Source organism: Pseudoalteromonas sp. TP27 (assembly GCF_056470645.1).
This window is the reverse complement of the sequence record NZ_JARDAK010000008.1, coordinates 1-57426: the sequence shown is the minus strand read 5'-3', so window position 1 is coordinate 57426 and position 57426 is coordinate 1. Positions and strand designations below refer to the sequence as shown.

At 39.4% G+C, this 57426-nt stretch carries 60 protein-coding genes (1 of these 60 only partly in view); 41 read left to right on the top strand and 19 right to left on the bottom strand.

What is annotated here, in order from left to right; translation table 11 throughout:
- The 4 genes from hemL to PX700_RS11215 form a co-directional block, all read right to left on the bottom strand.
- Positions 1–965, bottom strand: the 5' portion of a protein-coding gene (hemL, locus tag PX700_RS11230) for a glutamate-1-semialdehyde 2,1-aminomutase (protein ID WP_479520752.1). It extends 316 nt beyond the left edge of the window; 965 of the gene's 1281 nt are visible here — the first part of the coding sequence; its start codon is at positions 963–965; the stop codon falls past the left edge of the window.
- A 33-nt stretch (positions 966–998) separates the two neighbouring features.
- A complete protein-coding gene (locus PX700_RS11225) occupies positions 999–2015 on the bottom strand; it encodes an aspartate carbamoyltransferase (RefSeq protein ID WP_007584862.1) in 1017 nt (338 codons plus the stop codon).
- A 114-nt stretch (positions 2016–2129) separates the two neighbouring features.
- Complete coding sequence (locus tag PX700_RS11220) at positions 2130–2564, bottom strand: CopD family protein (protein WP_415638594.1); 435 nt, start codon at positions 2562–2564, stop codon at positions 2130–2132.
- A 15-nt stretch (positions 2565–2579) separates the two neighbouring features.
- Entirely contained in the window at positions 2580–4262 is a 1683-nt protein-coding gene (locus PX700_RS11215; RefSeq protein WP_166420136.1) for a chloride channel protein, read from the bottom strand.
- Positions 4263–4584: 322 nt separating this feature from the next.
- Between PX700_RS11215 and erpA the strand changes: the two genes are divergently transcribed.
- On the top strand, positions 4585–4923 hold the full coding sequence (gene erpA, locus PX700_RS11210; RefSeq protein WP_002958911.1) for an iron-sulfur cluster insertion protein ErpA: 339 nt from the start codon (positions 4585–4587) through the stop codon (positions 4921–4923).
- 49 nt (positions 4924–4972) lie between these two features.
- Here the strand turns inward: erpA and PX700_RS11205 are convergent, their stop codons facing one another.
- Positions 4973–5161 carry a hypothetical protein gene (locus PX700_RS11205; protein WP_166420135.1) on the bottom strand — a complete coding sequence of 63 codons (189 nt, stop codon included), beginning with the start codon at positions 5159–5161 and terminating at the stop codon, positions 4973–4975.
- A 445-nt stretch (positions 5162–5606) separates the two neighbouring features.
- Between PX700_RS11205 and PX700_RS11200 the strand changes: the two genes are divergently transcribed.
- Positions 5607–5846 (top strand): helix-turn-helix domain-containing protein, encoded by a 240-nt coding sequence (locus PX700_RS11200; RefSeq protein WP_007584874.1) that lies wholly within the window; start codon positions 5607–5609, stop codon positions 5844–5846.
- 70 nt (positions 5847–5916) lie between these two features.
- Here the strand turns inward: PX700_RS11200 and PX700_RS11195 are convergent, their stop codons facing one another.
- The 4 genes from PX700_RS11195 to PX700_RS11180 are packed head-to-tail and all read right to left on the bottom strand — an operon-like array spanning position 5917 to position 9673.
- Positions 5917–7296 (bottom strand): AmpG family muropeptide MFS transporter, encoded by a 1380-nt coding sequence (locus PX700_RS11195; protein ID WP_415638592.1) that lies wholly within the window; start codon positions 7294–7296, stop codon positions 5917–5919.
- Positions 7297–7346: 50 nt separating this feature from the next.
- On the bottom strand, positions 7347–7967 hold the full coding sequence (locus PX700_RS11190) for a peptidylprolyl isomerase (RefSeq protein ID WP_166420133.1): 621 nt from the start codon (positions 7965–7967) through the stop codon (positions 7347–7349).
- Between the two features lie 2 nt (positions 7968–7969).
- On the bottom strand, positions 7970–8530 hold the full coding sequence (locus PX700_RS11185) for a YajG family lipoprotein (RefSeq protein WP_479520751.1): 561 nt from the start codon (positions 8528–8530) through the stop codon (positions 7970–7972).
- Positions 8531–9673 (bottom strand): methyltransferase, encoded by a 1143-nt coding sequence (locus tag PX700_RS11180; protein ID WP_479520750.1) that lies wholly within the window; start codon positions 9671–9673, stop codon positions 8531–8533.
- Between the two features lie 42 nt (positions 9674–9715).
- On the opposite strand from PX700_RS11180, the gene PX700_RS11175 reads away from it, so the two are divergent.
- From PX700_RS11175 to cyoE, 17 genes are all read left to right on the top strand, one after another.
- Positions 9716–10327 (top strand): alpha-ketoglutarate-dependent dioxygenase AlkB family protein, encoded by a 612-nt coding sequence (locus PX700_RS11175; protein WP_479520749.1) that lies wholly within the window; start codon positions 9716–9718, stop codon positions 10325–10327.
- A 54-nt stretch (positions 10328–10381) separates the two neighbouring features.
- Complete coding sequence (locus PX700_RS11170) at positions 10382–10693, top strand: BolA family protein (protein WP_165728481.1); 312 nt, start codon at positions 10382–10384, stop codon at positions 10691–10693.
- A 104-nt stretch (positions 10694–10797) separates the two neighbouring features.
- On the top strand, positions 10798–11991 hold the full coding sequence (fabV, locus tag PX700_RS11165; protein ID WP_415638588.1) for an enoyl-ACP reductase FabV: 1194 nt from the start codon (positions 10798–10800) through the stop codon (positions 11989–11991).
- A gap of 363 nt (positions 11992–12354) precedes the next feature.
- Positions 12355–13698, top strand: coding sequence for a Na(+)-translocating NADH-quinone reductase subunit A (locus tag PX700_RS11160; protein ID WP_479520748.1), 1344 nt, complete (start codon positions 12355–12357; stop codon positions 13696–13698).
- Between the two features lie 4 nt (positions 13699–13702).
- Positions 13703–14905, top strand: a complete 1203-nt coding sequence (locus tag PX700_RS11155) for an NADH:ubiquinone reductase (Na(+)-transporting) subunit B (protein ID WP_010555189.1) — start codon at positions 13703–13705, stop codon at positions 14903–14905.
- The gene (locus PX700_RS11150) at positions 14898–15650 is read left to right on the top strand and encodes a Na(+)-translocating NADH-quinone reductase subunit C (RefSeq protein WP_415638586.1); all 753 of its coding nucleotides are present in this window, start codon (positions 14898–14900) and stop codon (positions 15648–15650) included. Before PX700_RS11155 ends, PX700_RS11150 begins: the two co-directional genes overlap by 8 nt.
- Positions 15650–16282, top strand: a complete 633-nt coding sequence (locus PX700_RS11145; protein ID WP_007584891.1) for an NADH:ubiquinone reductase (Na(+)-transporting) subunit D — start codon at positions 15650–15652, stop codon at positions 16280–16282. The genes PX700_RS11150 and PX700_RS11145 overlap by 1 nt, the downstream gene beginning before the upstream one ends.
- 10 nt (positions 16283–16292) lie before the next feature.
- On the top strand, positions 16293–16901 hold the full coding sequence (gene nqrE / locus PX700_RS11140; RefSeq protein ID WP_002958896.1) for an NADH:ubiquinone reductase (Na(+)-transporting) subunit E: 609 nt from the start codon (positions 16293–16295) through the stop codon (positions 16899–16901).
- Between the two features lie 19 nt (positions 16902–16920).
- Positions 16921–18150 (top strand): NADH:ubiquinone reductase (Na(+)-transporting) subunit F, encoded by a 1230-nt coding sequence (nqrF, locus tag PX700_RS11135; protein WP_007584893.1) that lies wholly within the window; start codon positions 16921–16923, stop codon positions 18148–18150.
- Positions 18151–18259: 109 nt separating this feature from the next.
- Positions 18260–19291: an FAD:protein FMN transferase gene (locus PX700_RS11130; RefSeq protein WP_479520747.1), complete on the top strand. Its 1032-nt coding sequence runs from the start codon at positions 18260–18262 to the stop codon at positions 19289–19291.
- 101 nt (positions 19292–19392) lie between these two features.
- A complete protein-coding gene (gene nqrM / locus PX700_RS11125) occupies positions 19393–19605 on the top strand; it encodes a (Na+)-NQR maturation NqrM (RefSeq protein ID WP_007376137.1) in 213 nt (70 codons plus the stop codon).
- A 1162-nt stretch (positions 19606–20767) separates the two neighbouring features.
- On the top strand, positions 20768–21187 hold the full coding sequence (locus PX700_RS11120; protein WP_479520801.1) for a hypothetical protein: 420 nt from the start codon (positions 20768–20770) through the stop codon (positions 21185–21187).
- Between the two features lie 318 nt (positions 21188–21505).
- Entirely contained in the window at positions 21506–22465 is a 960-nt protein-coding gene (gene cyoA, locus PX700_RS11115) for a ubiquinol oxidase subunit II (RefSeq protein WP_479520746.1), read from the top strand.
- A 2-nt stretch (positions 22466–22467) separates the two neighbouring features.
- A complete protein-coding gene (gene cyoB, locus PX700_RS11110; RefSeq protein ID WP_479520745.1) occupies positions 22468–24486 on the top strand; it encodes a cytochrome o ubiquinol oxidase subunit I in 2019 nt (672 codons plus the stop codon).
- The gene (cyoC, locus tag PX700_RS11105; RefSeq protein ID WP_415638582.1) at positions 24483–25118 is read left to right on the top strand and encodes a cytochrome o ubiquinol oxidase subunit III; all 636 of its coding nucleotides are present in this window, start codon (positions 24483–24485) and stop codon (positions 25116–25118) included. Before cyoB ends, cyoC begins: the two co-directional genes overlap by 4 nt.
- Positions 25118–25456 carry a cytochrome o ubiquinol oxidase subunit IV gene (gene cyoD, locus PX700_RS11100; protein WP_165728489.1) on the top strand — a complete coding sequence of 113 codons (339 nt, stop codon included), beginning with the start codon at positions 25118–25120 and terminating at the stop codon, positions 25454–25456. Before cyoC ends, cyoD begins: the two co-directional genes overlap by 1 nt.
- Before the next feature lie 9 nt (positions 25457–25465).
- Positions 25466–26350: a heme o synthase gene (cyoE, locus tag PX700_RS11095; protein WP_415638581.1), complete on the top strand. Its 885-nt coding sequence runs from the start codon at positions 25466–25468 to the stop codon at positions 26348–26350.
- Between the two features lie 99 nt (positions 26351–26449).
- Here cyoE and PX700_RS11090 read toward each other — a convergent pair whose 3' ends face one another.
- The 5 genes from PX700_RS11090 to ettA all read right to left on the bottom strand — a co-directional run bounded on the left by PX700_RS11090 (position 26450) and on the right by ettA (position 30894).
- Entirely contained in the window at positions 26450–27112 is a 663-nt protein-coding gene (locus tag PX700_RS11090) for a hypothetical protein (RefSeq protein ID WP_415638580.1), read from the bottom strand.
- 82 nt (positions 27113–27194) lie between these two features.
- Complete coding sequence (locus PX700_RS11085) at positions 27195–27692, bottom strand: TlpA family protein disulfide reductase (RefSeq protein WP_479520744.1); 498 nt, start codon at positions 27690–27692, stop codon at positions 27195–27197.
- Positions 27693–27754: 62 nt separating this feature from the next.
- Positions 27755–28663, bottom strand: a complete 909-nt coding sequence (locus PX700_RS11080; RefSeq protein WP_479520743.1) for a histone deacetylase family protein — start codon at positions 28661–28663, stop codon at positions 27755–27757.
- 56 nt (positions 28664–28719) lie between these two features.
- On the bottom strand, positions 28720–29085 hold the full coding sequence (locus PX700_RS11075; RefSeq protein WP_479520742.1) for a PilZ domain-containing protein: 366 nt from the start codon (positions 29083–29085) through the stop codon (positions 28720–28722).
- Between the two features lie 135 nt (positions 29086–29220).
- Positions 29221–30894 carry an energy-dependent translational throttle protein EttA gene (ettA, locus tag PX700_RS11070; RefSeq protein ID WP_197239951.1) on the bottom strand — a complete coding sequence of 558 codons (1674 nt, stop codon included), beginning with the start codon at positions 30892–30894 and terminating at the stop codon, positions 29221–29223.
- Positions 30895–31116: 222 nt separating this feature from the next.
- Between ettA and PX700_RS11065 the strand changes: the two genes are divergently transcribed.
- Genes PX700_RS11065 through metH form a run of 3 tightly spaced genes read left to right on the top strand, consistent with a single transcriptional unit; the run spans position 31117 to position 35764 of the window.
- On the top strand, positions 31117–32064 hold the full coding sequence (locus PX700_RS11065; protein ID WP_479520741.1) for a homoserine O-succinyltransferase: 948 nt from the start codon (positions 31117–31119) through the stop codon (positions 32062–32064).
- On the top strand, positions 32054–33124 hold the full coding sequence (locus tag PX700_RS11060) for a homocysteine S-methyltransferase family protein (protein WP_479520740.1): 1071 nt from the start codon (positions 32054–32056) through the stop codon (positions 33122–33124). Before PX700_RS11065 ends, PX700_RS11060 begins: the two co-directional genes overlap by 11 nt.
- A 9-nt stretch (positions 33125–33133) precedes the next feature.
- A complete protein-coding gene (metH, locus tag PX700_RS11055; protein ID WP_479520739.1) occupies positions 33134–35764 on the top strand; it encodes a methionine synthase in 2631 nt (876 codons plus the stop codon).
- Positions 35765–35857: 93 nt separating this feature from the next.
- On the opposite strand, the gene PX700_RS11050 is transcribed toward metH, so the two are convergent.
- Positions 35858–36406: a hypothetical protein gene (locus PX700_RS11050; RefSeq protein ID WP_479520738.1), complete on the bottom strand. Its 549-nt coding sequence runs from the start codon at positions 36404–36406 to the stop codon at positions 35858–35860.
- A gap of 778 nt (positions 36407–37184) precedes the next feature.
- Here PX700_RS11050 and PX700_RS11045 point away from each other — a divergent pair.
- The 4 genes from PX700_RS11045 to PX700_RS11030 all read left to right on the top strand — a co-directional run bounded on the left by PX700_RS11045 (position 37185) and on the right by PX700_RS11030 (position 41414).
- A complete protein-coding gene (locus PX700_RS11045; protein WP_479520737.1) occupies positions 37185–37565 on the top strand; it encodes a hypothetical protein in 381 nt (126 codons plus the stop codon).
- Positions 37566–37711: 146 nt separating this feature from the next.
- Positions 37712–38467, top strand: a complete 756-nt coding sequence (locus tag PX700_RS11040) for a hypothetical protein (RefSeq protein ID WP_479520736.1) — start codon at positions 37712–37714, stop codon at positions 38465–38467.
- Between the two features lie 188 nt (positions 38468–38655).
- Complete coding sequence (locus PX700_RS11035) at positions 38656–39153, top strand: (2Fe-2S)-binding protein (protein WP_415638570.1); 498 nt, start codon at positions 38656–38658, stop codon at positions 39151–39153.
- Positions 39150–41414: a xanthine dehydrogenase family protein molybdopterin-binding subunit gene (locus tag PX700_RS11030; RefSeq protein WP_479520735.1), complete on the top strand. Its 2265-nt coding sequence runs from the start codon at positions 39150–39152 to the stop codon at positions 41412–41414. The genes PX700_RS11035 and PX700_RS11030 overlap by 4 nt, the downstream gene beginning before the upstream one ends.
- 73 nt (positions 41415–41487) lie before the next feature.
- Here the strand turns inward: PX700_RS11030 and PX700_RS11025 are convergent, their stop codons facing one another.
- The 4 genes from PX700_RS11025 to flgA form a co-directional block, all read right to left on the bottom strand.
- Positions 41488–41685: a CsbD family protein gene (locus PX700_RS11025; RefSeq protein WP_415638568.1), complete on the bottom strand. Its 198-nt coding sequence runs from the start codon at positions 41683–41685 to the stop codon at positions 41488–41490.
- Between the two features lie 300 nt (positions 41686–41985).
- Positions 41986–42414, bottom strand: a complete 429-nt coding sequence (gene flgN / locus PX700_RS11020) for a flagellar export chaperone FlgN (protein WP_479520734.1) — start codon at positions 42412–42414, stop codon at positions 41986–41988.
- On the bottom strand, positions 42414–42701 hold the full coding sequence (gene flgM / locus PX700_RS11015) for a flagellar biosynthesis anti-sigma factor FlgM (protein ID WP_479520733.1): 288 nt from the start codon (positions 42699–42701) through the stop codon (positions 42414–42416). Before flgM ends, flgN begins: the two co-directional genes overlap by 1 nt.
- A 96-nt stretch (positions 42702–42797) precedes the next feature.
- Positions 42798–43559: a flagellar basal body P-ring formation chaperone FlgA gene (gene flgA / locus PX700_RS11010; RefSeq protein ID WP_479520732.1), complete on the bottom strand. Its 762-nt coding sequence runs from the start codon at positions 43557–43559 to the stop codon at positions 42798–42800.
- Between the two features lie 107 nt (positions 43560–43666).
- Here flgA and flgB point away from each other — a divergent pair, with 107 nt between their 5' ends.
- The 15 genes from flgB to PX700_RS10935 all read left to right on the top strand — a co-directional run.
- Positions 43667–44041, top strand: a complete 375-nt coding sequence (gene flgB / locus PX700_RS11005; protein ID WP_415638564.1) for a flagellar basal body rod protein FlgB — start codon at positions 43667–43669, stop codon at positions 44039–44041.
- A complete protein-coding gene (gene flgC / locus PX700_RS11000; protein ID WP_415638563.1) occupies positions 44041–44457 on the top strand; it encodes a flagellar basal body rod protein FlgC in 417 nt (138 codons plus the stop codon). The genes flgB and flgC overlap by 1 nt, the downstream gene beginning before the upstream one ends.
- Positions 44458–44461: 4 nt before the next feature.
- Positions 44462–45115, top strand: a complete 654-nt coding sequence (locus tag PX700_RS10995) for a flagellar hook assembly protein FlgD (protein WP_479520731.1) — start codon at positions 44462–44464, stop codon at positions 45113–45115.
- Between the two features lie 24 nt (positions 45116–45139).
- Complete coding sequence (locus PX700_RS10990) at positions 45140–46537, top strand: flagellar hook protein FlgE (RefSeq protein ID WP_479520730.1); 1398 nt, start codon at positions 45140–45142, stop codon at positions 46535–46537.
- Between the two features lie 11 nt (positions 46538–46548).
- On the top strand, positions 46549–47280 hold the full coding sequence (locus PX700_RS10985; RefSeq protein WP_415638560.1) for a flagellar basal body rod protein FlgF: 732 nt from the start codon (positions 46549–46551) through the stop codon (positions 47278–47280).
- 14 nt (positions 47281–47294) lie between these two features.
- Positions 47295–48080 (top strand): flagellar basal-body rod protein FlgG, encoded by a 786-nt coding sequence (gene flgG, locus PX700_RS10980; protein ID WP_415638559.1) that lies wholly within the window; start codon positions 47295–47297, stop codon positions 48078–48080.
- A gap of 2 nt (positions 48081–48082) precedes the next feature.
- A complete protein-coding gene (locus tag PX700_RS10975; protein ID WP_415638558.1) occupies positions 48083–48802 on the top strand; it encodes a flagellar basal body L-ring protein FlgH in 720 nt (239 codons plus the stop codon).
- Positions 48803–48819: 17 nt separating this feature from the next.
- Positions 48820–49929, top strand: a complete 1110-nt coding sequence (locus PX700_RS10970) for a flagellar basal body P-ring protein FlgI (protein ID WP_479520729.1) — start codon at positions 48820–48822, stop codon at positions 49927–49929.
- A gap of 12 nt (positions 49930–49941) precedes the next feature.
- On the top strand, positions 49942–50409 hold the full coding sequence (locus PX700_RS10965) for a rod-binding protein (protein WP_479520728.1): 468 nt from the start codon (positions 49942–49944) through the stop codon (positions 50407–50409).
- Positions 50410–50416: 7 nt separating this feature from the next.
- Positions 50417–51724 carry a flagellar hook-associated protein FlgK gene (gene flgK / locus PX700_RS10960; protein WP_479520727.1) on the top strand — a complete coding sequence of 436 codons (1308 nt, stop codon included), beginning with the start codon at positions 50417–50419 and terminating at the stop codon, positions 51722–51724.
- Between the two features lie 11 nt (positions 51725–51735).
- Positions 51736–52632, top strand: a complete 897-nt coding sequence (flgL, locus tag PX700_RS10955) for a flagellar hook-associated protein FlgL (RefSeq protein ID WP_479520726.1) — start codon at positions 51736–51738, stop codon at positions 52630–52632.
- 34 nt (positions 52633–52666) lie between these two features.
- Positions 52667–53692 carry a flagellin gene (locus tag PX700_RS10950; RefSeq protein WP_479520725.1) on the top strand — a complete coding sequence of 342 codons (1026 nt, stop codon included), beginning with the start codon at positions 52667–52669 and terminating at the stop codon, positions 53690–53692.
- A gap of 473 nt (positions 53693–54165) precedes the next feature.
- A complete protein-coding gene (locus PX700_RS10945) occupies positions 54166–55044 on the top strand; it encodes a flagellin N-terminal helical domain-containing protein (protein ID WP_479520724.1) in 879 nt (292 codons plus the stop codon).
- Between the two features lie 323 nt (positions 55045–55367).
- Positions 55368–56258 carry a flagellin N-terminal helical domain-containing protein gene (locus tag PX700_RS10940; RefSeq protein ID WP_479520723.1) on the top strand — a complete coding sequence of 297 codons (891 nt, stop codon included), beginning with the start codon at positions 55368–55370 and terminating at the stop codon, positions 56256–56258.
- 325 nt (positions 56259–56583) lie between these two features.
- Positions 56584–57426, top strand: an 843-nt coding sequence (locus tag PX700_RS10935; RefSeq protein WP_479520722.1) for a flagellin N-terminal helical domain-containing protein, incomplete at its 3' end; no start/stop codon positions are given.

Below are 57426 nucleotides of genomic sequence, written 5' to 3'. Positions count from 1 at the left end.
TCGTGTAGACCTGGCTCACATAATAGCTCAAGTGATTTTAAACCTGCAGCCATCGCAATAGGGTTACCAGAAAGAGTACCCGCTTGGTAAACAGGACCCACAGGCGCAATGTAATCCATTATTTCGGTTTTGCCACCAAATGCGCCAACAGGCATGCCGCCGCCAATTACTTTACCTAAACAGGTAAGGTCTGGTTTAATGTTGTAATAAGCTTGTGCGCCGCCAAGTGCAACACGAAAGCCCGTCATTACTTCATCAAAAATAAGCACAGACTTATATTCATCACATACTGCGCGTAAACCTTCTAAAAAGCCTTCAACAGGTGGAATGCAGTTCATGTTACCCGCTACTGGCTCTACAATAATACAGGCAATTTCGTCTGCGTATTTTGCAAAAATAGCTTTTACTTCATCAAGGTTATTAAACGATACTGTTAGCGTGTGCTTAGCAAAGTCTTCAGGAATACCTGGAGAGTTAGGTACGCCCATTGTTAATGCACCAGAGCCTGCTTTAACTAATAATGAGTCAGCATGGCCGTGGTAACAGCCTTCAAATTTTAATATTTTATCGCGGCCGGTAAAACCACGGGCTAAACGAATTGCACTCATAGTCGCTTCAGTGCCTGAGCTAACCATACGTACTTTTTCGATTGATGGAACCAGCTCTTTTACTTTTTCAGCCATTAATATTTCGGCTTCAGTTGGCGCGCCATAACTAAGGCCATTTTCTACTGCGTCGTGTACGGCTTGTTTAATTGCAGGGTGATTATGGCCCATGATCATAGGCCCCCAAGAGCCAACATAATCAATGTAACGATTACCGTCGGCATCAAATGTAAACGCGCCTTCTGCTTTTGTAATAAAAAGCGGTGTACCGCCTACGCCATTAAAAGCACGTACTGGCGAGTTTACGCCACCAGGAATAGAAGCTTGAGCGCGTTCAAATAAGTCTTGGCTAATTGTCATGAAAAATCCTATAAATTATTACTAAAAAGGGGTTTAGCTATCGCGTTTGCGGCTAAACCAAGGTACGTCTACTTCATACTTATCGACTTTGTTTTCTACGCCGAGTGTTAAAGCAAACAGTGCCATACGAATTAATACGCCATTTTGTACTTGGCGGAATATTGCTAAATTGTCGTTACTGTTTAAGTCGTTATCAAGCTCGTTAGCTTCTAAGCGACTATCGCGTGGTAACGGATGCATTAATACTGAGTTAGGTTTGCAGTGAGCGCTGTAAATAGATTGGCTAATTCTAAAGCCGCCACGGTATTTATTTGCTTCTTCTTGTGAAGGAAAACGCTCTTCTTGAATACGTGTTTGGTAAACAATATCGGCTGCTAAGTTGCCTTCCATCTTGTTTACTAGCTCAATTTTGTGGCCTGCATTTTCTACGGCATCTAAAATGCTCGTTGGCATTTGTAGGCCGTCTGGCGCTACCATCGAAAACTTTACGTTTTTGTAATGGCACAATAGTTTTGATAAAGAATGCACTGTACGGCCATATTTTAAATCACCAACCAGGGCTATATGCATACCATCAATATTTTGATCAAAACGGTGCAATTCACGCTCTATGGTTAATAAATCAAGTAATGCTTGAGTAGGGTGCTCATTTGGGCCGTCACCGCCATTAATAACCGGCACAGTACATCCATCAGCAAATTCACTTACTGAGCCTGCATCAGGGTGGCGCATAGCTACAGCATCGGCATAAGCAGAAATTACGCGTGCGGTATCGTAAAGAGACTCACCTTTTGCAAGGGCTGAGCTTTGCATACCTGTAGTTTCACGTACACCACCGCCGAGTAAGTTAAAAGCGGTACCAAAACTAACCCGTGTACGAGTGCTTGGTTCAAAAAACAAATTAGCTAAAATAGCGCCTTTAAGCACCGTTGTTTGCTTTTGCTTTTTAGCATAAGGCTCCATTTTTTTAGCTACTGCAAAAATACGTTCAATGCAGTCTCTGTCTAGCTGATTTACAGACAGTATATGTTCGCCTTGGAAACTTAACATGGGGTTATTCCTAATCAATCAAATGGGCGCGATAATCCATAAATGGGGCACGCAATCGCGCGTGTTATAACAAGTATTGTAAATTGCGGCGCAGTTTAACATGCACCGAAACGCTTATAAATTAGGTTTTATTACAGCAAGTGCCACTATGATAAGTAGTGCTATAACAGGAAGCTCATTAAAAATACGGTAAAAGCGGTCTGTTTTAGTGTTTCGGTCATGTTTAAAGTCACTCAATAACTTAAAACAGTAGCCGTGGTATACGTATAAAATAATTACCAGTACAAGTTTGTAATGTAGCCACATACTGTACCTAAACCAATCACGACCATATTCAACAATGGTTAATACACCAAATACAGCTGTTAAAACAGCAAATGGGGTTACGAAATAAAGTAGCCTGCGCTCCATAACTTTAAGCATAGAGTTACATGCCCTTTCTTCGCTCATTGCGTGATATACAAATAACCGTGGTAAGTAAAAAATACCGGCAAACCACGCAATCATAAAAAATATGTGGAGTGTTTTATAAATCAATAATGCGCTCATACTAGTCCTTATTACTTAAAGTAAGCTGTTACGAATGGTTAAAATATGATGAATTTGATCCCAGCGTAATAGCCCCATAATTTGTTGATTATCTAAAAGGTTATAAACGTAAAGTGCGCCACTTCTTTTATCTTTTAGTATATCGAATGCATCGGCTAGAGTGGCTTGGCTACTGATACCCTGCAAACTAATGTAGTTTATATTTATTGTTTCATCAGACATTAGCGTTAAATCGTACTCAGCGAGGCGGTAGCCATTTTCTTCGTCAAAAACAATTAACGGGGTTTGACTATCCATCGCATCTAGCGTGTTTTTTATTTGTTCTTTGTCATCTGAGTAAAGTAATTTAAAGTCTTCATCCATGTCATCCATTATACCCACTTTTTGCAGGGCTTCTGTTGCAGGGGACACATGATACGGCAAGCCTTGAAAATCTAATTGCTGTAAAAATATGGAACGATTTCCAAAAAACTGTAAGGCAGTAACATAGGCTGTGGTTATAACTATCATCGCAGGAACGATTATTTCCGGTGACGATGTAAGCTCCATTACTGTTGTTAATGCAGCAAGTGGTGCATGCAGTGTTGCTGCCAATAACCCCGCCATGCCCAAAACTCCGTATGTACCGGCTATATCTGTACCAGGGCTAATATATTGAGCAAAAAAGGCCATTAATGTACCAATTAATACGCCAAGTCCAATAACAGGGCCAATTAAACCACCCGGAATACCTAAGCCAATAGCAAATAATGTTGCAAGCAATTTAGCGATTAATATAGTGGTAAGCAGTTTTACGTTATCAGGGGATTCAACCGCGATGGTAATTGCACTCATACCTGAGCCCATAGCATGTGGCACCGCGTAAGCTATTAAACTGGCAATACAGCCCGCAATTAATAAACGAGGGAACATACTTAAAGGTTTAAATGTTTTAATAATTAGCATTAAATTTTGGTTAAAGCTAAATGCAATAGCGCCCAGTGCCATACCGCATAGTATTAAATAAGGATAATGCCAGCCACTCAGTGGCGCTATGGTTATAAGTGCAAGCTCAGAGCCTTCACCAAATACAAATTGTGTAGCCAGTGCACCAGTAACAGCAGCAAGCATGATAGGCACAAATATGTGTACTTTATATTCACGAAGTACCACTTCCATTACAAAAATAACGGCTGCAAGTGGGGTGTTAAATGAAGCGGCTATGCCTGCTGCAACGCCGCAACCACTTAAAGTACGCATGGCGTTATGCGGTAAATGCAGTTTATCAGCTAAAATACTCGCGCCCGTTGCGCCCATATGTACGGAAGGCCCTTCTCGACCAACCGAAAAACCGCTAATGAGTGCAAGTGCGCCACCAACAAATTGATTAACCGTATTATATAAAGGCATTTGCCCATAATGGCGTTTAATTCTGTGTATAACAAAAGGGATGCCTAAACGGTAATGTTTAAAGCCAGTAAAAGCAGCAAACGTGGCGATTAGTAATGCAGCAACTAAAGGCATTAGCACACGTTCAAGTGTTGGTAGAGTAGTAAAGTCGTCAGGCGTTTCTAAAAATAAGCTTTGGAAAAATAAAATAGTTAAGCGGAATAAAATAATAAAAAATGCAGCAATTAGTCCGGCAACTACGCCTAGTAAGCATAATTGTACAGATGTTTTAGGTTTTGCCAGTCGACGTCTGAGTTGCTCAAGCCACATGCATTATTTCCTCGCCGCATTTTTCAGCAGCATTTTAGCAAAAGAGTTTAGCTAAGTCGTTGTGATTTTGAATTTTTCGTAACTTATATTAACAATTTGCAGTAAAGTTTAAGTCCTATTATTTATAACTAAAATTTTTAATGAACTTATAGCTTACAAGGGTCGCTTTTAGTTTGCTTAAGTATTATTTTAGTGAGCTAATGTTTAGCCATTTTTTTACTAATTTATAGGTATAACTTAGAGTAAAGAGTTGTTTTACTATACTTGATTAAAACACTCGGGTATTAGATAATCACGCCATTGCGATATTGAGGGTTTTAGAATGTCTGAAGAATTACCAATTAAGTTCAGCGATGCAGCTGCTGTTCGTGTTAAACAGTTAATCGACGAAGAAGAAAATCCAGATTTAAAACTGCGTGTTTACGTAACAGGTGGTGGTTGTTCGGGTTTTCAATATGGTTTTACTTTTGATGAAAAAGCGAATCCTGGCGATTTAGAAATTGTAAAAAATGGTGTAACGCTAGTTATCGATCCAATGAGCATTCAATATTTAGTTGACGGTGAAGTTGACTACACTGAAGGATTAGAAGGCGCACGCTTTTTTGTATCTAATCCTAATGCAACAACAACCTGTGGTTGTGGTGCAAGCTTTAGCGTTTAACAACTAAATGCTAAAAGAATAAAGCCGCTTTTTGCGGCTTTTTTAATGCCTACAAATCGCTTGGTGCATATTCGGTTATTTGCATTATTAATACAAAAAAGCCAAGTACAAAGGCAGAAAACGCTAAAATGTATATAAATCCTTTTTTGCCTTGTTTAATCGGTACACCGTTATTGCGCAAAAAAAAGTACCAACCTAAACACAACACAATAGGTAATAAAAAAAGAAGTCTGAACATTGTTTGGCCTTTTTAACGCTAATTATCGCTTTATCATAAACATGTGACGATAAATTGGAACAAAATTGTTATAAAAATTCATTTTAATTTTTTATAGCTAAAAGTTAATTTATTAATACTTTTTCAGTACTTAGGTGGATATTCAGCGTTTATAAATATTCACTCGTGTTCATATTTATACCGAGTATGTAATTAGTTATTTAACCAAAGTGTTAATAGTATATAATGTATCCAAGAATGAGACAGGCAAAATTTCATTCTCAAAAAAAATCTATACCACGTTTTTAGCGTAGTTTTTATCTATGTGGGTGGGAGTAAGTAGCAACCAGTGTTTAATTAAGCAATAGCTTGCTATTGAATGTAAGTATGACTGCTTACTTGCCTACAGCTATTGATAGACTTCTGCTTGAGTGGGTATGTCAAATCATCTAGTAGGAGATGTAAAATGATGGGCAAAACAGTTTCTTCTGAAGAAAATGCAAAGCTAACAAAGTGGCTTAAAAGTAAGCGCCACGAAAAGGGTCATACAATGCGAAGCCTAGCACAAGTGCTTGGAACGCCTCATTCGTTTATCGGCAAGATTGAAAATCAAGAACGCCGTTTAGATGTAATTGAGTTTGTTCGCTATTGTACAGCTCTTGAAGTTGATCCACATGAAGCACTTAGCTTGCTAAAAGTAGATTAACTCAAAAATTGCTTAGTACACTTTAAGGGGCACTTGATAGTGCTAAGCAATATGTTAATGCAGGGATGCATTAAATATTTTGATGATAATTCCTCTCAAGTTCATATAATTTATGCCTAATTAGATATAAAAACACTAGCGAAGGTATAACCATTAAAGCTGTTAAAACAAAGAACAGCGACCAGTTCCCCATTAACCAGTCATCAATTACCACACCACTGTAGCTCGAAAGTAACGTTCGTCCTAAATTCCCTAATGACGCCAGTAATGCATAGTGTGTTGCACTAAATGCTCTGTCGCATAGCATTGATATAAAGGCCACCATAGCGACCAGCGACCACGCTTGTGTAAACCCATCAATAACAATAGCAAAGGCATATAGCCTTAAATCAGGGCCAACTAAAGCAATCCACGAAAAGGCTAAGTTTGAGGCCGCCATCGCAATGCCACTTATAAATAAACCTCTAACAATGCCATATTTTTGATTAAATAAACTGCCAACAAAGGTAAATATGATTGTAAGTACCGCTGTACCTACCTTTGAGAATGTTGCTATGTCGCTATTACTAAAACCAATTTCTTTATAAAACACAATAGACATACGCCCTAAAAACGCTTCGCCTATTTTAAATAAGAAAATAAACGCAAGTAATGCGAGTGCTGTTTTAACGCCGTTTTTAGTAAAAAAAGCTCTAAAGGGGTCAATAACGGTTACCGCGAGCCACGCAACAGTTTTTGTAAGAGGAGTTTGTTTTGTAGAGGATAGTTTTTCAAGGTACACACGTTCAAGTTCGGCATGTACCGCTTCTCTATTTGATTCAGGCTCTTTTGCAAACAATGCTCCACTCATTAGCAGCAGCATTACGGCTGCTAAAAAGTAATAAATTTGTGGCCAGTCGAGCGACGGAATATCAGCCATGTAAAATGGAATGGCGCCCAAAAGTGCGTAACCTGTCCACCAACCAGATGTTGCCATCGCGGCCGCTGCAGTTGCTTTGTGTGATTCTTTTTCGCTTAGGGTGTCTATTCTAAATGCGTCAATTGCAATGTCTTGCGTAGCAGAAGCAATCGCGATTAACAAACAAATTGCAGCAACAATTGCCAAGTTAGCTTTTAAATCAAGCCCTGCTAGCAACAAGGTGCCAATAAAAATAAAGCTTTGGCAAAATAGTATCCAACTGCGGCGTTGGCCTAGCCATTTATATAAAATAGGGAGTTTTGTACGATCGATTAAAGGCGACCATAAAAAGTTAATACTGTAAGCGCCAAATACAATGCCAAACAAGCCAATCATACTGCGACTTAGCCCTTCATCTTTTAACCAAGCCGACATAACTGAGCCAATTAGTACCCACGGAAAACCGCTACTCATACCAAATATAAAAATATTGATTAAGCGTTTGTCTTTAAAATAAGAAAAATATTCGCTAACAGAGAGAGATTTACTCATAGGGCCTTCATTGGCTTTGATGCAGAGCAGCTAAGCTGCTCTTAAAAAAGTTATAGTGGGACTTGCTCAAGCATTTTTATATTTAAAATAACCACTGGTTTTACAGGTACAAAATCGTAACCAATTTTCTCATTAAAGCCTGTTTCTACGGCCATAATTTTATCTAGTGTTTCGTAGCCTTCCATCACATTACCAAAAACGGCAAAACCCCAATCTTTACCTGGGTTTAAGTGATCGTTGTTATCCATATTAAAAAAGAACTGACGAGTACCAGAGTGAGGTTCACGGTCCTGATACGCCATAGCAATGCTATACATATCGTTTTTCATACCGTTACCGCTTTCATTAAAAATAGGATCGTTTTCGTGTAGGCCGTCGTAATCTTTATCGTAGCCACCACCTTGAATAACAAAGTCGCGGTCATTTTCTACATCACGTTCTATGCGATGAAAAACACTACCTTGATAGCTTTTATCTGATACGTAAGTTAAAAAGTTATTGACCGTAATAGGCGCTCTCGAACGGTCCAGTTCAACAACAATACTACCCATAGTCGTTACAATTTCGACGCGTGGGAAAATATTATCTTTTTGAACAAAGCGGCCTTCTTGGGCTGCAAAGCTACTTACACTCACAAATAAGCTTAAGCAGATTAAAAAAAGTCGTTTCATAGTTAACCTTCTAAAAATTCTATTAATTCAGGGTCAGATACAATGCGGGTAATAATTTGCTCAGTCAACTTATTGAGCTGACCTTCTATTTTAGCTCGCTCGTGGCTAAATGGGCCTTCTAAATTAGCACTGCCTCTATACACTTTACTAAAGTTGCTTGAAGCGCGAATAACTCTTACACCAAGCTCTATATGCGCTTCACTGGTATGGCTCATTAGCTTTTCGGTTACCACCGCTTGCAGTGCATGAATATCTACTTCAAAACGCGCCATTGCACGGTTTGAAATACGCACACCGTTACGATTAAGTGCGCTGTCTAACACACTTTTAATTGATTCAGTAAGGCCTTGGCTTGCAAAGGTTTTAGTTTTGTCTGATTCAATAAGTTTAAGTGTTGATGTATCGCCACGTAAATCAATTACACTGGTGCTTAAGCTACTATTTATAGTGCTTATTTGACCACTTTTATAAACAGGATTGAGTATTACTTGGCTAGGCTGATTAGCGCAGCCACCAAGTATTAGCAATACACAGCACCCAATTATAATGTTTGTTAATTTCATTTATAGCATTCCACTATTTTTAGTTGCGCTTAGAACGACAAACTTTTTGTTTGAACCTAGCAGCTTACAGTTACCAAACATACGATTTAACTTATCATGATAATCTAAATGGCGATTACCAATAATACGCAGTTCGCCGCCTTCTTTTAATGTATCTTTTGCTTGTTTAAACATTTGCCAAGCAATGTGATCGGTAACAGCTTGAGCTTGGTGAAATGGAGGGTTACATAACACCATATCTACACTGTCTCTTTCAAAGCCCGTTAAACAGTCATTTTCGATAAATTCACAGTTATCAAACTTATCGCCTAGGTTAATTTCTACATTTAACCGAGCCGACTCTACTGCCATGTAAGACTCATCAACAAAGGTAATTGATGCATTGGGGCAACGAGCAAGCGTCATTAATCCAACAACACCGTTACCACAGCCCAAATCAATAATACTTTTAGCTTTTGGCGTTTCTGGTAAGTAGTTAAAAAAGAAGCGCGCACCAATATCTAACGAATCACGCGAAAACACATTTGCATGGTTTGTTATATTAAACTCTGTGCCTTCAAGTTCCCACGTTACAGGGAAGTCTGCTGCTTTATATCCGCCTTTAGCTGTGCTTAAAATAAGGCGAGACTTTTTAACTGCTAGGCTTGTTGTTGTTTCACCAATAAATTGTTCAAATGATTTTATTGTTGAATTATGAATTTCTTTTGTTTTACCTGCCGCAATTACTGGTGTACCAGGTGCGAGTACTTCACTAAGTTCACTTAATTGGAACTGTAAAAAACCCACATTACGAGGGATTTTAATAAGTACTAAATCAACGTCTTCTGGTAATGCCGACAAACTATCTACTTGTGTAAAATCGGTAGTAGGCAATTTGTTTTCTTGTAAGTTATAAGCCGCAGCTTGGTGGCTAATATAAGAATCATTAACTGAACAAACCGTTAACTTATTAAAATAACAAGCAAGTGCACCAAAGCTATCGTTTAGAATAAGCAATGAGCGACAATCAGGGTGATGTTCGTTAACATAATTGATAAGGTACTCATCTGCCGAATCCCACGCTTGTAAGCTGCGGTTTTTTTGATCCAATGGAAAGCGTTCAAGAGTAAAGGTTTTATCGCCTAGCTGGGCTTGCGTCGTCATAATGGTTCGTTGATCAGTAATCTAATGTAGGTAAATTCTAACATGCAACGGCAAAACGCCAACCCCCAACAGTTACCAAATGGCTTTTCTTATCAAAGTAGGGCACTTAGTGCGCAAAAAAGCCTCGATCTTTTTTATTATTTGCAGAAAAACCTACATTGGCAACAGCCCGATGTAACCGTTTATGGCAAAACAGGACCCATTCCACGACTTCAATGCTTCATGAGCGATTTAAATATTGAATACGGCTATTCAAGTAGTAAGCAAATAGTAGAACCGTGGAATGAGTTGCTACTTAATATGCGAAAGCGATTAGAAGCACATTTAAATCAGCCTCTAAACTCACTACTGGTTAATTATTACCGAGACGGTAACGATACGATGGGGTGGCACAGTGATGATGAAATAGAGCTTGGTGATAAACCTACAATTGTGTGTGTGTCGCTAGGGGCTGATCGGGTTTTAAAGTTAAAGCACAAAGCGAGTAATAAAGTGACTGACTTAAAGTTACAAAGCGGTAGTTGCCTAATAATGAATGGAGATAGTCAAAGAGATTATCAACATGCAATACCCAAGCAAACAACGCTTGCGCACCCGCGAATAAGTTTAACTTACCGATTTATTAAGCACATTAAGCAAAAGCAATTTAGTTAGTTAATTTAACTTGTTATAGTAAGCCTATAAATTAGCTAATTAAAATGGTCTTTTATGTCAATGCAGCAACAGATCCAAGAAAAAATAAGCAGCGCCATTGCGTGTAAACATTTAAACGTAATCAATGAAAGTCACATGCACAGTGCCGGTACTGAGTCACATTTTAAAGTTATAGTAGTTAGCGAAGAGTTCGCGGGTAAACGCTTATTACAACGCCATCGTGAAATTAACGAAATTTTAAAAGATGAATTAGCAAATCATATTCATGCACTCGCTATTCATACATATACACCAGACGAGTATACAGAGCAGGGCGGCGAAGCGCCTGACTCACCTAATTGTATGGGCGGCTCCAAGCTTAACTAAAATAAATAGGGAATTTGGTCGGTGTTTAACTGATCAGATCAGTGTTTTTAGTATTAGCCTTTAAACTAGCGCTAATTTTTATTGTAAAAGATATAGGATGATCAATGGTCATTAAGCCTAAAATTCGTGGATTTATCTGCACAAACGCACACCCAGCTGGTTGTGCAGAGCATGTTCAAGAACAAATTAACTATGTAAAACAACAGGGTGCATTAAAAAGCGCACCAAAAAATGTATTAGTTATTGGCGCATCAACAGGCTACGGCTTGGCATCGCGCATTACTGCTGCGTTTGGTGGTGGTGCTAAAACATTAGGTATTTTCTTTGAAAAAGAAGGTACAGAGCGTAAAACAGGTTCTGCTGGTTGGTACAATACAGCTGCTTTTCAGGATGCAGCAGACGAAGCGGGCCTTTGGTCTAAAAATATTAATGGCGATGCGTTTTCTAACGAAATCAAGCAAAAAGCAATCGACACCATTAAAGCTGATTTGGGCAAAGTAGATTGTATTATTTACAGCTTAGCGTCTCCTCGTCGTACTGATCCAAACACAGGTGAAGTGTTTTCTTCTACACTTAAACCAATTGGTAATGCTGTAACAACAAAAAATTTAAATACATCAAAGCGTGAAATTGATGAAATTACGGTTGAAGCTGCAAATCAAGACGATATCGACAACACCATTAAAGTAATGGGTGGTGAAGATTGGGAAATGTGGATAGACGCATTAAAAGAAGCAGATGTATTAGCCGATAACTTTAAAACGACTGCGTACACTTATATTGGTAAAGAGTTAACATGGCCAATATACGGACACGCTACTATTGGTAAGGCTAAAGAAGACTTAGACCGAGCAACGGCTGCTATTAAAGAATCAACAAAAAATTTAAAGGGTGAGGCGTATGTTTCATCACTTAATGCTGTAGTAACCCAAGCAAGTTCTGCTATTCCTATTATGCCGTTATATATTTCTGCTTTATTTAAAGTTATGAAAGCAGATGGCACATATGAAGGCACTATTGAGCAAATTCACGCATTATTTAGTGAAAACCTATATGGTGAATCACCTCGCTTTGACGACGGTGGGCATTTATTCCAAAACTATAAAGAGCTAGAAGACGATGTGCAAGCACGCGTCCAAGCTGTATGGGATAGTGTTGATACAAGCAGCATTGATGAGCTAACAGACTATGTTGGCTACCATAACGAGTTTTTACGCTTATTTGGTTTTGGTATAGACGGTGTTGACTACGAGCAAGATATTGATTCAGTTAAGCCAATTGCTAATATGATTGACTAACAGAACTTAGTTATTAAAAGCCGCTATTGCGGCTTTTTTTATATTATGCGATTTGTTTAATTTACGATGAAATCAGGAATGATAATTGCTTAGGCTACCACTTTGGTCTAGCTTGATTTTAATTAAAGTCACTTAACAAAACCAAATAAGCGTTTCTGTCGTATAATTTTCATAAATACACTCGCATAGTCATCTAAAATGATGTTAAAATCTCGACAATATGTGATGAGTTTTACTACGTTGCTTGTTTGATATATCTAGCAAGCTGCTCTTTTGTACCTTGATATAACTTGGAATAACTCAAATGGCGACGTGGTTGATACGATTTTTCAGTTTCTTTCCTTTAATGTAATGCAAGTGCGTATGATCAATATAAAAAAAGGTCTGGATTTACCCTTAGAGGGCTCGCCACAGCAAGTTATACATGACGGTTCTGCTGTCAAACGTGTAGCTGTGCTTGGCGAAGAGTTTATCGGTATGCGTCCAACCATGCATGTTCGTGTGGATGACCAAGTCAAAAAAGGCCAGGTACTTTTTGAAGATAAAAAGAACCCAGGCGTCCTATTTACTGCTCCAGCTTCTGGCACAGTAAAAGAAATAAATCGTGGTGCTAAACGTGTGCTGCAATCTGTTGTTATTGAAGTAGCAGGCAGTGAGCAAATCACCTTTGACTCTTTCAAAGCAGACGAGCTTGCGAGCTTAGAGCGTGAAAAAGCCAAAGAAGTACTTATCCAGTCTGGTCAATGGACAGCACTTCGTGTTCGCCCATTCAGCAAAGTAGCGGCTGTGGATGCAAATCCTAGTTCTATTTTTGTGACCGCAACTGACACAAACCCATTAGCAGCAGATCCCGCGGTGATAATTGCCGAAAATGCACAAGCATTTGAAGCGGGTCTTGCCGTTGTTTCGCGTTTGACCGATGGCAAAGTATTTGTGTGTAAAAAAGCAGGTAGCCAAGTTCCTAGCTCATCTATAGCTCAAGTAGAAGTACATGAGTTTGGTGGTGTGCATCCGGCTGGCCTCGTTGGCACTCATATCCATCATCTTGATGCAGTTTCTGTTAGCAAGCAAGTTTGGCATATTGGTTACCAAGACGTTATTGCGTATGGTCACTTATTCCTTACTGGTGAAATTTACACAAATCGTGTTATTTCGCTTGCAGGTCCTCGCGTTAAAAACCCACGTTTAGTGAAAACACAATTAGGTGCTTCATTGGATGATTTAGTGGCTGGTGAGCTAGAAGACGGAGATAACCGCGTTATTTCTGGTTCTGTTCTATCAGGTTCTATTTCAAACGGTGTTCATGCATTCTTAGGTCGTTACCACGTTCAAGTATCTATTTTACTTGAAGGTCGCGAAAAAGAATTGTTTGGCTGGATTGCACCAGGTAGTGATAAATTCTCTGTAACGCGTACATTCCTTTCTCACCTTGCGCCGAGTCGTTTATTTAAAATGACAACGTCAACAGGTGGTTCAAAACGTGCCATGGTACCAATTGGTAGCTACGAGCGCGTAATGCCGCTGGATATTTTGCCTACTCTATTATTACGTGACTTAATTGCGCGCGATTTAGACAGTGCAATTTCATTAGGCGCGCTTGAACTTGATGAAGAAGATTTAGCGTTATGTACCTTCGTTTGTCCTGGCAAATACGAGTATGGTTCTATCCTACGCGATTGCTTAACTACGATCGAGAAGGAAGGCTAGAGAGATGGGTTTAAAAAAATATCTAGAAGATATCGAGCCGAATTTTGAAGCCGGTGGTAAATATGAAAAGTTTTATGCACTGTATGAAGCAGCAGCAACTATTTTTTATACACCAGGCTACGTAAATAAAGGCGCGACACACGTACGCGATAACATCGACCTAAAACGCATGATGATTTTAGTGTGGATGGCAACGTTCCCAGCTATGTTTTTTGGTATGTTCAATATCGGCCATCAGGCTGCAGGTGCTTTAGCACAAGGTTTTGAACTAGCAAACACGTGGCAAGTTGGTTTATTCCAGTTATTCGGTGGTGAATTAACCGCTGATGCAGGCTGGGGCGCTAAGATGTTCTATGGAGCATGTTTCTTCCTACCTATCTACGCGGTAACATTTGCGGTTGGTGGCTTTTGGGAAGTAATATTTGCTTCTGTGCGTAAGCATGAAATTAACGAAGGCTTCTTCGTTACTTCGGTATTATTCGCACTTATTTTGCCTGCAACGATTCCTCTTTGGCAAGTTGCGTTAGGTATTACGTTTGGTGTAGTAATCGCTAAAGAAATCTTTGGTGGTACTGGCCGTAACTTCTTAAACCCTGCTTTAGCCGGCCGTGCATTTTTATTCTTTGCATACCCAGCTCAAATCTCAGGTGATACAGTATGGACAGCAGTAGATTCGTTCTCTGGTGCAACTATGCTAGGCCAAGCATTTGCTGGCACACTTGATTTTGCAAACATGGAATTATGGTGGAATGCGTTTTACGGTTTCATTCAAGGTTCAGTAGGTGAAACATCTACGCTTGCATTATTAGTAGGTGGTTTGTTCTTAATTTACGTTCGTATCGCTTCTTGGCGCATCGTACTAGGTGTATTCCTAGGTATGGTAGCAACTGCATTTTTACTAAATGCTGTTGGCTCAGAAACTAACCCTGTATTTGCAATGCCTTGGTATTGGCATTTAGTACTTGGTGGCTTTGCGTTCGGTATGTTCTTTATGGCTACTGACCCTGTATCAGCTGCATTTACTGACAAAGGTAAATTGGCATATGGTCTATTGATTGGCTTTATGGTGGTTATGATACGTGTTGTGAATCCTGCTTTCCCAGAAGGTATGATGCTAGCAATCTTATTTGCTAACTTATTCGCTCCACTGTTCGATCACTTTGTAGTGCAGGCTAATATTAAGCGGAGGTTGGCACGTAATGTCTAGTAATAACGAATCAATCGGCAAAACGTTATCAGTTGTTGTCGCACTATGTTTAGTGTGTGCAATCATTGTATCGTTTGCTTCTGTACAGCTTCGTCCTTTACAGCAAGCTAATAAAGAAAAAGATATTCAAAGTAATATCTTGGCTGCTGCGGGTATCGATAAAGTTGAAAATGTTTTAGAAACATTTGATGCAAAAATCGAAGCGCGCGTTGTAAACATGACTACAGGTGAGTTTGTAGATACAGACCCAACAATCTTTGACTTTGAAAAAAGCAAATATGATGCAGCGCTAAGTGTTTCTCTTAAAGAGAAAGGCGTTAAAGATATTGCTGGTATTCAACGTGTGACTAAAGAGTCGCCGGTGTATATCTCTAAAAAAGAAGATGGCTCAGTTGATGCAATCATTCTTCCTATCCAAGGCTACGGCTTATGGGGCTTAATGTACGGTTTTATCTCGCTTGAAAGCGATGGTGAAACAGTTAAGGGCATTATCTTTTACAAGCATAATGAAACCCCAGGTCTAGGTGGCGAAATCCAAAATCCACAGTGGACTGCTACATGGGAAGGTAAAGAACTTCCAATTCAAATTGTTAAAGGTACTGCGGGCAATGATGAGCATAAGATCGATGGTCTTTCAGGTGCTACATTAACGTCTAACGGTGTTGATCATGCAGTTGATTTTTGGACCGGCGAAAATGGCTTTGGCCCTTTCCTTGCGAAAGTACGTAAAGGAGCATTGAAATAATGGCTGATACTAAAGAAATGAAGGCGGTCCTATTTGGTCCGGTTTTAGCTAACAACCCAATCGCACTACAAGTACTTGGTATTTGTTCAGCGCTAGCGGTAACGTCTAGCTTAAAAAATGCGTTAATCATGTCAATTGCATTGACACTAGTAACAGCGTTTTCGAGCTTCTTTATCTCGCTTATTCGTAACCAGATCCCATCATCTGTACGTATCATCGTACAAATGACAATTATTGCATCATTGGTAATCGTTGTTGACCAAGTATTACAGGCATTCTCTTACGCTACGGCAAAAGAGCTTTCTGTATTCGTTGGTCTAATCATTACTAACTGTATCGTAATGGGTCGTGCTGAAGCATATGCGATGAAGTCGCCGCCAATTATGTCTTTCCTTGACGGTATTGGTAATGGCTTAGGCTATTCTGTAGTACTACTTACTGTTGGTTTCATTCGTGAGCTATTCGGTAAGGGTTCACTATTCGGTGTTGATATTATCCCATTAGTACAAGATGGCGGTTGGTATCAGCCTATGGGTCTATTGATCTTACCACCGAGTGCATTCTTCATCATTGGTTTATTCATATGGGTACTTCGTACTTATAAGAAAGACCAAGTAGAAGCTAAAGCGTAAGGGGCAGATAGTGGAACATTATATTAGTTTATTTGTAAAAGCCGTTTTTATTGAGAACTTAGCGTTGTCATTCTTCTTAGGCATGTGTACTTTTTTAGCAGTATCTAAAAAAGTAACTACATCAATTGGCCTAGGTATAGCGGTTATAGTTGTATTGGGTATTTCTGTACCTGTTAACAACTTGGTTTACCATGCGGTACTTGCACCCGGTTCACTTACTTGGTTAGGTTACCCAGATGCAGATCTTAGCTTTTTACGTTTCTTAACTTTCATTGGTGTTATTGCAGCACTAGTGCAAATTCTTGAAATGGCATTAGATAAGTTTTTCCCTGCACTATACAACGCGTTAGGTATCTTCTTACCATTGATCACAGTTAACTGTGCAATATTTGGTGCGGTATCATTCATGGTTGAGCGTAACTATAACTTCGGCGAGTCTGTTGTTTATGGTATTGGCGCTGGTGTTGGTTGGGCACTTGCAATTACATTACTTGCAGGTATCCGTGAGAAACTGAAATATTCAGACGTGCCAGACGGCTTACGTGGTTTAGGTATTACCTTCATCACTGTTGGTTTAATGGGACTTGGCTTTATGTCATTCTCTGGTATTTCACTGTAAAGGGTAGCGAGGATAAATCATGGATTATCAGATTTTCTTAGGCGTTGGTGTTTTCATCGCTATCGTTGTACTACTAGTTTTAGTGATCATTGGTGCTAAATCTCAGTTAGTTGCAAGCGGTGACATCATCATCGGTATTAATGGCGATAAAGACAAAGCCATTACTACATCAGCAGGTAATAAGCTTTTAAGTGCATTATCTGAGTCAGGTATTTTCGTATCATCTGCTTGTGGTGGCGGTGGCTCTTGTGGTCAGTGTCGTGTTCACATTAAAGAAGGTGGCGGCGATATCTTGCCAACTGAACTTGATCACATATCTAAAGGTGAAGCCCGTGAAGGCTGTCGTTTAGCGTGTCAGGTAAATGTTAAAAACGACATGGAAATTGAACTTGAAGAGTCAATTTTCGGTGTTAAAAAATGGGATTGTGAAGTTATCTCTAACGATAACAAAGCAACGTTCATTAAAGAACTTAAACTGCAAATCCCTGGTGATGAGTCAGTGCCTTTCCGTGCGGGTGGTTACATCCAAATCGAAGCGCCACCTCATCATGTTAAATATGCAGATTTCGATGTTCCTGAAGAATATCGTGGCGACTGGAACCATTTTGGTTTCTTCGATCTGGAGTCAAAAGTAGACGAAGAAACTATTCGTGCATACTCAATGGCTAACTACCCAGAAGAAGAAGGCATCATTATGCTTAACGTGCGTATTGCTGCTCCGCCTCCAAGAAACCTAAGCTTGCCATGTGGTAAAATGTCTTCGTACATTTGGTCACTTACAAAAGGCGACAAGGTGACTATTTCAGGTCCATTTGGTGAGTTCTTTGCTAAAGACACAGATGCAGAAATGATCTTTGTTGGCGGTGGTGCTGGTATGGCGCCAATGCGTTCACATATCTTTGACCAACTTAAACGTTTGAACTCTAAACGTAAGATGAGCTTTTGGTATGGCGCGCGTTCTGAACGTGAAATGTTCTACGTAGAAGATTTTGACGGCCTAGCGGCTGAAAATCCTAACTTCGTATGGCATACAGCGCTTTCAGATCCACAACCTGAAGATAACTGGGAAGGCTACACAGGCTTTATCCATAACGTGTTATTTGAGAACTATCTTAAAGATCACGAAGCGCCAGAAGATTGTGAGTACTACATGTGTGGTCCTCCAATGATGAACGCGGCAGTTATCACTATGCTTAAAGATTTAGGTGTTGAAGACGAAAATATCTTATTAGATGATTTCGGTGGCTAACACTAATACCAAAACAGTTTAGTTTTGGTTAAAATACCAGCCTCGTAGCACTTGTGTTACGAGGCTTTTTTTATTCTTTAATTTTATCAATCTATTAAGTAGAGCTGTTATGAATCGAGTAAGTACTTCACAAGGCATAATGGCCTTTTTACTAATCACACTGACCTTATTACTGTCTGGCTGTGGTGAAAAACCAGAGCCAAAAGAGACCTTTTTAGAAGGTAAGACTATGGGTACCACTTATCATATTAAATATTATGATGAGCAAACCCAGCTATCGGCCTCACAATTACAGTTACAAATAGACGCTGTTTTAAAAGATGTAAATCAATCTATGTCTACTTACATAGAAGACTCTGAAATAAATACATTTAACAGATTACCTGCAAAACAAGTGATGCCAATTAGCGAAGACTTTAGGGCTGTTATAAGCGAATCAATTCGCTTAGGTGAATCAACTAAAACGCTTGATGTAACCATGGGACCTCTCATTGACTTATGGGGCTTTGGTCCGGATAAAAAGCCAACTAATCGTCCAACAGATGAAGAGCTTGCTTCAATGGTTGAAAAAATAGGCATTGATAAACTTATTTTAAATGAACAGGGTTTAGCTAAAACAGTTAATGGGTTAGAGCTTTCGTTTTCAGCAACGGCTAAAGGCTACGGTATCGATAAAGTAGCGCAGCTATTAGAAAGCCACAGTATTACTAACTACATGGTTGAGATTGGTGGTGAGCTACGTATAGCGGGTGAAAAGCCAAATAGCCATGATTGGAAAATTGCGATAGAACAACCAGATGCACAACCTGGAGAGCGTAAAGTACACCGTGTTTTATCGCCAGGTACAAACGGTATTGCTACATCAGGTGATTACCGTATTTTTTATAAAATGGATGGCGAGATCTATACTCATTTAATTGACCCTGTAACCGGCATGCCTATTAAGCACGACTTAGTGTCGGTAACTGTGCTTCATCCAAGCGCTATGACAGCAGATGGTTTAGCGACTGCTCTTACTGTGATGGGTATGGAGAAAGCGCAGGCATATGCTCAGCAGCACGATTTACCAGTGTACTTAATAGGTAAATCAAATGAGGGTTTAGTTACTTACTCTAGTCCTGCATTTAAACCTTATTTATAGTATGGTGCAGCCTTGTTTATTTCCAGATTATTTGGGTATATAATAACACTTGCTCAAAAATGTTTGAGTTTAATTAATTGCTGATCAATAGGGGCTAAGCAATGTCACTTTTTCTTCTTACTTTTGGCTTACTAATTTTAATAGTTTCGGCGATGGCCGTTGGTATGATCGTGCAAAAAAAATCTATGGCAAGTAGCTGTGGTGGTTTAGGTTCGGTTGGTATTGATAAAGCTTGTGATTGCGATGATCCATGTGATAAACGCAAAAACCGTTTAGCTAAAGAGCAAGCCTGGAAAGAAAATCAAATTATTTAAGTTCTCTTAAATATTAAAAAGCGCTTTATAGCGCTTTTTTTGTGTCTGTAAAACTGCTTAACTCAATAGCTTCCAAAGCGATCCAACCTTAATGTATTAGACAAACGTCTATAGTTTAGTTTTTTTCACCTATTAGGTTTATTTTTCTCGTTTGTCAAATTGGAGCTAACACTCTAAAGTTTAATCATAGACACAGAGCAAGGCTCTAGTCATAAGCTTGAGGCAAAGTTGGTCTCGCTTAAAAGAATCTTTATATTGTGTGTGAAGATGTTGTCAGTGTGAAAGGCAACTCAAATTCGGTGGTGACTGCATTTGAGTTGTTTTTATTTCCCTACAATGTCACGCAGTGTAAACCAAGAATCTTTATATTGTGTGTGAAGATGTTGTCAGTGTGAAAGGCAACTCAAATTCGGTGGTGACTGTATTTGAGTTGTTTTTATTTCCTTTCAATGCCACGCAGTGTAAACCAAGAATCTTTATATTGTGTGTGAAGATGTTGTCAGTGTGAAAGGCAACTCAAATTCGGTGGTGACTGTATTTGAGTTGTTTTTATTTCCCTACAATACCACGTAATGTAAACCAAGAATCTTTATATTGTGTGTGAAGATGTTGTCAGTGTGAAAGGCAACTCAAATCCGGTGGTGACTGTATTTGAGTTGTTTTTATTTCCTTACAATGCCACGCAGTGTAAACAAAAAATCTTTATATTGTGTGTGAAGATGTTGTCAGTGTGAAAAGCGGCTCAATTTCGGTGGTGACTGAATTTGGGCTGTTTTTATTTGTGCGGCACAATTATTACTCCCTCCTAAAAGCCTACAATTCTATTAAATATTTCTCTTTAAATCGTTTTTTATTTTAAATAACCCTATGTTTTTTATCGTGTTATTTTTTATTAACAAAATAGCTTTGAAAGCTTAACCCAAATTAATTGATTTTTAGTTGAACAGAAAATTCTCTTTGTTATACTCACGTTCGAACTTTCAGTAAGTTTTGAAAGTTTGATTGATGCGGATCAATTTTCACTAGGTAAATATGTGCTAGCCAGATTTGATTGTATTTAGCACCTGGTTTTAGGGCTTACAGCAGCAATGTTTTTTAAGTTTTTCCATTGCAAACTGTATTACTCTAATTTTGTTATAGTCATTTAAGTAGGTTAATGTCTTTGAACACACTTTCTTTACATCATGCCCATACTGATCTCGCCCCAAGCGAGCCAGTTACGTGTGAACGCTTGAATAAAGCGGGTAAGGGTGTGTGTGTAGCTATAACTTTATTAGTGTTTAATACTGTAATGTTGCTAAGCGGTGCATTAGAGGATGCCTTCAAGCTTGAGGCGCTATTAAGTGATGGGTTTATTGTAGAGCCACTGTTACTTACTATTGCCGGATTTTTAGCTCATCCAATCATCTCAAGTCAGTTACTTATTGGCCTTTGTTGGTTATTGTTCCATATTTTTCCAGCGCGTCGTGCTGGAATTATCCTCCGTAAAGCAGCCTTTGCTTTTAGCGAGGCTAAAGTTCTTCAGCCTGTGCACGTTGCACATGGTTGTCGTGCTCCACCTAGCTTTACAGGTTGTCTGTAAGGTTACACCTTGTTGCTGGTTTTAATTATTTGTTCTTGCTGTAAATAATTAAGGTTAGCTAAAACAAAGTAGCTCCGTGTTTTTTAAGCATACTTCAGCCAACCACCACTCACCCAAGTTAACTTTTATTACGTTATATAAATGCGTTTAGAAAGCTGGGTTTGTTGCTAGGTCATTAATGGCATGAGCTTTAGGTTTTGAATAGCCCCCTTATTTTTATAATTTAATTCTAGTTAACTTGGGTTTTTATCGAAAAACCGTTGCTTTGTTTTTTATTTAAAGCGGCAAACTGAAACTCTAGGTTTGTAGGATACTCCCTTGTTAATTCGTAACCTTTGTAATATTGCTTTAGCTAGTACAGTGCTGGCATTGTCAGGCTGTAAAGGCGGGATACTCGATCCAAAAGGGCAAATAGGCATTGATGAGAAAAATTTAATCATCATCGCAACCGTGCTTATGTTGCTTGTAGTCGTTCCCGTTATTGTGATGACTTTATATTTCGCATGGAAATATAGAGACACACAAACTCATGAAATTTACGCTCCAAAATGGGCTCATTCAAATAAAATTGAAGCCGCTGTTTGGGCTGTTCCTATCGTTATTGTGATTATTTTAGGTGTTATTACCTGGGAGTCTACTCAAGCATTAGACCCTTACAAACCAATTGAAGGTAAAGGTAAGCATCTGACTGTTGAAGTGGTGTCATTAAACTGGAAGTGGCTATTTATTTATCCAGAGCAAGGTATTGCTACGGTTAATGAATTAGTGTTTCCGGCAAATGTACCTGTTGAATATAAAATCACGTCAGAAAGCACAATGAACTCGTTTTTTATTCCGCAATTGGGTAGTCAAATATACTCAATGGCTGGCATGGAAACCAAGCTTCACTTAATTGCTAATGAGCCCGGTACATTCAAAGGCTTTTCAGCAAATTATAGTGGTGCAGGTTTTACTGGCATGAAATTCAATGCCATTGCGACTCCTACCCAAGCAGACTTTGATAAGTGGGTGAGTGATGTGAAAGCCAACTCAAGCGCTAATAACCTTACTCATGCAAATTATGTTGAGCTTGCAAAAGCGAGCGAAAATAATCCTGTTACTTATTACGGTAAAGTTGAAGACGGCTTATTTCATACCATTGTTATGAAATACATGCAGGCGCATGGCGATATGAATAAAAAGCACAATGCGATGGGCGAACATAGCGAGATGAGTAAACAACATCACGCAATGGACAAACATTCCGCGAAATCATCACACAGCCAAGGCGAGGAATAATCATGTCGTTTTTAGGCAAACTATCTTTAGATGCAATTCCGTTTCATGAACCCATTCTTGTGGTCACGATGTCGGTTATTGCTATAGCTGGGCTTATTATTGCAGGGCTTATTACAAAGTATAAAAAATGGGGCGTGCTTTGGCGCGACTGGATCACGTCTGTTGATCATAAACGCTTAGGCGTGATGTATATCTTTCTTGCATTAATAATGCTATTTCGTGGTTTTTCCGATGCCATAATGATGCGGACTCAGTTAGCACTTGCTACTAGTGGTGCGCCCGGTTATTTACCACCAGAGCACTACGACCAAATATTTACAGCTCATGGCGTAATTATGATCATATTTATGGCGATGCCATTTATGATTGGTTTAATGAACATTGTATTACCATTACAAGTTGGTGCTCGCGATGTTGCATTCCCATTTTTAAATAACTTAAGCTTTTGGTTTACTGCCAGTGGCGCCATTTTAATTAACATCTCACTTGTTTTCGGTGAATTTGCTAAAACAGGTTGGGTGGCGTATCCGCCACTTTCGGAGTTGACCTTTAGCCCTGGGGTGGGGGTAGACTATTATATATGGGCCTTGCAAATATCCGGGATCGGTACTCTTTTAACAGCAGTAAACTTTTTAGTGACTGTATTTAAAATGCGTGCACCTGGTATGACTCTAATGAAAATGCCTATTTTTACGTGGGCATGTACTTGGGCAAATATCTTAATTGCTGCTTCATTCCCAATTTTAACTGCAGTGTTAACTATGCTAACACTTGATCGTTATCTCGACTTCCATTTCTTTACCAATGAATTGGGCGGTAACGCGATGATGTACATCAACCTGTTTTGGGCGTGGGGTCATCCTGAGGTATACATATTAGTATTACCTGCTTTTGGTGTTTTCTCTGAAATTATTTCGACCTTTGCTGGTAAGCGTTTATTTGGTTATAAATCGATGGTTTACGCCAGCGGTGCAATCTCTATTTTAGGGTTTATTGTTTGGTTGCATCATTTCTTTACGATGGGGTCCAGTGCTAACGTTAATGCGTTCTTTGGTGTAATGACCATGATTATAGCTGTCCCAACAGGGGTTAAGTTATTCAACTGGTTATTTACTATTTACCGAGGTCGTTTACGTATAACCGTACCGGTACTTTGGACGCTTGGTTTTATGGTTACCTTTACCGTAGGTGGCATGACTGGCGTACTACTTGCCATTCCTGGTGCTGACTATGTACTACACAATAGCTTATTTTTAATAGCACATTTTCATAACACTATTATTGGTGGTGCAGTATTTGGTTACCTTGCTGGTTTTGCATTTTGGTTCCCTAAAGCAATGGGCTTTAAACTTAATGAAAAATGGGGTAAAGCATCATTTTGGTGTTGGATTATAGGTTTCTTCGTTGCATTTATGCCGTTGTATGTACTTGGTTTCTTAGGTATGACACGTCGTTTAAACCATACTAATAATCCAGACTGGAACATTTGGTTATACATTGCAGCTGTGGGTGCGGTAATCATTATGTTCGGGATTATTAGCCAAGTAATTCAATTGTTTGTGAGCTTTAGAGACCGCGAAGCACTTGACGATACAACGGGCGATCCGTGGAACGGTCACACGCTTGAGTGGGCAACAAGTTCACCACCGCAAGTGTATAACTTTGCAACTATCCCGCACGTTGATGACATTGATGCATGGACCGATATGAAAGAAAAAGGTCAAGCATATTTAGGTAAAGCAAATTACAGCCCTATTCATATGCCTAAAAACACCTCTACTGGCGTGTTAATGGCAGCTAGCTTAACCGCATTTTGTTTTGCAATGATTTGGCATATTTGGTGGTTAGCTATTGTTGGACTAATTGGTGGAATTGCCATCTTTATCAAACGTTGCTACACAAATGATGTTGATTACTATATTCAACCAGATGAAATAGCACGAACAGAGCAAGCTTATAATTTAAGTGGCGCTGGTAAAAAAAGTACTATTGCTAACGAGAATAAGGAGCTAAACGCGTGAGTACACTATCTGCAAATGTAGGGTCTGCAAATTTAGACTCAGTATCTCATGATGCTCACGAGCATGAGCATCATGATACGTCTAGCGATACAGTCTTTGGCTTTTGGTTATATTTAATGACCGATTGCCTGTTGTTTGCCTCATTCTTTGCCACTTACGCTGTGTTATTTATGAACACAGCAGGTGGTGTATCAGGTAAAGATATTTTTGAGCTCGACTTTGTTGCAGTAGAAACTGCTGCACTACTTATTAGTAGTATTACTTTTGGCTTTGCCATGATTGCCGCTCAAGGGCAAAAAAAGGCGCTCACACTTACTTGGTTATTTATTACGTTTTGTTTAGGTGCTGTGTTTATTGGTATGGAAATATACGAATTTCATCACCTAATAGTGAACGGGCATGGTCCGCAACATAGTGCTTTTTTAACATCGTTTTTCTCATTAGTTGGCTTACATGGTTTACATGTAACAGCCGGTTTAATTTGGATGACCATAATGATGATAGAAGTTGCTAAACGCGGTCTAGGTAAAGCAACCGTAACGCGTTTAAGCTGCTTAAGCCTATTTTGGCACTTCTTAGACATTGTTTGGATTTGTGTATTTACCGTTGTTTATTTAATGGGAGCAATGTAATGAGCCACAGCGAAACACATGCTGAGCACCATGATGAATCTCATGGCAGTGTTAAAACTTACTTAATTGGCTTTGTGTTATCAGTAATTTTGACAGCCATTCCATTTTGGATGGTAATGGAAGGCGACTTCACAAAGGCAACAACGCTTTGGAGCATTGTTACTTTAGCAATCGTACAAATTTGGGTGCATTTAAAATACTTTTTACACCTTAATTTTACGACCGAAGATGGCCGTGCAAGTACTTTCTCATTCCTATTCAGTGCTCTGATCATCGTAATGGTGGTTGGGTTATCTGTTTGGATCATTTATGAATCTAACGCAATGATGATGTACTAGGAGTTGAAGATGTTTCGTCGTTATTTATCAGTGACAAAGCCGGGTATTATTATGGGCAATTTGATCAGCGTAGCGGGCGGGTTTTTACTTGCCTCGCGCGGTGATATAGACCCATGGTTAATGATTGCCACATTAATTGGTTTGTCGTTAGTGGTTGCATCAGGTTGTGCTATCAACAATGTTATAGATAGAGACATAGATGTAGCCATGGCACGTACTCGAACGCGAGTAACAGTAACAGGCGAAATGTCGGCCTTTGCTGCACTTAGCCACGGTATTTTATTGGGCGTTATTGGCTTTGGTTTACTTATTGCCTTTACCACCCAAGCCGCGGTATTTTTTGCAGCCTTTGGCTACGTAATTTATGTAGGGGTTTATAGTCTCTACATGAAGCGTAACTCAGTATATGGCACTTTTGTAGGTAGCCTTTCGGGCGCAGTACCACCAGTAGTCGGTTACTGCGCCGTAACAGGCCAGTTCGATATGGGCGCGTTAATACTACTGGTTATGTTTAGCTTGTGGCAAATGCCGCACTCTTACGCCATCGCTATTTTCCGCTTTAAAGATTACCAAGCTGCAGGTATTCCAGTATTACCTGTGGCGCAGGGTATCGACAAAGCAAAACGCCATATCGTACTTTATATTGCTGTATACGCTTTAGTTGTAATGCTGCTGCCAATTAGTGGATACACCGGCGCTGCTTTTATGGCAGTTGCCTGTATCACCAGTTTTTGGTGGTTATTAATGGCACTAAGAGGGTATCGTCGAAATATTGATGTAACCAGTTGGGCACGTAAAGTGTTCGCGTTTTCTATCATTAATATTACAGCGTTAAGTATTGCTATGGCTGTTGACTATCATAGCGTTGCTCCACAGCTATTAACACTTACCTAATTTAAAAGCTTTAACATTCCAAAGTTAATCCAAAGGCTCGAAAGAGCCTTTTTTTATGCCTGAATAGTAAAATGATTTAGCATTCGTATACTCGCTATTTTACTTTTTAAAATCATCAGCATTGTAATAAAGTGGTTTAAGCGTACCGCAGTTAATAAACTTATAAGTAAGCTCGTTTTCAGCCGGTACACGTTTTGATGTACGAAGTTTTTGCATACACGCATTAACTAAATCGACAAAAATAAGATGGTTATAGCTCGGCGCTTGTTGAATTCTATGAATATAAATACGCTCAGTACCGCTTAGTGTAATCATGTCGTAGTCTTGCCATTGTGATGACTCAGTTAAATCTTTTAGCTTTCTAGAGTAGAGTTTTTCACTCATTATTATTTCTCTATTTGAGTAAATTAAACTGCCACCTTGCCTATAATCACCCTCGTATACATCTGCGATAATAGTTATCTCGGCCCCATCCACTAAGTTTTGAATATCAAATGGATGGGGTTTCATAGTTATAAGTTCAGCATTACGTATCAGCTCTAAAAAAGCGACATCAGGGTTTTCTATTTTATACACTACTTGTACATCGTGTGGTGCTTTATACGTTGGTAAATTAATAGCAAAAATACTAGAACCCTGATTTAGCAAAGCCATTGGGTGCTCAGCATTGTATGAGGGGTCTACCGGTGGAAGTTCTGCTTTTTCTTCAGCTGCGGCAAAGCCACTTAAAGTGATGAGTAATAGAGTAAGTAGTAGGCGCATTATAATCTCAATTAATTTATGAGCTTAAATTGTAGTATAAAGTTTATATTACTTATATTTTTAAACTAAATTTAGACCTATATTATTGTTCAGATATGGAGTGTAATAATGTTCGCGCATTTAAATGTAGGTTTGCGTCCTCTGGGTTTGACGTATTAGTCAGCCAAATTACATTACCTTCTTTATTTACAAACAATGTAGTAGGTGTGCCTCGTATACCTAATTGCTCTGCTATTGCATCAGCTTTTACGGCAGTTTTAAAAGTATAACCTCTGCTTGAAAGCGCTTTCGCAGGAGTGGCATCGTCATCTTCTTTAAAGCTAACGGCAATGACCTTTACACCCATGTCGTTTATTTTTTGAAGTGCTGGCTGTAGCTTTTTACAGTATGGGCACCACGTTGCCCAAAAATGTAAAATGTAAGGTTGGCCTAATAAATCTTGAGTACTGAGAGCAGAATCATCGGCCATTTGTAGATTTAATGCAGGTAATTTAGGGTATGTTGCTTCAGCGTCTAGCTCTTGCGCGCTAGCTATAAAGCTTAATAAAGTGAATGTGATGGCAATAAAGAGTTGTTTCATAGTGTTTTCGTTTTTATTGTATGTATTAAATAAGAACGAGTATTTAACATTTTTATTTCATATTAAAAACGAGCGGCTTGCTCAATAACAATAGCATGGCGTTTAGCAAGGCGAAGGTGATCTTTATCGTAGCCACCACCTATTACTGTGGCAACGGGTGTGTTGTGTTCAAGGCAGCGTTTTAGTACTAAATGATCGCGCTTAACTATGCCATCCCAGCTAATATCGAGTTTACCTAAACCATCATCTTGCCAAATATCAACGCCTGCATCGTAAAGCACTAAATCGGGATTTAACTCTTTGAGCAAAAATTGCAGTGTGTCGTCAACTATGCCTAAATACTCATCGTCTTTCATGTTATCGGCTAAGCCAATATCTAAATCGCTAGCTGATTTTCTAAAAGGGAAGTTTTTTTCACAATGTATAGAGCAAGTATAAGCATATGCCTGATGCTCTAACATGGCCGCAGTGCCATCACCTTGGTGCACGTCTAAATCAAAAATAAGTACGTTAGTTACCTCACCCGATTCAATTAAAGTTTGCGTAGTAAAGGCTAAATCGTTAACCATGCAGTAGCCTGAGCCAAAATCGGTATGTGCATGGTGTGTACCACCAGCAAGGTGACACGCTATACCATGTTTAAGTGCTAAACGAGCTGTTTGAAGCGTCCCTTGAGGAGCTGTAAAAGTACGTGCCATAAGCTCTTTTGACCAAGGCAAACCAATACGGCGCATCGCTTTTTCATCTAGGCGATTATTCCACAAGTCGTGTATGTAATTTTCGCAGTGTATTAGCTCAAGCGGCTCTGGCGTACCGAGTATTGGCTCTACCAGATTACTGCCGATTAAACCAAGCTCGGCAACATGCTGATATAAATGTGCAAACTTACTCATTGCAAAACGATGCTTTGGATCAAAACTAAACGAGTAGTTAGGGTGATACACCAAAGGTAAATGTGGATTTAAAGTCATGTTTTCACAAGTTAAAAAGTTTGCCCTATGGTAATCAACTAATTCAAATGAGTCTATTATTGTGTCTCGTGAATTAACATAGCGAGCTCGCGATGCAATAGTTCGTCATCAGCTAAGTTTAGCTCTATTAAACGCTTTAAATAGGTAATGCTGTCTATATCAATATGGTGGCATTTTAAGCCAATATGATTCGCTTTTATATGGCACACCACAACCTCCATTTTTATTTCTATTTCGCTTTGAGGCAGGGTAAAGCACAGAACGGCTTGGCTATTTTTGTTGCCAATAAAGGCATCACAATTAGTAATTAACGCGCCATGTAATGATACATCAAGTAATTTACAGGGGTATTCATGGTTATCAAAATCTAGTTGGGCAGTAGTTGAAAATAACACGCGAGAAAATTGACGACGGTTTTGCATAATTTAACTTTTTTGTTTTTAATTAATTTAGCATAGCGGGTAATTGACTACATGCTAACAATATATGTGCAGACAATGCTGGTGGCATAAAAAAGCCCCGCATAAATGCAGGGCTCAAATTAGCATTAATAAATATTAGCCAATTTTTTTGTACTTAATACGTTTAGGTTGAGCTGCAGCTGCACCTAGTGTCTTTTTAAGCCACTCTTCGTATTCAGTGTAGTTACCATCAAAAAAGTTAATTTGACCTTCGTCGCGGTAATCTAAAATGTGTGTAGCAATACGGTCAAGGAACCAACGGTCATGCGAGATACACATTACACAACCAGGGAACTCTAAAATAGCGTTCTCTAGTGCACGTAGTGTTTCAACGTCCAAGTCATTGGTTGGCTCATCCAGTAGTAACACGTTGCCGCCAGCTTTTAATAACTTAGCAAGGTGTAAGCGGTTACGCTCACCACCTGATAGGTCTTTAACAAACTTTTGCTGATCGTTACCTTTAAAGTTAAAGCGACTAACGTATGCACGGCTTGGGAACTCAAAGTTACCAATTTTTAGAACGTCTTGTCCGTCTGATATTTCTTGGAAAACAGTTTTGCTTTCGTCCATACCATCACGGAACTGATCAACGGTCGCAAGGTGAACAGTTTCACCAACACTAATGCTACCGCTGTCTTGCTTTTGCTCACCACTGATCATTTTAAATAGTGTTGATTTACCTGCGCCATTCGCACCAATAATGCCTACAATGGCACCTTTTGGCATGCTAAAGCTTAAATCGTCAATTAAAACGCGATCGCCAAAACTCTTACGAAGATTAGTTACTTCAAGTACTTGATCCCCTAAGCGCGGGCCAGGTGGAATAAACATCTCGTTAGTTTCGTTACGTTTTTGGTAATCAGACTGCTGCATTTCAGTAAACTGAGCCATACGTGCTTTTGACTTAGCTTGACGACCTTTAGGGTTTGAACGAACCCATTCAAGCTCTTGCGCAATTGATTTTTGACGTGCTTTTTCAGATTTTTGTTCTTGCTGGAGGCGCGCATCTTTTTGTTCAAGCCAAGAAGAATAGTTACCTTCCCATGGAATACCTTCACCACGGTCAAGCTCTAATATCCAACCAGCTACATTATCAAGGAAGTAACGGTCATGCGTTACCGCCACAACAGTGCCTTCGTAATCGTGTAAGAAGCGCTCTAACCATGCAACCGACTCAGCATCCAAGTGGTTAGTTGGTTCATCAAGAATAAGCATGTCTGGTTTTTCAAGTAATAATCGACAAATAGCAACACGACGACGTTCACCACCTGAAAGGTGCTCAATTTTAGCATCCCATTCTGGCAGGCGAAGTGCATCAGCTGCGCGCTCTAAAACGTTGTCGATGTTATGACCATCGTGCGCCTGAATAACTGCTTCAAGTTCGCCTTGCTCTTTTGCAAGTGCGTCAAAGTCAGCGCCTTCCATTGCGTACTCGTTGTACACTTCGTCTAAGCGGCTAAGTGCATGTTTAACTTCGCCAACGGCTTCTTCAACAATTTCACGCACTGTTTTACTTTCGTCCAGTACTGGTTCTTGTGGTAAATAACCAATTTTAGTACCAGGCTGAGGATGTGCATCACCTTCAAAATCTTGGTCAACACCGGCCATAATACGTAGTAAAGTAGATTTACCAGAACCGTTTAAACCAAGTACACCAATTTTTGCGCCAGGGAAAAAGTGCAACGAAATATCTTTTAAGATAGTGCGCTTAGGTGGCACAACCTTAGATACTCGACTCATCGAGAATATAAATTTATCAGGTAAAACCATGAAAGGAGCCTTCAAATAATAATAAAAATTTCAATGTTGTATTGTAGTGGCTCTCAGGTGAAACAGTCAACGAATGGCGTATTTTAAAGCACTAAAGCATGCTTGTAAGCAAAGTATAAAATCATGAATAAATTTCATTTAGACATCTATACATCTAGAGGTTGATATTTTTTACTTTCAGTTCATAATTAACTTTCGGTTTTTATGAGCAGGAGTAAAAATATGCCAATTACAGTAAAAGACGAGTTACCCGCTATTGCACGCTTACGTAAAGAAAACGTATTTGTGATGCCAAAAACTCGTGCAAAAACGCAAGAAATACGTCCAATGCGTTTGGCTATTTTAAACTTAATGCCTAATAAAGTAGAAACCGAAGTACAGTTTATTCGTTTGCTTGCCAACTCGCCTTTACAAGTAAACGTAGAACTACTGCGCCTCGATACTCATCGCAGTAGCAGTAATTCAGAAGAGCACCTTGATACCTTTTATCGTTACTTTTCTGAAGTCAAAGACAACAATTACGACGCGTTAATTGTAACTGGTGCGCCACTTGCCCATTTAGAATACGACGATGTAGCGTATTGGGATGAGCTAAAAGTTATTATTGATTGGGCTGAGCAACATGTTACCTCTACGTTATTTTCGTGCTGGGCTGCGCATGCAGCGTTATATCACCGTTATAATTTAAAGCGTGATTTAAAAGACGATAAGCTGTGCGGTGTATTTACTCACCAATGTTACTTTGAGCACGGCGCGCTGACTCGCGGGTTCGACGACACCTTTTTAGTACCGCACTCACGCTACGGCCACATTGATATAAATAAAATAAACGCCTGTGATGAGCTAGTTGTACTGGCGGGCTCCAAGCAAGTAGGGGCTTACTTACTTAAAAATAAATCGGGTAGCCAAGTATTTATAACTGGCCACCCTGAGTACGACGCAGATAGCTTAAAAGCTGAGTACGAACGCGATTGTAAAAGAAGCCCTGATGCACCAAAACCCGAAAATTACTTCCCGGACGACGACGCAACCAAACAACCTTCAAAAACGTGGCAAAGCCATGCTTTTTTACTTTTTTCGAATTGGTTAAATTACTACGTGTACCAAACCACACCGTATGATATTAATTTAGTTAGCCAAGATGTGAGGACTAACAACTATGCCGAATAACGCTTTAAATAATAAACACGCCGAAATAAGTGCTGCGCTAAAAGAGCGTATTTTAATTTTAGATGGCGCAATGGGCACCATGATCCAAGATCATAAGCTAGAGGAAGAAGACTATCGCGGTGAGCGTTTTAAAGACTGGCATGTACTTATTAAAGGCAATAACGATTTATTAAGCCTCACTAAGCCTGAGCTAATTGCAGATATTCATCGTGGATTTTTATCAGCGGGCGCTGATATTATTGAAACTAACACGTTTAACTCGACCACCATTTCGATGGACGACTACGACATGGCAAACCTAAGCCGTGAAATAAACGTAGAGTCGGCTAAATTAGCGCGCGCAATGTGCGACGAATTTACAACTAAAACGCCACAAAAGCCACGTTATGTAGCCGGTGTTTTAGGGCCAACTTCTAAAACCTGTTCAATCTCGCCAGATGTAAACGATCCGGGTTATCGCAATGTTACCTTTGATAAATTAGTTACTGCGTACGTTGAGTCAACGCTTGCATTAATGGAAGGCGGCGCCGATTTAATACTAATCGAAACTATATTCGATACCCTTAATGCAAAAGCAGCGTCGTTTGCAGTAGAAGAAGCCTTTGAGCAAGCAGGGCGTAAATTACCTGTAATGATTTCAGGCACTATTACCGATGCCTCTGGGCGTACGCTTTCGGGGCAAACAACCGAAGCATTTTATAACTCTATTCGCCACATTAAGCCTATATCAATCGGCCTAAATTGCGCGCTTGGTCCTGATTTATTGCGCCAATATGTGCAAGAGCTATCGCGTGTATGCGAAACATTTACCTCAGTACATCCTAATGCGGGCTTGCCTAATGAGTTTGGCGAATACGACTTAGAAGCGCCTGAAATGGCAGCCGAAATTATCGATTGGGGTAAATCGGGCTTTATTAATATAGTAGGCGGTTGCTGCGGTACAACGCCTGCGCATATTCGCGCGTTTGCAAAAGGGCTTGAAGGTGTTAAACCTCGTCCTTTACCTGAGCTTGAAGTACGTATGCGTTTATCAGGCCTTGAAGCCTGTAACTTAAATTAAGGAGCCAGCATGACCCAACAAATAGCAGTATTTACTAATGTCGGCGAACGTACCAATGTAACGGGTTCTGCCATGTTTAAACGCCTAATCATGGAAGAAGACTTTGAAGCCGCGCTAACAGTGGCACGCGAACAAGTAGAAAATGGCGCACAGGTTATTGATATAAACATGGACGAAGCCATGTTGGACTCAAAAGCCGCCATGGTTAAGTTTTTAAACTTAATAGCCTCAGAGCCTGATATTTCTAAAGTGCCCATTATGGTCGATTCCTCAAAGTGGGAAGTAATAGAAGCAGGCTTAAAGTGTATTCAAGGCAAGGCCATTGTTAACTCAATATCGCTAAAAGAGGGCGAAGAGCCATTTATTCGCCAAGCTAAAATAATAAAACGTTTTGGTGCAGCCGCCGTGGTAATGGCGTTTGATACGGACGGGCAAGCAGATACCGCTGACCGTAAGTTCGCAATATGTGCGCGCAGTTATAAAATATTGGTAGAAGACATTGGCTTTGCGCCAGAAGATATTATTTTCGACCCTAATATATTTGCCGTAGCTACCGGTATTGAAGAGCACGACAACTACGCCGTAGAATTTATTGAAGGCACGCGCCGTATTAAGCAAAATTTACCGCACTGCAAAGTGTCGGGCGGGGTGTCAAACGTATCGTTTTCGTTTAGAGGTAATAACCCCGTACGTGAGGCCATTCACTCGGTGTTTTTATACCACGCTATTCAAGCGGGTATGGATATGGGTATTGTAAACGCAGGCCAACTTGCCGTTTACGACGACATACCAGGTGAGTTACGTAAAGCCGTTACAGACGTAATTCTTAATACCGATCCCGGCGCAGGCGAGCGTTTAGTTGAGCTTGCACCAAAGTATTCGGGCATGGCGCAAGCCGAGCGAGTAGAAGATTTAGAATGGCGTACATGGCCGGTTGCAAAACGCCTTGAGCACGCGCTAGTAAAAGGTATTACTACATTCATAGATGAAGATACCGAAGAATGCCGCGCAGCCGCTGCTAAACCAATCCACGTAATTGAAGGGCCGTTAATGGACGGCATGAACGTGGTAGGCGACTTATTTGGCGCAGGTAAAATGTTTTTACCACAAGTGGTTAAATCGGCGCGTGTAATGAAGCGCGCAGTTGCCTACCTAGACCCCTACATTGAGCTTGAAAAAGAAGAAGGCTCAACTAACGGTAAAATAGTGATGGCGACCGTAAAAGGTGATGTGCACGACATAGGTAAAAATATTGTAGGCGTGGTACTACAATGTAATAACTACGAAGTAATCGACTTAGGCGTAATGGTGCCTGCCGATAAAATACTGCAAACCGCCATCGACGAAAAAGCCGATATTATTGGGTTATCGGGCTTAATTACCCCATCGCTTGACGAAATGGTACACGTAGCAAAAGAAATGAAACGCCGTGGCTTTGAACTCCCATTAATGATTGGCGGGGCAACTACCTCTAAAGCGCACACAGCCGTTAAAATTGAGCCACAGTACGACAAAGGCGTAGTATACGTAAGTAATGCCAGCCGTGCCGTAGGTGTGGTTTCAAATTTATTATCAAAAGAGTTTAAACCTGACTTTTTAGCTAAAACGCAAGCTGAATATGTAAAAGTACGCGAGCAGCAAGCGCGTAAAAAACCACGTTCTAAGCCTGTTACAATCCAGCGTGCCCGCGATAACGCAGCACAACTCGATTGGGATAACTACACGCCACCAGTGCCTAAAAAGCTTGGCGTGATCGAGTTTAAAAACGTATCAATTGCCACTTTGCGTAAATACATAGATTGGACGCCATACTTTATGACGTGGTCAATTGCCGGTAAATACCCGCGCATAATGACCGATGAAGTCGTAGGCGAGCAAGCGCAAAGCTTATTTAAAGACGCTAACGACATGTTAGACGACCTTGAAAAAGCCGGCAGTTTGCAACCACTTGGCGTAATAGGTTTGTTCCCTGCAAACCGCGTTGGGGATGACATAGAAATATACACAGACGAAACACGCAAAACGCTGTTAACTACTTCATGCCATTTACGTCAGCAAACCGAAAAAACCGACTTTGCTAACTACTGCCTAGCCGATTACATAGCGCCCAAAGGCACACCAGACTATTTTGGCGCGTTTGCAGTAACGGGCGGCCTAGAAGAAGACGACTTAGCAAATGCGTTTGACGCACAGCAAGACGACTACAACAAAATAATGATTAAAGCGGTCGCCGACAGACTCGCAGAAGCGTTTGCAGAATACCTACACGAAAAAGTACGTAAAGAGTATTGGGGTTTTGCACCAGACGAAAACCTAGCAAACGATGAGCTAATACGCGAAAACTACCAAGGTATTCGCCCAGCGCCAGGTTACCCAGCGTGCCCAGAGCACACCGAGAAAAAGAAAATTTGGCAGTTGCTCGATACCGAAAAACGCATTGGTATGCAGTTAACCAGCTCATACGCCATGTGGCCAGGTGCTGCTGTTTCGGGTTGGTACTTCTCACACCCCGAAGCTAAATACTACGCAGTAGCAGCGGTACAAAAAGATCAGGTCGAAGACTACGCTAAACGAACCAATATGACGCTTGAAGAAGCTGAAAGGTGGTTATCACCTAACTTGGGGTATGATCCGGAGTAATAGCGAAGCGGTCAAAGGTTGAAGCGGTCAGCTATCAGTAAAACAAAAACGAGCCAAGTTAGGCTCGTTTTTTAAATTACACATAAAAAATCTTTAAGGATTATTAGCGAGTAGCTCATCTACTTTTTTTATAACATCTTCTGGTGTTGGCTCAGTCGTTTGTTGTTTTAACCAATCTGTTATTTCTTCGCTGACTCTATAACCTTTTTCAATGCAGTAGTGTTGAGAGGTAACCCAAATATCTGCCCCCCTAGAAGTGCTATACGAATTACAAACCGTATAGCCTTCACTTTTAATTTTACTTTCAATAAAGTAGGTATAAGTAGGAACTGAAATCAATAGCAAAATCAGAGTAACCCCACAGACCTTATACCATTTAATTAAAAGCTCAGGCTCTATTTCAATATTTCTTACTTTTAATAATATTAGTCGAGTGAGCATTGCAAATGCTGGCATATATAAAATTAAGCACGCACTAAAACTTTTCTCATTAAAAATCAGCGGGTGCTTATTTAACGCCTCAAAGACAAATGCCAGTTCATTATAGGATGTAATAGGTAAAGCTATGGTGATGATAAAGAATAAAACAAAGAAAAAAATACCCTTTATATTTTCACTTACCATTATTTTTTCAGATTCCATTAAATTCCCTTTAATCATCATTTAAGTAAGGCATACAAATAAATTACGGTTAAACTTTATACGGTTTTCGTCATGTGCATTATAAGCAATTCTTAGACTAGCTATAATTTTTTAGTTATCCTATTGGTATAAATTAAACACATAGCTGTTCCTTTAACAAGAGCGCCTACAAGAATAAATAAACTAGACTCCACTTTAAATCTTTCACTGTGAAAAACGAAATAGCAGGCTTTGTTTAGGCTAAAAAAGTAAGGTGTCTTATGTTAATTTTAAAAAAGCGTAAAGCAGGTTTAGTTTATATAAAAATATTATAATCGTATCAATTTTTAAGAGCAGAAAAACTAAATGCAAGGATCGCGGACTATTAAAACTCATGAAATTAGCTTGTTAAAAAGAACTCTAAATTTAGTTTTACTATTTACCCATATAATTTTTTTATTTGCAGTAGCTGCCATAGCATTCGATCGTGAGAGTTTTGAGGCGATAAGTAACGCAAGATATGGCAATAGCGCTCCCTTAATGCAATCTAAATTAGCAGATATATTTGTATCCTCTTGGTTTGCTTATTTGTGCTTAGCTTTGATCCCCATAACTTTAATGAAAGAGCGCTCTATGAAAAGCTATAACGTTCGAATTTATTCAAATGTACTAGCTTCGTTTATATGCGGATTAATAATCTATATATTCATTAATAAACTGTATAGTTTATAAGGTTTATTTAATGTGACTTTTAGCTTCTTTAATCGGAAATTTATAACTTAAAAGGAAAAAATATCTAATGAAAAATATTTTTTGTGGGTATTATGATGAGGAAACGGAGCAGGATGTTCCATTACAACCAAACATTAGTGAAGCTATAACCTTTTTCAAAAGTTTTATTTGGGAGAATGAGAATTCAGAATCCGCCATGAAAATTTTATTTTTTCAAGCTTTAGGGGATAATGAGGCTTCATTACAAATAAGTTGCCTAGAAAAAAGTTTATGGTGCATTTCTACCAATGTTTCCATCCGAAGGCGCTTTCTAGGACCTTTCTTTAAGCGTTACACCTTTAAAATCTTTATAGATAAAAATGAAGATGAAACAGAAAATATAATACGTCTGTTTTATGATAGCTCGCCTCACGAATTTGCTGCCTTTTTAAAAAACAGTAAAGGCTAAGCTTTAAGTGGGGTTAAATTGTTAACGCATTGATTTTAAATAATAATTACTTCTTCTTTTAGGTTGTTAGATATACTTTGCCTAAAACCCTAATGCATTTAATCTCTTTATAAATCTATTCTTTTACTTTAGATAAAGGACTATTAATGAAGTATCTAAACTACTTATTACTTTGCCTATCTCTACTTTTTACATCGAACACATTTGCGCTTGAACAGAAGTATCACGACAGTGTTTTACCTGTTATTACTGCCTTTGCAGATCACGATAAACCTACAATTGCTGCACTTATTAGCTACCCGCTAAAACGACAGTACCCCATACCTGACATTAAAAATGAAGCTGAGTTTATTAACCGCTTTGATGAAGTGTTTGACGATGAACTAGCCAAAGTTATTGCAAGTTCAAACATTGACACCGATTGGGATAAAGTTGGTTGGCGCGGCATTATGCTAAATAACGGCGTTATGTGGATAGATACTGACGGTAAAATTATTGCTGTAAATACCCAAAATACTAAAGAGCAGGCACTTGCTAAAAGCTTAATCGAACAAGGTAAGCAATCCTTGCACGCAAGTATCAATAATTTTGAAAAACCAGTACTCGATTGGAAAACAGCTAACTACCATATTCGTGTTGATGATTTAGGGGGTCATAATTATCGGTATGCATCGTGGGGTATTAATAAAAAACCAAGCGATAAGCCTGATATGGTTTTACTAAATGGCGATATTACATTTGAGGGTAGCGGCGGGAATCATCACTATACCTTTAAAAATGGTCGCTATAGTTATGTGCTACAAGTAACCATTATTGGCTGCGATACATCACCACCAGGTCGGCTTGAAGTTTATAAAGACGATGAGCGGTTGTTAAACGAGCCTGTGGTAAGTGCTAATTAATGTATATTTTTAGTGTATTAAACAATGTGGATCTGTTTTTAACAATTAAGCGTTCTAATAATTAGTATTTTTATAAAATAGATCTAAGTGGTAGGCTAAAAGTAGTAAGTATAAAATAGTAAGTAATTAAAAATAGTTCTCGCGCAACAAGGAACCGTCCTTTAAAGCGCTTTGCCAAGGAGTTTAGTATGATCACGCTTACCATTAATGGTAATAAACATGAGTTTTCTGGCGATCCGTCAACGCCAGTATTATGGTATCTCCGAGACGAATTGAATTTAACCGGGCCTAAGTTTGGCTGTGGTATGGCTCAGTGCGGTGCATGTACAGTGCATATTGATGGGGTAGCTCAACGCTCGTGTGTATTACCGGTAGCGGCAGTAGCTGGGCTTTCAATTACAACAATTGAAGGGCTAAGCGAGCAGGGCGACCATCCCGTGCAACAAGCATGGATAGAGCATAAAGTACCGCAGTGTGGTTTTTGCCAGTGCGGCCAAATGATGCAAGCTGCAAGCTTATTAGCTGCAAATCCAAACCCAACCGACGATGAAATAGTAAGCAATATGTCGGGCAATATTTGTCGTTGTGGTACTTATCCGCGTATTCATAAAGCGATTAAATCGGCTGCTAAAACTATTGCGGGCGTGCAGTATTTTGACCCAAATGAACAAGGGGAAGAAGTATGAGCGAAACAAATAATACATACTTTGATTTAACCCGCCGTAAGTTTTTAAAAACCAGTGCAATAGGTGCGTTGGTACTCGGTACTTATTTTGTAGGCAGTGCGCCAAGAGCATTTGCAGGGGTGTTAGAGCAACCGTCTGAGCAAGCAAAGCGCGCAAACTTATTTATTGCACTGCGCCCAGACGGCATGGTTGAAATAACCTGCCATCGCTCTGAAATGGGTCAGCAAATTCGCACCGCTATTGCACAAATTGTTGCCGATGAAATGGAAGCCGCGTGGGATAAGGTTATTGTTATTCAGGGTAAGGGCGACCCTAAATACGGCGATCAAAATACCGATGGCTCGCGCAGTATTCGCTACAACATGCAGCGCCTGCGTGAAATGGGCGCAAGTGTGCGTTACATGATGCAGCACGCTGCCGCTAAGTATTGGAAAGTTGACCCACAAACCTGTACAGCTAATCAACACGTTGTTACCCACAGCTCAGGTAAATCGCTTACTTATAAAGATTTAATCGACTTAGCGCTTACAATAACGCCACCAGAAGCTGACAAATTAACACTCAAAACACGTAAAGAATGGCGTTATATTAATACCGGTATGGCGCACATAGATTTAGCCGATTTAGTAACAGGCAAAGCAATATTTGCAGCCGATGTACGCGAACCACAAGCGCTGGTGGCTATAATTGAACGCCCGCCGGTAGTAGGCGGTGTTGTTAAGTCGTTTGATGCCAGTGCTACAAAAGCGATAAACGGCGTTATAGATGTTATTGAAATACCTGCACCAAAAGGCGCACCGCAGTTTCAGCCAAAAGGTGGCATTGCGATTATAGCTAAAAACACATGGGCTGCATGGCAAGGGCGTAAAGCATTAAAAGTCGTGTGGGATGATGGCAAAAATGATGATTACAATTCAGAAGAATTTAAAAAGTCATTATTAAAAACAGTACAAACTCCACAGGCAAACATACGTGATAAAGGCGATGCCATGGGCGTATTGGCTAAATCGAGCAATAAACTGGTAGCTGATTACTACGCGCCGCACCTTGCTCAAGCACCCATGGAGCCGCCTTGTGCCACAGCTATGTACAACAAAGACAGTGTTGATATATGGGCTGCTACGCAAAATCCACAAGCCGATATGAAAACAGTGGCTGCAATGCTTGGCATGGATGAGAGCAAAATTAATGTTCACGTTACCATGCTAGGGGGCGGTTTTGGGCGTAAGTCAAAACCTGACTTCTCAGCAGAAGCGGCTTACCTTTCAATGAAAGTAGGCAAACCTATTCGTGTTCAATGGACGCGTGAAGACGACATACAACATGGTTTTTACCATGCGGTTTCGGCTCAGCACATTGAAGCATCGCTAGATAAAAATGGCGCTATAGAATCGTATTTACACCGCACCGCGTTTTCACCAATTACCTCTACCTTTTCAGAAGGGGCGACTACGCCAGGAAGCTTTGAACTGCGCTTAGGGTTTACCGATAACCCAATTAACACACCTAACATGAAGTTAGAAAACGGTGATGCGCCCGCCAAAGCACGCATTGGTTGGATGCGCTCTGTATCAAATATTTTTCATGCCTTTGCTATTCAGTCATTTATTGGCGAAGCAGCACATAAAGCCGGTCGTGACCAAAAAGACTATTTATTAGAAACTATAGGTCCAAGCCGAATCCTTGATGTAACTGAGCAAAATGCCACATACGATAATTATGGCGGCGATAAAGCGGTTTATCCTTTAGATATTGGCAGGCTGCGCCATGTTATTGAAAAAGTAGCTGACATGAGTAAATGGGGTCGAGAGCTTCCTAAAGGTCGCGGGTTAGGCATTGCAGCACACAGAAGCTTTTTAACGTATGTGGCTACAGTAGTTGAAGTAGAAGTGTCGGATGCTGGCGATTTAAAAGTAATTAAATCGTGGGTTGCCATTGACGCGGGTACAGTTGTAAATACAGACACCGTTAAAAACCAAACCCAAGGTGGCTCTATTTACGGTATTACCACTGCAATTAGTGACGGTATTACCTTTGATAAAGGCCGCGTGCAGCAAAGTAACTTTCATGATTATCGCGTACCACGTATGAGCGACTCACCTTTAGAGGTAGAAGTAGAAATTGTACAAAGTGATGCACCACCAGCAGGGGTAGGTGAGCCGTCTACACCGGTATATGCGCCAGCATTATGTAATGCTATTTTTGCAGCGTGCGGAAAGCGTATTAGGCAGTTACCGATTGGTAACCAATTAAAAGCGTAAATAACGTCCTTTTTTAGCCGTTAAACAAAAAAACCGCCAAAATGGCGGTTTTTTTAAAAGCGGTTAACGCGATTTAACGACCTTTTTCAAAGTCATCTACTTCACGCTCAGCTTCTTCTTTAGATTTACCATACTGCTGCTGAATTTTACCAACAAGCTCTGTACGGCTACCTTCAATTTTATCTAAGTCGTCGTTGGTAAGATCGCCCCATTTTTGTTGAGCCTTACCTTTAAGTTCTTTCCAATTACCTTCGATACGATCGTTGTTCATAAGTATATCCTTACTTTAGGTTAGTGAATTAACTGTCAGTTATATAAAAGCAAGGCTTGTACCAATAAAACTTTTTTATTTGTTTTTTAAAATCAAAGAGTTAATTGTTTTTTAAATTGTGAAAATTACTATTGTGCATATAACTCAATAAAATATACATACAAGCCTGTAACTATTACAGGAGAGCTTTACTGAGTTTCGAAAGTAAAAGGTTTTATATGGAGGTTAAAATAATAGAGTATGGTATGGCGATAAATTTATGAGAATACCCAGTACGAGCATTTACAAATATAGCTAATTTTATAATTGCATTTCTGGGTATGCTTGTTTGTTTTCACCACCCGTTAAACGTTGCACTAATCTGCGTTGACTTGAGAGTAGTTGACCAGATCTCTCATTCATCATTTTGCAGGTTTTAGTTTTTATTTCTAGTTCTTGTAATAATTTTGTGGTGGCAGTTTTTATATCATTAGGTAGCTTTTCTCTTAGCTGTGTAAGCCCTTCTTTTCCACTCGGCAGGCCTAAGCTAACTAAAAAGCTATCTCGTTGAATGTGTGAGTTGTTAAGGCTATCTAGTAATTCGAGCATTTCATTATTGTGCTCTTTTAGCTGATTATCGCGGCGACTTAACAGTTCATACTGAGATTCAAGAAATTTAATTAAAGAGTCTAACTTTTTTATATCGTGCTTTAAGCTAAGTATGTACTCTTTTATGGTATTAATTTTCATTATTTATGTAACTCAATAAGTGCGTTAACTGTCGCATCAATATCTATCTGAAACTCACCATTAGCAATAGCAGCTTTAACTTGTGCAACCATATCCATGTCAACATCCGGTTGCGACGCTAAGTTTTCAAAAGTAGAGTCTATAGATTTACTTAGTTCGCTTACTTCGCTTGTGCTTTTCTCTGGAACTGACTGGGCTTTCTTCTCCTGAGTATTTAAAGCAGACGAGCGAGAACTCAATTTATTGATTTGTTCAACGTGTGCTGTTGGCGCATTTGTAATATTCATTGTGGGTTACTCATTATGTTTGAGGCTACTTAATACCTGCATGTAGGAAGATAGCGACTAATAATTTCTAAAACTTAACTTTTTTATATATTATTTTTATAAAATTGCTTCTACCACTCTTACATCAATCACTTTACCTTGAACGACTTTGTTAGATGAAAGGTTTTTCACCTTTATTATTTCACCTAATTGGCCGTCTTCTAGTGCGATAGCTTTTACATTGGCTGAAAAATTTGCAGTGTTAACTTGTAGTAAAACGTGTTCATCTTTATTAACTAATTGCTTGTTTTCTAAGTACCTGCGGGAGATTATATCATTTTTTCTTAATTCTCGCTTAACGGACAAGCCCAATACTTTACTTATATTCGGCTCTGCTGAATGTAGATGCTTGCTTATATCTACGCTTTTATATTCTAAAAGATCAGCTGTAAGTACCTCTCCTCTACTTATATTACGCTTAGCTGCAACAAGTCTTACCCATAAATTTATTTTGGCGCTAGCCCTAAAACGCCATTTAGGGTTATCACACTCTACAGAAAGACTAATTCTTCCTGCTGGGGGAGTATCTTTTTTTGAGCGGCTTATTTGTAGGTCATTACAGCTCAAATCTTTGCTACCTCTGGGGATAAATAACTCTATTTTTTGTTGCTGGTTACTTGAGCTTATTGTTGATAGATAGGTATCAATTTCTTTTTGTAAGTACGTATTTATTTTTTTTTCAAAATTAACATTGTTAGCGAAAGTGTGAGCACTAAAAAATGACAAGATAAAAATAACGCGGAAAATACAGTGCTTCCCTTGAGGAAGTTTACCTTCCGCTCTGTTTGCTCTGAAAGTTGTTTTTTTTGAGTAACTCATTGGTTTTTATCTTTAATTAAAGTTGGCATAAAGTTTGTATTGTCAGCTGCTATAGATAGAGGTATGCGAACAATTGAGCATACAAGAATCAAAAAGTAGAGGCAACAATGGAACTATTCGATAAGGCATTGGGAGTGCACCCCTTCTCAATGCAGCTAAGGTTAGATCGCGCTGAGATAATAGCAAGCAACTTGGCTAACGTAGATACGCCGGGATTTAAATCTCGAGATGTAGATTACCGTCAAATTATGAATGGTGTTTCATCAAGTATTTCACAAAATCGAGATGTTGCCTTTGCAGGTGCTCAAGCCGAAGAACTAAAATACAGAGTGCCGTATCAACCGTCAGCTGATGGTAACACTGTTGAGCTAAACATTGAGCAAGCTAAGTTTGCAAATAACAGTATGGATTTTCAAACCAGCCTGACTTTTCTAAATATGAAAATAAATGGTTTGTATAAAGTAATTAAAGGAGAAGTGTAATGTCTTTTAACTCTATTTATGATGCAAGTGGGAGTGCCATGCGTGCGCAAGTAATCCGCTTAGACACTATCGCTTCAAACCTTGCAAACGCAGATACAGCCGCAGGCTCAGAACAAGACGCTTATAAAGCTCTTAAGCCTGTATTTTCGGCTTTATATAAACAAACCCAGGACGGTCAGTCTATTTCAGCATCTGTTGACGTTTTGGGTATTACAGAATCAAAAAGAACAGTTGAACAACGCTATGAGCCAAATAACCCTATTGCAAATAATGATGGTTATGTTTTTTACTCTAACGTAAATGTACTAGAAGAAATGGCCGACATGATGTCTGCGAGTCGTAGTTACCAAACTTCGGTAGAAGTTATGGGGCGAGTTAACAGTATGCAACAAAGTATTCTCAAATTAGGACAATAATAAAATGCAAGTGAATACAACTAATCAAAATGCGCAAGATGCTGTTAACGGTGTTTCAAATATAGCTGGAAATAGTTCATCAGAAGAAATGTCTACGATGTTTTTAGAACTATTAGTTGCTCAAATCAGCAATCAAAATCCTTTAGAGCCAATGGATGGAACTGCTTATGTTAGTCAACTTGCTGAGTTTTCTAATGTAGAGTCGCTACAAGGTATCAGACAAAATACTACTCAGAGTTTAGATTACATGAGTAGCTTAGCGGTGTTAGAAGCAACCAAAATTGTTGGCGAATCTGTTGATGTAAAAGCAAGTAGTATTGCATTAGAGCAAAACGGTAACGTTGCTGGTTTAGTTAATTTAGATACAGCTGCAGATTCGGTAACTGTACAGCTTTATAACGAAAATGGCGAAATGGTAGAAGAGAAAAACTTGCCTTATTCAGGTGTTGGTGAGTTGCGTTTTGAGTTTGAAAATCAAAATGCAGGTGGCTATGCAGTGAGAGCTTATGCAACAACTCAAGGCGTACCTAAGCAGCTTGATACATGGCTAAGTGGCAGTGTTGAGCGAGTATCTGTTGGCAAAACGCCAGAAGATATTTTATTACAAGTTGACGGCTTGGGTAATTTTAGTCTTACAGAAATCAATCAACTGGCATAAATAATTGAATAAGGAATAAATAATATGTCTATGTTTAATATTGGTCTTAGTGGCCTGAAAAGTACTCAAACAGGTTTAGAAGTAACAAGTAATAACATTGCAAACTCAGGTACTGCTGGATATAAAAATAATACCGCAGAATTTGCAGCGGTTTACAATGGCGGTCAACGTGGCGGTGTTAAGGTTGCAAACATTAAAGAAGATTTTGTTACCGGCGGTGAGATTGTTCGAACGGGCAACGCACTTGATATAGCTATTGATGGGCAAGGTTTTTTTGCGATGTCAGAAAATGGCCGTACTGCTTATACTCAAGCAGGTCAATTTACACTTGATAATGAGCTAAATATTGTAAATGCCAACGGTGCAAAGCTACAAGGTTATGGTATATCAGAAGTTGCTGGTGGCGATCCTACAATTGTAGGGGGGGTTTTAACCGACTTAAAAATTGAAGCGTCAAATATTGAAGCAAAAGCAAGTACCGAAATTAACTTTAACGGTAACTTAAGCTCAGCAAGTGATGTGATTCCATATCCTGTATCAGCACCAGCACCTGCAGCGCCTACTCTTTTTGACCCTACAGATGGCAGTCAATATAACTTCTCGCAATCAACAGAAGTGTTTGACTCATTAGGTAATAGCCATGTAATGACCCAGTATTTTAACCATACGGGTAGTAATGAATGGCAAGCTATGTTTTTCCTTGACGGAAAGCCATTAACTGAAGCTCAACTAACAGGCGCTGGCCTTACACCTGGTATGTCTGATATACCAGTAGTAGCTGGAGCGAATGTTGGTAACCAAAGTGTTGATGATGGAACCGGTACTGCTGTTTCAGCTGGTGTTTTAAAAATGACATTTGATACAAACGGTCAAATGGTCCCTTATGGAGCAGCTCCAGGCGTAACTGCGGTTAATTTAGCTGTGGGTGTAGCTGGTGTTACTGCAACAACCAATGCTGAAATAAACAGTGGTGCTGCTGCTTTAGCTATAAATCTAAAATTTGATGGTACAACTCAATTTGGTTCAAGCTTTAGCGTAAACGAAAACGATGCTAACGGTTATACATCAGGTGCGTTTTCGGGTGTAACAGTTGGTGACGACGGTAAAGTATTTGCTACCTTTACAAATGGTGAATCAAAGCTACAAGGGCAGGTAGTACTGGCTTCATTTGCTAATGTTGATGGGTTAGAGCAAGGCAGTAACACAGTTTGGTATCAAACAGAAGAATCGGGAAATGCACTGTATGGTGAGCCAGATAGTGGTTCGTTAGGTAAGTTACTTTCAGGTTCATTTATGGGCTCGAATGTTGATATTAGTGAACAGTTAGTTGGCTTAATGTCATTTCAGCAAAATTACCAAGCGAATGCTAAAACAATCAGCAGTGCTGATGAAATGATGCAAATTTTGTTTAGTAATACTTAAGGAAATAGAGTGTGGAAAAGTTAATTTATACCGCAGTTTCTGGTGCTGAGCTAAATAACACTGCTTTACGCGTTACTGCCAACAATTTAGCAAACGTAAGTACGACTGGTTTTAAAGCCGACATGGAACAAGCCCAGTCGATGATGGTTGTTGGTAATGGTTTTCGTACACGCTACCAAGCTCAATTAACTCCAGTAACAACTGATTTATCATCAGGTCCTATTATGGATACTGGTCGCAATTTAGATATTGCACTAAGTGATGGTGGTTACCTTGAAGTAATGGATGATAACGGCAATCCTGCGTATACACGTGCGGGTAATCTTGTGGTTGACGCCGATGGTTTTGTAACAGTAAGCGGTCGTCGTTTACAAGGTGATGGCGGTGATATTCAATTACCTGAATTTGGTGAAGTTGAAATTGGCTCTGACGGCATTATTAACTTAACCCCAATTGGTGGGGGAGTTATTGCTGAAGATTCGCGTATTAAGTTAGCAAGTACAGACGGAAATTTAGTTAAAGGCCCTGATGGTTTATTAAGAAGTCCAGATTTACAGCCTTTACAAGCCGACGACACTATAAAAGTAAGAACAGGAGCCCTAGAAGGCTCTAACGTAAATGCCGTAGCTGAAATGATAAAAACAATGAACATCAGTCGTCAGTTTGAAATGAATGTAAAAATGATGACGTCAGCTGATGAACTAGCAACAAGCGGCAATAAACTTATTAGCGGACAGGCATAAAAAGAGAGTTAACTATGAATTCAGCATTATGGGTGAGTAAAACAGGTCTTGCTGCTCAAGACTTAAGAATGACAACAATTTCTAATAACTTAGCTAACGTAAGTACAGCCGGCTTTAAAAAAGACCGAGCGGTGTTTGAAGATTTATTTTATCAAGTACAAAAACAACCGGGTGCTCAAGCTGATGATTTAAATCAATTACCATCGGGTATACAGGTAGGAACTGGTGTAAGAATTAACGGTACTCAAAAAGAGTTCACAGAAGGTAGCTTTGAAACGACAAGTAACCAGTTAGATGTAGCAATTGCTGGTCAGGGCTTTTTTCAAATAGAAAATCCAGATGGCGAGCTTTTATATACTCGTAACGGCCAGTTTCAGCTTAATTCAGAATCATTACTTGTTAATACTAATGGCCTTCCTTTAGCGCAAAATATTGCGTTACCAGAGGGCACAACAAAAGTAAGCATTGGTACTAATGGTACTGTTACCGCTATTGTAGGTACAGATGCACAGCCAGTTGAACTTGGTCAACTACTAACTGTTAATTTTGCAAACCCAGCGGGCTTACAAAGCTTAGGTGGTAACTTATATCGCGAAACAGCCGCTTCGGGCGAACCTGTTGAGGGTATACCAGGTGAAGAGTCTTTCGGTGGTTTACAGCAGTACACCATTGAAGGTTCAAACGTAAGTGTTGTTGACGAAATGGTGAGTATGATTGCAGTACAACGTGCTTATGAAATGAATGCTAAAGTCGTTTCAGCCGCTGATGAAATGTTACGCTTCATAAGTCAAAATATATAATTATGAATAAATTAGCTTGTATTATATTGTTGTTATTAATTGCAGGGTGCAGCAATGCACCTGATAACAGGCAATTTGTTCAATGCGAAATAGTCTATGGCGAAGTTAAATGTCCAGAAAATCCCAAAAAGAAAACTCGTCAAGACTATGAAATAAGCCAAGATGCCTACCAACAAGGCCTAAACCATCAAGATGGCAGTTTGTTTCAAGACAGCTATATGTTTTCGCTTTATTCAGATAAACGTGCATACCGAGTGGGTGACATTTTAACTGTTGTATTAAATGAGCGAACTCAATCAAGTAAAAGTGCAGATTCAAGTTTAGATAAAAGTACAGATATCGATGTCGGTGTTCCCCTTGCTGGTAATCTTAACGTAGGGGATTTCAACTTAGGCGTTGGATCTAGTAGCAAGTTTGATGGTGAAAGTAGCGCAAGCCAACAAAATTTCTTGAGTGGCTCTATTACTGTCAGAGTTGAGCACGTATTGTCTAATAATTCATTAGTGATCCGAGGGCGCAAGCAAATAAAGCTAAACCAAGGTGACGAATATATAGAAATTGAAGGCTTGGTTCGCCCTGAAGATATTGATGTTAGTAATAGAATATCTTCTTTGCGTATAGCTGAGGCTCAAATTAGCTATACCGGAAGTGGTACATTGGCTGATGCAAATAAGCCAGGCTGGTTTACGACATTGTTTACTCGATTCTTAAACCCATTCTAGTAATTACTGAGGCTTTAATGAAATATTTATTACTGGTACTTATAACCATAATTGGCTTTGTACCACAATTTACTTACGCAGCCAAAGCAAGACCGTTATTAGATATGGTTGATGTACTTGGGGTGCGCGAAAATCAACTTGTGGGATATGGCCTAGTTGTTGGTTTACCTGGTTCAGGTGATAAGGCACAGGTAAAGTTTGCAGGGCAATCTTTGAGTAATATGCTCAAGCAATTTGGTGTGTCGGTTGACGAAAAAAGTCTTCCTAAATCTAAAAATATTGCAGCTGTTGCTGTGCATGCAACGTTGCCACCTATGGGCAGCCCAGGGCAATCTATAGATGTTACTGTTAATTCTTTAGGTGATGCCAAAAGTCTACACGGTGGCAGTTTAATGCTAACGCCTTTAAAAGGTGTTGACGGGAAAGTATATGCGCTTGCACAAGGGAATTTAGTTGTTGGCGGTATAAACGCAAGCGGTAATGACGGTTCATCAGTAACCGTTAATGTTCCTACGTCAGGAATTATCCCAAATGGCGCTATTATTGAGCGTAACGTAATGGATATGTTTAAAACTCAACCCGACGTAGTATTAAATTTAAAATCACCAAATTATCAAACAGCTCGCAATGTAGTAAAAGCAATAAATAAAGTATTTGGTCCTGAGGTAGCAACAGCGGAAAATTGGGGACGTTTAGTGGTAAGTGCACCCAGCGATCCAAACAGTCGAAATACGTTTATGTCGATGTTGCAAGATATAGTTGTAGAAGAGGGAACCGAGCGTCCTAAAATTGTATTTAATAGTCGTACGGGCACGGTTGTAATGAACGACACCGTAAGAGTACATAAAGCGGCTGTTAATCACGGTAATTTAACCATTACTATTAGCGAGCAAGAAAGTGTATCTCAACCGGGGGCTTTTTCTAACGGACAAACAACAAAAACTCAAGCCAGTGATATAAGCGTAGATCAACAACAAAAAAATATGCTTTTATGGCCTGAAGGTACCTCTTTAGATGAAATAGTTAAAGCAGTAAATGCCCTTGGCGCAACACCTGCAGAGCTAATGTCTATATTAATTGCTTTAGATAATGCTGGTGCACTTGAAGCCGAACTTTTAGTTATTTAACGGAATAATGTAATGAAAATAGAGACTCCACAATTCCTTTCGCAATCATTGGCTATTGACCCAAAAAATGTAGAAAATATAACTAAAAACAGCTCACAAAGTGAAAGTGTTAGGCAAGCCGCAGAGCAGTTTGAAGCGATATTTTTACAGCTTGTTTTAAAAAGTATGAATAGTGCAACAGAAACAATGTCTGGTGAAAATGGCTTTTTTAATTCTAAAGAGCAAGCACAGTTTAGAGATATGCACGATGCACAGACTGCTCAACACTTAGCATCAACTAATCAATTAGGTTTGGCTGAAGCAATTATTAGGCAATTCGACGAAAAAATAGCCCCAATTGAAAATACATTTAAGAAAGACGTAGAAACGGTCGCTAGTACTTCACATAAGGATGGTGAAAGTGTTGAACCTGCCCAACGTAATGATATTTACACTGGGGCATCGTTTATTCAGCCGTTGAATGTTATTACTATTAGGTAGTTAAATTATGTCGATGTTAAATAATGCATTAAGTGGGCTTAATGCCGCAAATGTAGCGCTTACGGTCGCAGGGCAAAACGTTTCAAATGCTGCTGTTGAAGGGTATTCACGACAAGCCGCACAATTTAAAACAACCGGTGTTGCGCTTGGTGGTGTAGAGGTTACATCGGTAGAACGTATTGTTGATGAATTTTTAAATAATGATATTTGGCGTACCAATTCTGATTTATCTTATTATGAGAATAAACAAAGCTACCTAGGATTTATTGAACAAGTTGTTGGTACTGACTCACTTAACTTAAATACTTCTATATCAGCTTTAACAAATGCATTAAATGCCGCCTCAACAACACCTGACTCTGCCGCATATCGTCAGCAATTTTTATCAGCTGCCGAAGGGCTGATGCAAGATTTTGCACAAATAAATGGTGCTATAGATGGACAATTAGACAAATTAAGCTCAGAAATGAGCAACGTTTCTCTTAGTGTTACATCGTTAACTAAGCAAATAGCTGAAGTTAATGCGAGTGTTGGCCAAGCCCTTGCCAATAACAAACCAAGTGCAGAGTTAAAAGACAACAGAGAAAGATTGGTCAATGAGCTATCACAGTATATTGGTGTATCAATAATTGAGCGAAACTCTGGCCTAATTGATATAAGCACGTTAAGTGGTGCACCTTTAGTGATAGGCTCAAAAGGCGCCTCAATATCGGTAAGTGGTACAGATATTAGCAGTCACTTTTTAGGGCAAGAATTTAAACTAGATAAAAATGTAGGTGGACATTTTGGCGGCTTAATAAGTGCAGACCAAGACGTTATTCAACCTACATTAGCAAGCTTAAATAGCCTTGTAAGTGATTTAGCTGATGATGTAAATGCAGCTTTGGCCGGTGGCTTTGATTTAAAAGACGCCTCTGGCATACCCTTATTTGAATATAACGCGTCAAACCCATTAGGAAGCATAACCATTAATCCTAATATAGGTAAAGACGAGCTTGCATTTAAAGGCACAGCAGCAGCGGGAGCAGGGGATAACTCTAACGTTGCAAGTATTATTTCGGCTATGACGGGTAAAGGCGATAAATTCACTTCGCTTGTAGGAGAGCTTGCTATAACAAGTAAGCAAAATCAAACGAGTATTGCTACCGCCTCAAGCTTAAATGATAATGCCGTTGCAGCAAGAGATAGCCTCAGTGGTGTAAACTTAGATGAAGAAGCGGCAAGCTTGATGCATTTTCAACAAATGTATAGCGCAAATGCTAAAGTGATTAGTACCGCTGATCAAATGTTTAACACTTTACTGGAAATGTTTTAAGGGATAATCTAATGCGCGTTAGTAGCCATCAATACCATATTAATACAATTCAAAATATACAGACTAACTCTAGCAACTTTAACGATAAATCGGTTCAGCTTTCTACAAACCAACGAATTTTAAAGCCGTCAGATGACCCGCTCGGTGCAGTAATGCTTATGAACTTAGGTTCAGAAATTGATTCATTAGAACAATATAAAACGAATATGAATGCAGTTAATTACTCACTTGGTCAACAAGAGGTACAATTAACAGGTATTGTTAATCAAATTTATTCGTTGCAAAGCTTAATAACCACCGCAGCAGATGGATCAATGGGGGATGCAGAAATTAAAGCCATCGGACAGGATTTGAGTATCGCATTTCCTGCTATTGTCGATCTGCTAAATGCAACAGATAGCGACGGAAAATACTATTTTTCGGGCAGTAAAACAGATGAAAAACCATTTCAGCTAGATGCTTCAGGTGACTATGTATACAGTGGCGATACACTCGTTAGAAATGTATCGGTTTCTGATGACTCAAGCGTAATTAATAATATTATTGGCGATGCTTTAGACCCTGGTGCTGATTTTTTAAATGCCATGAAAGACTATCTTGTAGATGTAAACAACCCTCCAGCAGGCGGCGTTGGTGACAAGTCAAGGGTGATGATTGACAAGCTTGCCGGTTTTTTAAGTACAATAAGTGGTCAAGTCACGACCATTGGTGCAACAATGGCATCGCTTGACTCAATAACAACAAGTAATGAAGACATAAAAACGTTTACCGTTAATCTTCGCGATGATTTAAGTGCAGTAGAGTACCCAGAAGCATTTATTTCAATGAAAGAATCAATGGCAGCTTATGAAGCGTCTATGCAAGTTTACTCAAGCGTGAGTAATCTTTCTTTGTTTTCATATATTTAAATATATAACTTCTATATAACTTCGGGAATATACCATGCTCGTCAAAAGTAGCGAAAAAGTTCAATCACTAGAGCCAGCTAATACAGCTAAATCTAGTGGTGTCGTTACATCACCAAAAGACTCGGCTAATAATCTTTGGAAAAATAAGATTGTAGCCAAGCAAGAGCAGGTTCAAGTATTAACGCATTGGTCTATTCGCGGCACCTTAAGCCAAGAGCTTGCAAAGGCAGAGCAAAGTGAAGCCACTATTCGCAGTTTATATGCAGGCCTTGAAAGACTCGCTAAACAATTAAATACACAAGCTGCAAACAGTAAACCTCAGGCTATGCAGCAACAAAGTATTAGTTCGCAAATTACTAGCTTACAAAATACAACAAATAAAAAAGGTTCAGGACTCGATTCACAGTTAATGATAACTGATCCTACGCGCCCTATTACCCGTAAGCTTAATGCTAATATAGACCTTATTAGTACTCGTCCACACGAAGAAAACATACATTTAATGATGGGAAGAAGTGGCAAGTCGTTAAATTTAACACTGCCGGCTAATCAAGATGAGCGTGCTAACTTTAATGCAGTTCAAAGTGCTTTTTCACAGCATCAAATTAGTGTTGAGTTAAGCCGAGAAAATCGTTTGCTTTTTAGTGCGCAAAAAGAGAACTCAGGCCCTTTGCTCGAACCTTGGATAATGAGTGGGCAAGGAGTGCGTGTTGCTGCGGGAAACCCAATATCACTACAGCTTAGTGAAATAAGTAACCCATTAAATGAGTTAGCAGATGTAGCCAATAAAAATGCTTCAGTTCAGGAGCACAGAGATCAAATTCAAGCAGCTCAGCGCCATTTAAAAGCGAACTTGATGAAAGTACAAACTAAAAAGCAGCAATTACTAGCACAATTACAGCAGTTAGATACAGCAAGCTCGTTGGGTAATAGCGAGCAGTTAACGACTGTTAGCAGTAATGCCAAACAACAAATGATGAGCGCTGGCGCTAATAGCGTGAGCGTCATTATGGCGCAAGCTAACGTAACACGTAATATGGTGCAGTATTCACTTAACTAGTTAATTTATGTTTCAGTGCATTATTAGAAAATAGAATTATAAAAAACAAGTCTAAAAAATAACTATATTAACGTCCTACTAACATAGTTATTTTTACACAAAATTATCCTCAATATAATTATCCCCGTTCGTTTATAGCTTTCCTTTATATGTGAATTTACTAACGAGTGTTAAGTTAATTTATAATACCTATCCACAGTAATGCTAATCAAAAATAATACGTAATCATTTTGAGACGTAAGCCTGAAGCTAGCAGCATTAAAATTTTTCATTCAGAACAATTAAATAGCTTGCTATCAACAAGCTTTTTCAGCCTCGAAATAGATCACTTAATTAAGCGAACTGATATAAATTTTAATAAAAATCAAAATAAAGTTTAGTTTTTTCTTAATATGGTCGCTCTAAATGATTAGTCACTGCTATTTATGCTTTTTTGTGTAAATAGTATTAAAAAAACATAAAGGAAATTAAGCATGGCTTTATCAATTCAATCGAATATGGCATCAATGTCGATTCAAAACCAATTAAGTAAAAGTAACGACAGTTTATCTACCGCGCTTGAGCGTTTAGGGTCTGGCTTTAAAATTAACTCAGCGAAAGATGATGCTGCAGGTCTGCAAATTGCATCACGTTTAAACGCACAAGTTAAAGGCCAAGAAGCAGGTTTGTACAATGGCGCTAATGCGATGTCGATGATGCAAACAGCAGAGGGCGCGTTTGATGAAATGACCAATATTGCGTACCGCATGAAAGAGCTTGCAACGCAAGGTGCGAGTGACGCGAATGGCGATACTGAATGGGCTGCGCAAAGTGCTGAGTATGATGCTTTAGCTAAAGAGCTTGGTAGTATTATGAAGAATACCTCATTTGGTGGCACTGCTTTATTAGATAAAACTGCAGGTAAGTTTGGCTCGACTCTTGCTCCTACAGCTACTGGTGTTAATTTTCAAGTTGGCTCAAGTGCTGCTGAAACGTTGAAAGTGGATATCGCTGGTGAGTTAGATGCTGTTGATGATATTTTAAACTCAGCAACTGCTGCAGATAAGTTTGCAACCGCTTTTGCGGATGTTGATGAAGCGCAGGCTGAATTGCTTTTAGTGGATAAGTTTATAGCAGCGGTAGGTACAGCTCGTTCATCATTAGGTGCGTCAATGAATCGCCTTGAGCATACGATGACGAACGTAACCAACATGAAAGAAAACACCCAAGCAGCGGCTTCTACGCTAATGGATGCTGATTTTGCGGCTGAAACGTCAAATATGACTAAGCAGCAGTTGTTAATGAACTCAGGTATTTCGGTATTGAGTACAGCTAACAGTACAACACAAATGATTGGTTCGTTATTAAACTAATCGACTAGCGCTGGTTAATTAAATTAATTAATCAGCAAGTAGCATAAAGCAGCTGCACCTTTGGTGTGGCTGTTTTTGTTTATGCAGTGCTTTAATAGTATTGAGTGTCGTTATTTAATCGTTTTAATATTTTTTTAAGAGCAGTTTGAGAACGGTTTACGGTTTTAGTAGCGCTATGGATATGAGAGCTAAACTAGAAATATAATAAATAAACCCAAAATAAAGTTTAGTTTTTTCTTAATATGGTCGCTCTAAATGATTAGTCACTGCTATTTATGCTTTTTCGTGTAAATAGTATTAAAAAAACATAAAGGAAATTCAGCATGGCTTTATCAATTCAATCGAATATGGCATCAATGTCGATTCAAAACCAATTAAGTAAAAGTAACGACAGTTTATCTACCGCGCTTGAGCGTTTAGGCTCTGGCTTTAAAATCAACTCAGCGAAAGATGATGCGGCAGGTCTACAAATAGCGTCACGCTTAAACGCACAAGTAAAAGGCCAAGAAGCGGGTTTGTACAACGGCGCTAACGCGATGTCGATGATGCAAACAGCAGAGGGCGCGTTTGATGAGATGACAAACATTGCTTACCGCATGAAAGAGCTTGCTACGCAAGGTGCGAGTGATGCGAATGGCGATACTGAATGGGCAGCGCAAAGTGCTGAATATGTAGCTTTGAGTGCAGAGCTTACTAGTATTATGGAGAATACCACTTTTGGTGGAACTAAATTATTAGACCCAGCTTCTGCTACTTCTAGTAAATTTGCCGCTGAAGTTCAATTCCAAGTCGGCTCAAGTGAAGATGAAACATTAAAGGTTGATATTTCGGCCTCTTTACTTACAGCTACTGCAGGTTCAGTTGGTCACTCTATTGCTGCGCTTGCTACTACTGGTACGGCAGTAGCCGGTGCAGGGACTTTCACAGATGTAACTGAGGCACAAGCCCATTTGGCAGTTGTTGATACTCTTATTGGTTCTATTGGTACAGCTCGCTCATCACTAGGTGCATCAATGAATCGCCTTGAGCATACTATGACGAACGTAACCAACATGAAAGAGAATACCCAAGCAGCGTCATCTACGTTAATGGATGCTGACTTTGCTGCTGAAACGTCAAATATGACTAAGCAGCAGTTATTAATGAACTCAGGTATTTCAGTATTGAGTACAGCGAACAGTACAACACAAATGATTGGTTCATTATTAAACTAATCGACTAGCGCAGGTTAATTAAATTAATTAGCCAGCAAGTAACATAAAGCAGCTGCACCTTTGGTGTGGCTGTTTTTGTTTATGCAGTGCTTTAATAGTATTGTTATTTAATGGTATTGAGTGTCGTTATTTAATCGCTTTGATTTTTTAGAGCCGTATGTGGTTTAGTGCAAAATAGGGACGACAACACCAAAGCTAAAAATATAATAAATAAACCCAAAATAAAGTTTAGTTTTTTCTTAATGTGGTCGCTCTAAATGATTAGTCACTGCTATTTATGCTTTTTCGTGTAAATAGTATTAAAAAAACATAAAGGAAATTCAGCATGGCTTTATCAATTCAATCGAATATGGCATCAATGTCGATTCAAAACCAATTAAGTAAAAGTAACGACAGTTTATCTACCGCGCTTGAGCGTTTAGGCTCTGGTTTTAAAATTAACTCAGCCAAAGATGATGCTGCAGGTCTACAAATAGCGTCACGCTTAAATGCACAAGTAAAAGGCCAAGAAGCAGGTTTGTACAACGGCGCTAACGCGATGTCGATGATGCAAACAGCAGAAGGCGCGTTTGATGAGATGACAAACATTGCTTACCGCATGAAAGAGCTTGCTACGCAAGGTGCGAGTGATGCGAATGGCACAACTGAGTGGGCTGCACAAAGTGCAGAGTACGCTGCTTTAACTGCTGAGCTTGATAGTATTATGAAAAACACCTCGTTTGGTGGTACGTTATTACTAGAAGGAACAGATAATAAATTTGGTACCGGTGAAGTTCAATTTCAGATTGGCTCAAGTAAAGAAGAAACATTAAAAGTAAATATCTCGGCTGCTCTGGGTACTTCAGGTACGCCTACAGCAGGAGTTGGTTTTGGTATTGATGAAATTCAAGCTGAAGGTACTACAGCAGGAACATTCGAAAATGTAGGTGAAGCTCAAGATCATTTAGCACTTGTCGATAACTTAATTTCTGATATTGGTACCGCTCGTTCAGCGTTAGGTGCCTCAATGAATCGCCTTGAGCATTCGATGACCAACGTTACAAACATGAAAGAAAACACCCAAGCAGCATCATCTACGTTAATGGATGCTGATTTTGCAGCTGAAACGTCAAACATGACTAAGCAGCAGTTGTTAATGAACTCAGGTATTTCGGTATTGAGTACAGCG

What these genes read in the sequence shown, in the direction of transcription:
- PX700_RS11225 (WP_007584862.1), bottom strand. Translation starts at nt 2,015, where the DNA reads ATGTTAAGTTTCCAAGGCGAACATATACTGTCTGTAAATCAGCTAGAC.
- PX700_RS11220 (WP_415638594.1), bottom strand. Translation starts at nt 2,564, where the DNA reads ATGAGCGCATTATTGATTTATAAAACACTCCACATATTTTTTATGATT.
- PX700_RS11215 (WP_166420136.1), bottom strand. Translation starts at nt 4,262, where the DNA reads ATGTGGCTTGAGCAACTCAGACGTCGACTGGCAAAACCTAAAACATCT.
- erpA (WP_002958911.1), top strand. Translation starts at nt 4,585, where the DNA reads ATGTCTGAAGAATTACCAATTAAGTTCAGCGATGCAGCTGCTGTTCGT.
- PX700_RS11205 (WP_166420135.1), bottom strand. Translation starts at nt 5,161, where the DNA reads ATGTTCAGACTTCTTTTTTTATTACCTATTGTGTTGTGTTTAGGTTGG.
- PX700_RS11200 (WP_007584874.1), top strand. Translation starts at nt 5,607, where the DNA reads ATGATGGGCAAAACAGTTTCTTCTGAAGAAAATGCAAAGCTAACAAAG.
- PX700_RS11195 (WP_415638592.1), bottom strand. Translation starts at nt 7,296, where the DNA reads ATGAGTAAATCTCTCTCTGTTAGCGAATATTTTTCTTATTTTAAAGAC.
- PX700_RS11190 (WP_166420133.1), bottom strand. Translation starts at nt 7,967, where the DNA reads ATGAAACGACTTTTTTTAATCTGCTTAAGCTTATTTGTGAGTGTAAGT.
- PX700_RS11185 (WP_479520751.1), bottom strand. Translation starts at nt 8,530, where the DNA reads ATGAAATTAACAAACATTATAATTGGGTGCTGTGTATTGCTAATACTT.
- PX700_RS11180 (WP_479520750.1), bottom strand. Translation starts at nt 9,673, where the DNA reads ATGACGACGCAAGCCCAGCTAGGCGATAAAACCTTTACTCTTGAACGC.
- PX700_RS11175 (WP_479520749.1), top strand. Translation starts at nt 9,716, where the DNA reads ATGCAACGGCAAAACGCCAACCCCCAACAGTTACCAAATGGCTTTTCT.
- PX700_RS11170 (WP_165728481.1), top strand. Translation starts at nt 10,382, where the DNA reads ATGTCAATGCAGCAACAGATCCAAGAAAAAATAAGCAGCGCCATTGCG.
- fabV (WP_415638588.1), top strand. Translation starts at nt 10,798, where the DNA reads ATGGTCATTAAGCCTAAAATTCGTGGATTTATCTGCACAAACGCACAC.
- PX700_RS11160 (WP_479520748.1), top strand. Translation starts at nt 12,355, where the DNA reads ATGATCAATATAAAAAAAGGTCTGGATTTACCCTTAGAGGGCTCGCCA.
- PX700_RS11155 (WP_010555189.1), top strand. Translation starts at nt 13,703, where the DNA reads ATGGGTTTAAAAAAATATCTAGAAGATATCGAGCCGAATTTTGAAGCC.
- PX700_RS11150 (WP_415638586.1), top strand. Translation starts at nt 14,898, where the DNA reads ATGTCTAGTAATAACGAATCAATCGGCAAAACGTTATCAGTTGTTGTC.
- PX700_RS11145 (WP_007584891.1), top strand. Translation starts at nt 15,650, where the DNA reads ATGGCTGATACTAAAGAAATGAAGGCGGTCCTATTTGGTCCGGTTTTA.
- nqrF (WP_007584893.1), top strand. Translation starts at nt 16,921, where the DNA reads ATGGATTATCAGATTTTCTTAGGCGTTGGTGTTTTCATCGCTATCGTT.
- PX700_RS11130 (WP_479520747.1), top strand. Translation starts at nt 18,260, where the DNA reads ATGAATCGAGTAAGTACTTCACAAGGCATAATGGCCTTTTTACTAATC.
- nqrM (WP_007376137.1), top strand. Translation starts at nt 19,393, where the DNA reads ATGTCACTTTTTCTTCTTACTTTTGGCTTACTAATTTTAATAGTTTCG.
- cyoB (WP_479520745.1), top strand. Translation starts at nt 22,468, where the DNA reads ATGTCGTTTTTAGGCAAACTATCTTTAGATGCAATTCCGTTTCATGAA.
- cyoD (WP_165728489.1), top strand. Translation starts at nt 25,118, where the DNA reads ATGAGCCACAGCGAAACACATGCTGAGCACCATGATGAATCTCATGGC.
- cyoE (WP_415638581.1), top strand. Translation starts at nt 25,466, where the DNA reads ATGTTTCGTCGTTATTTATCAGTGACAAAGCCGGGTATTATTATGGGC.
- PX700_RS11090 (WP_415638580.1), bottom strand. Translation starts at nt 27,112, where the DNA reads ATGCGCCTACTACTTACTCTATTACTCATCACTTTAAGTGGCTTTGCC.
- PX700_RS11085 (WP_479520744.1), bottom strand. Translation starts at nt 27,692, where the DNA reads ATGAAACAACTCTTTATTGCCATCACATTCACTTTATTAAGCTTTATA.
- PX700_RS11080 (WP_479520743.1), bottom strand. Translation starts at nt 28,663, where the DNA reads ATGACTTTAAATCCACATTTACCTTTGGTGTATCACCCTAACTACTCG.
- PX700_RS11075 (WP_479520742.1), bottom strand. Translation starts at nt 29,085, where the DNA reads ATGCAAAACCGTCGTCAATTTTCTCGCGTGTTATTTTCAACTACTGCC.
- ettA (WP_197239951.1), bottom strand. Translation starts at nt 30,894, where the DNA reads ATGGTTTTACCTGATAAATTTATATTCTCGATGAGTCGAGTATCTAAG.
- PX700_RS11065 (WP_479520741.1), top strand. Translation starts at nt 31,117, where the DNA reads ATGCCAATTACAGTAAAAGACGAGTTACCCGCTATTGCACGCTTACGT.
- PX700_RS11060 (WP_479520740.1), top strand. Translation starts at nt 32,054, where the DNA reads ATGCCGAATAACGCTTTAAATAATAAACACGCCGAAATAAGTGCTGCG.
- metH (WP_479520739.1), top strand. Translation starts at nt 33,134, where the DNA reads ATGACCCAACAAATAGCAGTATTTACTAATGTCGGCGAACGTACCAAT.
- PX700_RS11050 (WP_479520738.1), bottom strand. Translation starts at nt 36,406, where the DNA reads ATGGAATCTGAAAAAATAATGGTAAGTGAAAATATAAAGGGTATTTTT.
- PX700_RS11045 (WP_479520737.1), top strand. Translation starts at nt 37,185, where the DNA reads ATGAAAAATATTTTTTGTGGGTATTATGATGAGGAAACGGAGCAGGAT.
- PX700_RS11040 (WP_479520736.1), top strand. Translation starts at nt 37,712, where the DNA reads ATGAAGTATCTAAACTACTTATTACTTTGCCTATCTCTACTTTTTACA.
- PX700_RS11035 (WP_415638570.1), top strand. Translation starts at nt 38,656, where the DNA reads ATGATCACGCTTACCATTAATGGTAATAAACATGAGTTTTCTGGCGAT.
- PX700_RS11030 (WP_479520735.1), top strand. Translation starts at nt 39,150, where the DNA reads ATGAGCGAAACAAATAATACATACTTTGATTTAACCCGCCGTAAGTTT.
- PX700_RS11025 (WP_415638568.1), bottom strand. Translation starts at nt 41,685, where the DNA reads ATGAACAACGATCGTATCGAAGGTAATTGGAAAGAACTTAAAGGTAAG.
- flgN (WP_479520734.1), bottom strand. Translation starts at nt 42,414, where the DNA reads ATGAAAATTAATACCATAAAAGAGTACATACTTAGCTTAAAGCACGAT.
- flgM (WP_479520733.1), bottom strand. Translation starts at nt 42,701, where the DNA reads ATGAATATTACAAATGCGCCAACAGCACACGTTGAACAAATCAATAAA.
- flgA (WP_479520732.1), bottom strand. Translation starts at nt 43,559, where the DNA reads ATGAGTTACTCAAAAAAAACAACTTTCAGAGCAAACAGAGCGGAAGGT.
- flgB (WP_415638564.1), top strand. Translation starts at nt 43,667, where the DNA reads ATGGAACTATTCGATAAGGCATTGGGAGTGCACCCCTTCTCAATGCAG.
- flgC (WP_415638563.1), top strand. Translation starts at nt 44,041, where the DNA reads ATGTCTTTTAACTCTATTTATGATGCAAGTGGGAGTGCCATGCGTGCG.
- PX700_RS10995 (WP_479520731.1), top strand. Translation starts at nt 44,462, where the DNA reads ATGCAAGTGAATACAACTAATCAAAATGCGCAAGATGCTGTTAACGGT.
- PX700_RS10990 (WP_479520730.1), top strand. Translation starts at nt 45,140, where the DNA reads ATGTCTATGTTTAATATTGGTCTTAGTGGCCTGAAAAGTACTCAAACA.
- flgG (WP_415638559.1), top strand. Translation starts at nt 47,295, where the DNA reads ATGAATTCAGCATTATGGGTGAGTAAAACAGGTCTTGCTGCTCAAGAC.
- PX700_RS10975 (WP_415638558.1), top strand. Translation starts at nt 48,083, where the DNA reads ATGAATAAATTAGCTTGTATTATATTGTTGTTATTAATTGCAGGGTGC.
- PX700_RS10970 (WP_479520729.1), top strand. Translation starts at nt 48,820, where the DNA reads ATGAAATATTTATTACTGGTACTTATAACCATAATTGGCTTTGTACCA.
- PX700_RS10965 (WP_479520728.1), top strand. Translation starts at nt 49,942, where the DNA reads ATGAAAATAGAGACTCCACAATTCCTTTCGCAATCATTGGCTATTGAC.
- flgK (WP_479520727.1), top strand. Translation starts at nt 50,417, where the DNA reads ATGTCGATGTTAAATAATGCATTAAGTGGGCTTAATGCCGCAAATGTA.
- flgL (WP_479520726.1), top strand. Translation starts at nt 51,736, where the DNA reads ATGCGCGTTAGTAGCCATCAATACCATATTAATACAATTCAAAATATA.
- PX700_RS10950 (WP_479520725.1), top strand. Translation starts at nt 52,667, where the DNA reads ATGCTCGTCAAAAGTAGCGAAAAAGTTCAATCACTAGAGCCAGCTAAT.
- PX700_RS10945 (WP_479520724.1), top strand. Translation starts at nt 54,166, where the DNA reads ATGGCTTTATCAATTCAATCGAATATGGCATCAATGTCGATTCAAAAC.
- PX700_RS10940 (WP_479520723.1), top strand. Translation starts at nt 55,368, where the DNA reads ATGGCTTTATCAATTCAATCGAATATGGCATCAATGTCGATTCAAAAC.